At 54.7% G+C, this 49,893-nt stretch carries 44 protein-coding genes and 1 tRNA gene (1 of these 45 running past the window's edge); 23 read left to right on the top strand and 22 right to left on the bottom strand.

All coding sequences use genetic code 11. From position 1 onward, the window contains the following. Positions 1-1,353: TonB-dependent receptor domain-containing protein (locus tag ACT3RQ_RS11995; protein ID WP_444680560.1), on the top strand; the 1,353-nt coding region annotated here is incomplete at its 5' end. Positions 1,354-1,505: 152 nt separating this feature from the next. Here ACT3RQ_RS11995 and ACT3RQ_RS11990 read toward each other — a convergent pair. Beyond that, positions 1,506-3,716, bottom strand: a complete 2,211-nt coding sequence (locus tag ACT3RQ_RS11990; protein ID WP_444680559.1) for a TonB-dependent receptor domain-containing protein — start codon at positions 3,714-3,716, stop codon at positions 1,506-1,508. A 274-nt stretch (positions 3,717-3,990) separates the two neighbouring features. On the opposite strand from ACT3RQ_RS11990, the gene ACT3RQ_RS11985 reads away from it, so the two are divergent. The 4 genes from ACT3RQ_RS11985 to ACT3RQ_RS11970 are packed head-to-tail and all read left to right on the top strand — an operon-like array spanning position 3,991 to position 7,929. Further along, positions 3,991-4,914, top strand: coding sequence for an ABC transporter substrate-binding protein (locus tag ACT3RQ_RS11985; RefSeq protein WP_444680558.1), 924 nt, complete (start codon positions 3,991-3,993; stop codon positions 4,912-4,914). Positions 4,915-4,953: 39 nt separating this feature from the next. Continuing rightward, complete coding sequence (locus ACT3RQ_RS11980; RefSeq protein ID WP_172117541.1) at positions 4,954-5,967, top strand: FecCD family ABC transporter permease; 1,014 nt, start codon at positions 4,954-4,956, stop codon at positions 5,965-5,967. A gap of 7 nt (positions 5,968-5,974) precedes the next feature. Then, positions 5,975-7,123, top strand: coding sequence for a FecCD family ABC transporter permease (locus ACT3RQ_RS11975; RefSeq protein WP_444680557.1), 1,149 nt, complete (start codon positions 5,975-5,977; stop codon positions 7,121-7,123). Beyond that, a complete protein-coding gene (locus ACT3RQ_RS11970; protein WP_444680556.1) occupies positions 7,120-7,929 on the top strand; it encodes an ABC transporter ATP-binding protein in 810 nt (269 codons plus the stop codon). Before ACT3RQ_RS11975 ends, ACT3RQ_RS11970 begins: the two co-directional genes overlap by 4 nt. Before the next feature lie 20 nt (positions 7,930-7,949). On the opposite strand, the gene ACT3RQ_RS11965 is transcribed toward ACT3RQ_RS11970, so the two are convergent. After that, positions 7,950-8,540 (bottom strand): hypothetical protein, encoded by a 591-nt coding sequence (locus tag ACT3RQ_RS11965; protein ID WP_444680555.1) that lies wholly within the window; start codon positions 8,538-8,540, stop codon positions 7,950-7,952. 113 nt (positions 8,541-8,653) lie between these two features. Here ACT3RQ_RS11965 and ACT3RQ_RS11960 point away from each other — a divergent pair. Further along, positions 8,654-8,730 (top strand) — tRNA-Ile (locus ACT3RQ_RS11960). Positions 8,731-8,996: 266 nt separating this feature from the next. Here ACT3RQ_RS11960 and ACT3RQ_RS11955 read toward each other — a convergent pair. Then, complete coding sequence (locus ACT3RQ_RS11955; protein WP_444680554.1) at positions 8,997-9,920, bottom strand: LysR family transcriptional regulator; 924 nt, start codon at positions 9,918-9,920, stop codon at positions 8,997-8,999. A 124-nt stretch (positions 9,921-10,044) separates the two neighbouring features. On the opposite strand from ACT3RQ_RS11955, the gene ACT3RQ_RS11950 reads away from it, so the two are divergent. The 4 genes from ACT3RQ_RS11950 (at position 10,045) to ACT3RQ_RS11935 (ending at position 15,202) form a co-directional block, all read left to right on the top strand. Further along, positions 10,045-11,058, top strand: coding sequence for a glutathione S-transferase family protein (locus tag ACT3RQ_RS11950; protein WP_444680553.1), 1,014 nt, complete (start codon positions 10,045-10,047; stop codon positions 11,056-11,058). Next, on the top strand, positions 11,055-11,861 hold the full coding sequence (locus ACT3RQ_RS11945) for an aldo/keto reductase (RefSeq protein WP_444680552.1): 807 nt from the start codon (positions 11,055-11,057) through the stop codon (positions 11,859-11,861). Before ACT3RQ_RS11950 ends, ACT3RQ_RS11945 begins: the two co-directional genes overlap by 4 nt. A gap of 39 nt (positions 11,862-11,900) precedes the next feature. Further along, a complete protein-coding gene (locus ACT3RQ_RS11940) occupies positions 11,901-12,695 on the top strand; it encodes an SDR family NAD(P)-dependent oxidoreductase (RefSeq protein WP_444680551.1) in 795 nt (264 codons plus the stop codon). Positions 12,696-13,063: 368 nt separating this feature from the next. After that, on the top strand, positions 13,064-15,202 hold the full coding sequence (locus tag ACT3RQ_RS11935) for a TonB-dependent siderophore receptor (RefSeq protein WP_444680550.1): 2,139 nt from the start codon (positions 13,064-13,066) through the stop codon (positions 15,200-15,202). Positions 15,203-15,263: 61 nt separating this feature from the next. Here ACT3RQ_RS11935 and ACT3RQ_RS11930 read toward each other — a convergent pair whose 3' ends face one another. From ACT3RQ_RS11930 to ACT3RQ_RS11910, 5 genes are all read right to left on the bottom strand, one after another. Continuing rightward, positions 15,264-15,599 (bottom strand): AzlD domain-containing protein, encoded by a 336-nt coding sequence (locus ACT3RQ_RS11930; RefSeq protein ID WP_444680549.1) that lies wholly within the window; start codon positions 15,597-15,599, stop codon positions 15,264-15,266. After that, positions 15,596-16,306 (bottom strand): AzlC family ABC transporter permease, encoded by a 711-nt coding sequence (locus ACT3RQ_RS11925; RefSeq protein WP_172118981.1) that lies wholly within the window; start codon positions 16,304-16,306, stop codon positions 15,596-15,598. The genes ACT3RQ_RS11930 and ACT3RQ_RS11925 overlap by 4 nt, the downstream gene beginning before the upstream one ends. Then, positions 16,303-16,833 carry a helix-turn-helix domain-containing protein gene (locus ACT3RQ_RS11920; RefSeq protein ID WP_444680548.1) on the bottom strand — a complete coding sequence of 177 codons (531 nt, stop codon included), beginning with the start codon at positions 16,831-16,833 and terminating at the stop codon, positions 16,303-16,305. Before ACT3RQ_RS11920 ends, ACT3RQ_RS11925 begins: the two co-directional genes overlap by 4 nt. Before the next feature lie 230 nt (positions 16,834-17,063). Continuing rightward, positions 17,064-18,290, bottom strand: coding sequence for a serine/threonine transporter SstT (gene sstT, locus ACT3RQ_RS11915; protein ID WP_444638958.1), 1,227 nt, complete (start codon positions 18,288-18,290; stop codon positions 17,064-17,066). 340 nt (positions 18,291-18,630) lie between these two features. Then, positions 18,631-18,945 carry a hypothetical protein gene (locus ACT3RQ_RS11910; protein ID WP_444680547.1) on the bottom strand — a complete coding sequence of 105 codons (315 nt, stop codon included), beginning with the start codon at positions 18,943-18,945 and terminating at the stop codon, positions 18,631-18,633. A gap of 869 nt (positions 18,946-19,814) precedes the next feature. On the opposite strand from ACT3RQ_RS11910, the gene ACT3RQ_RS11905 reads away from it, so the two are divergent. Together ACT3RQ_RS11905 and ACT3RQ_RS11900 are read left to right on the top strand one after the other, a co-directional pair. Then, a complete protein-coding gene (locus ACT3RQ_RS11905) occupies positions 19,815-21,467 on the top strand; it encodes an SLC13 family permease (RefSeq protein ID WP_444680564.1) in 1,653 nt (550 codons plus the stop codon). 568 nt (positions 21,468-22,035) lie between these two features. Beyond that, the gene (locus ACT3RQ_RS11900) at positions 22,036-23,937 is read left to right on the top strand and encodes an FUSC family protein (RefSeq protein WP_444680546.1); all 1,902 of its coding nucleotides are present in this window, start codon (positions 22,036-22,038) and stop codon (positions 23,935-23,937) included. A gap of 32 nt (positions 23,938-23,969) precedes the next feature. On the opposite strand, the gene modC is transcribed toward ACT3RQ_RS11900, so the two are convergent. From modC to modA, 3 genes are read right to left on the bottom strand one after another with little or no spacing between them, the layout of a single operon-like run. Next, positions 23,970-25,082 (bottom strand): molybdenum ABC transporter ATP-binding protein, encoded by a 1,113-nt coding sequence (gene modC, locus ACT3RQ_RS11895; RefSeq protein WP_444680545.1) that lies wholly within the window; start codon positions 25,080-25,082, stop codon positions 23,970-23,972. Next, a complete protein-coding gene (gene modB / locus ACT3RQ_RS11890) occupies positions 25,075-25,773 on the bottom strand; it encodes a molybdate ABC transporter permease subunit (protein WP_444680544.1) in 699 nt (232 codons plus the stop codon). Before modB ends, modC begins: the two co-directional genes overlap by 8 nt. Then, a complete protein-coding gene (modA, locus tag ACT3RQ_RS11885; protein WP_444680543.1) occupies positions 25,770-26,555 on the bottom strand; it encodes a molybdate ABC transporter substrate-binding protein in 786 nt (261 codons plus the stop codon). The genes modB and modA overlap by 4 nt, the downstream gene beginning before the upstream one ends. Before the next feature lie 226 nt (positions 26,556-26,781). Between modA and ACT3RQ_RS11880 the strand changes: the two genes are divergently transcribed. Beyond that, positions 26,782-27,192 (top strand): DUF1090 domain-containing protein, encoded by a 411-nt coding sequence (locus ACT3RQ_RS11880; RefSeq protein ID WP_193054497.1) that lies wholly within the window; start codon positions 26,782-26,784, stop codon positions 27,190-27,192. A gap of 62 nt (positions 27,193-27,254) precedes the next feature. Here the strand turns inward: ACT3RQ_RS11880 and ACT3RQ_RS11875 are convergent, their stop codons facing one another. Next, positions 27,255-27,992 (bottom strand): CDP-alcohol phosphatidyltransferase family protein, encoded by a 738-nt coding sequence (locus ACT3RQ_RS11875; RefSeq protein WP_444680542.1) that lies wholly within the window; start codon positions 27,990-27,992, stop codon positions 27,255-27,257. A 306-nt stretch (positions 27,993-28,298) separates the two neighbouring features. On the opposite strand from ACT3RQ_RS11875, the gene ACT3RQ_RS11870 reads away from it, so the two are divergent. The 3 genes from ACT3RQ_RS11870 to ACT3RQ_RS11860 are packed head-to-tail and all read left to right on the top strand — an operon-like array spanning position 28,299 to position 31,637. Next, positions 28,299-29,288, top strand: coding sequence for a zinc-dependent alcohol dehydrogenase (locus ACT3RQ_RS11870; RefSeq protein ID WP_172117306.1), 990 nt, complete (start codon positions 28,299-28,301; stop codon positions 29,286-29,288). Between the two features lie 28 nt (positions 29,289-29,316). Further along, on the top strand, positions 29,317-29,715 hold the full coding sequence (locus ACT3RQ_RS11865; protein WP_172117305.1) for a 6-pyruvoyl trahydropterin synthase family protein: 399 nt from the start codon (positions 29,317-29,319) through the stop codon (positions 29,713-29,715). Next, complete coding sequence (locus tag ACT3RQ_RS11860; protein WP_444680541.1) at positions 29,712-31,637, top strand: glycosyltransferase; 1,926 nt, start codon at positions 29,712-29,714, stop codon at positions 31,635-31,637. The genes ACT3RQ_RS11865 and ACT3RQ_RS11860 overlap by 4 nt, the downstream gene beginning before the upstream one ends. Positions 31,638-31,908: 271 nt before the next feature. Here the strand turns inward: ACT3RQ_RS11860 and ACT3RQ_RS11855 are convergent, their stop codons facing one another. Next, positions 31,909-32,781, bottom strand: a complete 873-nt coding sequence (locus ACT3RQ_RS11855) for a RibD family protein (RefSeq protein ID WP_444640347.1) — start codon at positions 32,779-32,781, stop codon at positions 31,909-31,911. Positions 32,782-32,878: 97 nt separating this feature from the next. Here ACT3RQ_RS11855 and ribA point away from each other — a divergent pair, with 97 nt between their 5' ends. Continuing rightward, positions 32,879-33,985, top strand: a complete 1,107-nt coding sequence (gene ribA / locus ACT3RQ_RS11850; protein ID WP_444640348.1) for a GTP cyclohydrolase II RibA — start codon at positions 32,879-32,881, stop codon at positions 33,983-33,985. A 5-nt stretch (positions 33,986-33,990) separates the two neighbouring features. Here the strand turns inward: ribA and ACT3RQ_RS11845 are convergent, their stop codons facing one another. From ACT3RQ_RS11845 to ACT3RQ_RS11835, 3 genes are all read right to left on the bottom strand, one after another. Then, on the bottom strand, positions 33,991-34,758 hold the full coding sequence (locus ACT3RQ_RS11845) for a creatininase family protein (RefSeq protein ID WP_444640349.1): 768 nt from the start codon (positions 34,756-34,758) through the stop codon (positions 33,991-33,993). 329 nt (positions 34,759-35,087) lie between these two features. Further along, a complete protein-coding gene (gene mdoH, locus ACT3RQ_RS11840) occupies positions 35,088-37,070 on the bottom strand; it encodes a glucans biosynthesis glucosyltransferase MdoH (RefSeq protein WP_444680540.1) in 1,983 nt (660 codons plus the stop codon). Then, on the bottom strand, positions 37,063-38,604 hold the full coding sequence (locus tag ACT3RQ_RS11835; RefSeq protein WP_444640351.1) for a glucan biosynthesis protein: 1,542 nt from the start codon (positions 38,602-38,604) through the stop codon (positions 37,063-37,065). The genes mdoH and ACT3RQ_RS11835 overlap by 8 nt, the downstream gene beginning before the upstream one ends. Positions 38,605-38,857: 253 nt before the next feature. Between ACT3RQ_RS11835 and ACT3RQ_RS11830 the strand changes: the two genes are divergently transcribed. Both ACT3RQ_RS11830 and ACT3RQ_RS11825 read left to right on the top strand, forming a co-directional pair. After that, complete coding sequence (locus tag ACT3RQ_RS11830; protein ID WP_444640352.1) at positions 38,858-39,247, top strand: hypothetical protein; 390 nt, start codon at positions 38,858-38,860, stop codon at positions 39,245-39,247. Positions 39,248-39,271: 24 nt separating this feature from the next. After that, complete coding sequence (locus tag ACT3RQ_RS11825; protein ID WP_444680539.1) at positions 39,272-40,681, top strand: mannose-1-phosphate guanylyltransferase/mannose-6-phosphate isomerase; 1,410 nt, start codon at positions 39,272-39,274, stop codon at positions 40,679-40,681. A gap of 37 nt (positions 40,682-40,718) precedes the next feature. Here the strand turns inward: ACT3RQ_RS11825 and ACT3RQ_RS11820 are convergent, their stop codons facing one another. The 3 genes from ACT3RQ_RS11820 to ACT3RQ_RS11810 form a co-directional block, all read right to left on the bottom strand. Beyond that, entirely contained in the window at positions 40,719-41,654 is a 936-nt protein-coding gene (locus tag ACT3RQ_RS11820; RefSeq protein WP_444640354.1) for a lysophospholipid acyltransferase family protein, read from the bottom strand. Between the two features lie 3 nt (positions 41,655-41,657). Continuing rightward, a complete protein-coding gene (locus tag ACT3RQ_RS11815; RefSeq protein WP_172117296.1) occupies positions 41,658-42,059 on the bottom strand; it encodes a DUF4870 family protein in 402 nt (133 codons plus the stop codon). Between the two features lie 105 nt (positions 42,060-42,164). Further along, positions 42,165-42,545, bottom strand: coding sequence for a VOC family protein (locus ACT3RQ_RS11810; protein WP_444640355.1), 381 nt, complete (start codon positions 42,543-42,545; stop codon positions 42,165-42,167). Positions 42,546-42,588: 43 nt separating this feature from the next. Here ACT3RQ_RS11810 and ACT3RQ_RS11805 point away from each other — a divergent pair, with 43 nt between their 5' ends. From ACT3RQ_RS11805 to ACT3RQ_RS11790, 4 genes are all read left to right on the top strand, one after another. Beyond that, positions 42,589-43,224 carry a class I SAM-dependent methyltransferase gene (locus ACT3RQ_RS11805; RefSeq protein WP_444640356.1) on the top strand — a complete coding sequence of 212 codons (636 nt, stop codon included), beginning with the start codon at positions 42,589-42,591 and terminating at the stop codon, positions 43,222-43,224. 170 nt (positions 43,225-43,394) lie between these two features. Then, the gene (locus ACT3RQ_RS11800; protein WP_444631496.1) at positions 43,395-44,768 is read left to right on the top strand and encodes an MFS transporter; all 1,374 of its coding nucleotides are present in this window, start codon (positions 43,395-43,397) and stop codon (positions 44,766-44,768) included. A gap of 129 nt (positions 44,769-44,897) precedes the next feature. After that, positions 44,898-46,685, top strand: a complete 1,788-nt coding sequence (locus tag ACT3RQ_RS11795; RefSeq protein ID WP_444640357.1) for an acyl-CoA dehydrogenase — start codon at positions 44,898-44,900, stop codon at positions 46,683-46,685. A gap of 161 nt (positions 46,686-46,846) precedes the next feature. Next, entirely contained in the window at positions 46,847-47,620 is a 774-nt protein-coding gene (locus ACT3RQ_RS11790; protein WP_444640358.1) for an enoyl-CoA hydratase-related protein, read from the top strand. 104 nt (positions 47,621-47,724) lie between these two features. On the opposite strand, the gene ACT3RQ_RS11785 is transcribed toward ACT3RQ_RS11790, so the two are convergent. The 3 genes in view from ACT3RQ_RS11785 to ACT3RQ_RS11775 are tightly spaced (at most 32 nt apart) and all read right to left on the bottom strand, a layout consistent with a single transcriptional unit that may run on beyond the window. Next, positions 47,725-48,735, bottom strand: coding sequence for an L-idonate 5-dehydrogenase (locus tag ACT3RQ_RS11785; RefSeq protein ID WP_444640359.1), 1,011 nt, complete (start codon positions 48,733-48,735; stop codon positions 47,725-47,727). 32 nt (positions 48,736-48,767) lie between these two features. Next, positions 48,768-49,538 (bottom strand): glucose 1-dehydrogenase, encoded by a 771-nt coding sequence (locus ACT3RQ_RS11780; RefSeq protein ID WP_444640360.1) that lies wholly within the window; start codon positions 49,536-49,538, stop codon positions 48,768-48,770. A gap of 9 nt (positions 49,539-49,547) precedes the next feature. Next, on the bottom strand, positions 49,548-49,893 hold the final stretch of the coding sequence (locus ACT3RQ_RS11775) for a GntP family permease (RefSeq protein WP_444640361.1). 1,034 nt of this gene lie beyond the right edge of the window; the window shows 346 of its 1,380 coding nt (coding positions 1,035-1,380); its start codon lies beyond the right edge, outside the window — the gene reads right to left on this strand; its stop codon occupies positions 49,548-49,550.

Raw genomic sequence — 49,893 nt, 5'->3', positions numbered from 1 at the left:
CTAGGGCTTCAACTCTATGGTCAAGCCTCGCAGCGTGATGAAGACAAGATCATCAACGGCTATGAAGATAAGAGTCTGCAAAGCCTGACGGCACGTTTTAACCTGGCCGCCAGCGATAACCATGACGTTACCGCCGAGGCAGGCATTACCAGGCAGGATCGCCAATCTTTGATGGGGCGCTCAGCGCCTTCTGAAGGTTGCCGTGGCGGCTGCTCTGACAGCCTCAACAAATTTACCAATCGGCATATGGCGGTGACCCATAGCGGTCGTTTTGATTGGGGTACCAGCGAAACCTTCGTTCAGCGCGAAAATAGCCGCAACGACTCGCGAGATATTGAAATTACCAACACGACAGCCAAGACCAGTGGCGTCATTCCGCTTGGCGCGCACATGGTGACGGTGGGGGCCAGTTACGAGGAGGAGAAGCTGGAGGATGGCACTACCAACCAGATTTCCGACCTTACTACGCTTGATCAACGCCAGTGGGCTGTGTTTGTTGAAGACGAGTGGATGTTGACCGATAGCTGGTCGCTAACAGGCGGTATACGCCTTGATGAGTCAGATAAATACAGCAGTCATATAAGCCCACGACTTTACAGCGTCTGGAACATGACGCCTGATTGGACCCTGAAAGGGGGCGTGTCTACCGGGTATCGCTCGCCCAATATTCGTGAGACGGCGCCCGGCTGGGGGCAGGTTAGCCGCGGGGGCAACGTATATGGCAATCCGAATTTAAAACCGGAAACCTCGCTCAACAAAGAGCTGGCGCTTTATTATGGAAATGAAAATGGATTTAACGGTAGCTTGACGGTTTTCCATAACGACTTTGACGACAAGATCACCCGCATTGCATGCCCTGTTTCAATTTGTGATGCAGGCCCCAACGACTTTGGCAGTGATCCGACGTACCGTGTTAACGTCGATGAAGCAGTAACGCGCGGTGTAGAAGTTAGCTTGGCCGCACCGCTTAACGAATCGCTTGATTTAACCGGAAGCTACACGTTCACCGACTCCGAACAGAAGAGTGGTGAGTACGCCGGTAGCCCGCTGACGCAACTGCCCCGCCATCAAATTTCAGCATCGCTTGATTGGCAGGTGTCTGCTCGGTTAAGCCAGTGGACCAGAGCAACCTACCGGGGTAAGGAGAGCCAGCCGGTCACCGGGCCTTCCTCAAGCTCCACTATCGCGCCTTCTTACACCTTTGTAGATACAGGTCTTGGCTATCAACTGAATGCCAATACGCAGCTTAATGCCGGTATCTATAACCTGCTGGATGAAACGATTACTTACGATGAGTATGGCTATGTGGAAGACGGCCGCCGGGTGTGGTTAGGCTTGAGCGTGGATTTTTAATTCTTCAAGAGCACATTAACCAAGCGGCCACTTTTAAGTGGTCGCTTTTTTTATAGCGGTTATAAAAGAGAGCGCTATAAAAAAGCCCCGGCAAAGCCGAGGCGTAAAGAGAGCATTGAAACAGCAAGCAGAGCCGTTCAAGTAGGAAGCGATTAGAACTCGTAAGTAGCTGAGACCCAGAAATTACGGCCATCCAAGGCGACGCCGTCGGTGGAACGACCTGTCTGAGTGTAGTGATAGGCGATGTAGGTATCCCCTTCATACTCGTAGGTGTCGTGACCTGCGAAATCCTTGTCGAACAGGTTGTAAATGGCGCCCGTGAGGCGAACGTTATCGGAGAATAGGTAAGAGCTTTTCAGGTTGAACAGCGTGTAGCCGTTCAGGTTATTACCTAATTGGTCAACAAGTGCGGCGGAGGAGCCGGTTACATTGCCGCTAAAACGCTCCCGTGAAGAGTAGTACTCCCCTTCAAGCGTAGTGTTCCAGCGATCATTAATTGCCCAGTTAAGATCAGTGGTCAACTTATGCTTGGGTGCATTGGTAAGCGGTTGACCTTCATTCTCTCCGGAAGTGATTTCGGTGTCAGTGTAGGTATAGCCACCGCTGATCGCCCAGGCAGGAGCAATTTGGTAGCTGCTGGTCAGTTCAATACCACGAGTTTCCGCGCGGTCAATATTGATTGATTGGTCAAAGCTAGCCTGCTGAGTGAAATTCCCTACGCTTAAGCAGTTAGCGGCATTGGCGTAAGGCTGATTGCCATTATCGTCAATATATTGGCAGTTGGGCAGGCTGTCGCCATCAGCGATACGGTCGCGAAACTGGGTATAAAAGACAGTTGCCCCGGCAGAGAAGCCGCTAAGGTTGTCGTAGATCGCACCCACTTCATAGTTGGTACTTTTCTCGGGTCCAAGGTCTGGCGAGCCAAGACTGACGGATTGGCCTTGATTGCCAAAACCGTTAACACCATCGTGTAGCTGGTTCAGCGTGGGCGTTTTGTACCCTTGGCTAATACCCCCTTTAAGGGTTAACTGGTCAGTGGTATTCCACACTAAGTAACCGCGCGGGCTAAAGTGGCCACCGAACGCATCATGGTTTTCATAGCGACCGCCCAAGGTTAGCGCTAAGTCATCGGTTAGCAGCCACTCATCTTCGGCAAAAAATGACCAGCTTGACTGAGAAAATTTCTCGTTGCCTGCAGTGCCTTCTTTAAGTTCAGCATCAATATACTGAACGCCTACGGTCACCATGTGGTCATCCAGCGGTGCAATGAATTTGCTGTCGACCACAGTGTCACGGTTTTCCAGAAGACGTGGTTCGCCTCCTTGAGCTATATAGCCATAGTCAGGTGCGTTTCCGGCAGGCAGTGTACGCCCAAGTGTCTCCGTAAAATTATGCGTAACGCTACTCTCAAGGGTGCCTGCGGCGTAGTGGCCGGTATGCCCTACGGCAATTTGGTCGCGGTTAAAGCGCAGCTCATCTGAGTAGCCGAAAAACTCACCCGGTTGAGGTGTGGAACAGTCATTACGCTTTAAGCCATCCAGACTGCCCAAGCGACAATCTGAGTTGTCGTACACCTGGCGGGAGCGTTCGGCATCCAGCCAAAATTCGTTGGTATCATCGGGTGTCACGTTTAAGCGCCCGCCAATCGAGTAGATGCGCGCTTCCACAGGGCGAGGGTCGCGTCCTGCGCTGCCCTCTACCATGCGCTCGGAGCTATCGCGGTCAAACAAGCGCCCACGCAACTGCAGACCTAGCGTATCTTCAACCAGTGGGCCTGAAGTGTAGAGATTAATTGCTGAGTTGTTGCCCGCATCACGATCTTGCTGAAAGGTGTTCTCAAGCGTTACTGAGCCGGCCCATTCAGTACTAACGCGACGAGTAATTATATTGATAACCCCGCCCATGGCGTCCGACCCATAAAGAGTGGACATTGGGCCACGGATAACTTCAATACGCTCAATCGCTGAAAGGGGCGGCATAAAGCTGGTTGAGGTCTCGCCAAAGCCATTGGGTGTGACATTGCCCGAGGCGTTTTGGCGGCGTCCATCAATCAGGATCAGCGTATAAGCACTTGGCATGCCACGGATGGAAATATTGAAGCCACCTGTTTTGCCGGTTCCAGAGCGAATATCGACGCCTGGAATATCCTTGATAGCCTCGGCAATGTTGGAAAACTGGTTTTGCTCCAGCTCTTCCCGCGTTACCACTGAGATACTCGCAGGGGCACTATTTAGCGTTTGCTCATACCCGGAAGCGGTCACCACCATGTTATTAAGCTGAGTATTTTCCTGAGCATTGGCCGCGCCAGCGGTCAGCCCAAGAGCAACAGCGCTGGCTAAAGCATTACGAGTAAAGCGTGGCATAGCGATCCCCTTGGTTAATGGTTCGGTAATGATATTTATTATCAAATGAGGGTGGGATTCTAAAAAGAAAAATTCCCATGCGCGAGCCAATATCATGGAACAGTGCGTTGCTAAAATAGAAACGTAGGGAGGGCCAGTTTAGGAGCAGGGGTATTACACAAGCGGTTTTCTTTGTGTTGCGTAAAATGGAACGACGGGTTCTGTTTAATATAGATGCAAATGTTTTTGAGAATCGTTACTATTCGAACGAATGGTCTAAGAATAGAGGTTCACTATGCTGCGTTCGGTACTGCGTCTTGGCTTGGCCGGTGTGCTATTGAGTAGCTTGATTACCAATGCGCAAGCCCGAGAGCTGGATACTGCTTTTGGAGAAATTGAAGTGCCTGATGCGCCGGAGCGTGTTGTAACGCTATATGAAGGCGCGTTAGACGCATCGTTGGCCGCAGGTGTCATCCCGATAGGCGCCATTGCTTCGCGTGGCAGCAACGATGTCGCTGCTTATATTGGTGAACACACCGATGTAAGCGCGCTGGAAATGGTCGGTGTTACCCGCGAACTCAATATCGAAGCGGTGCTTCGTTTACAACCGGACCTGATTCTTGCAGCGCCCCAGCTTGCTGAAGAGCAGTACCAGTTGCTGTCACGTATTGCCCCCACGGTCGTTCCTAAAACAAGCGGTTTTTCTCGCGACGGCTGGAAAGCAGAAACGCAGCTGTTTGGCCAAGCGCTGGGTAAAGAAGCAGAAATTGGTGAAGCGCTTGAAAAGGTGGAGCAGCGTGCCGCAGAGCTTAACGAACGTTTGAGTGATGCCAGTGTCGGCGGCACCGCTTACCTGGTGCGGTGGATGCCTGCTGGCCCCATGGTCATGTCCTCTGAGCTGTTTTCAACCGGCGTACTTGCTTCGACAGGGCTGATAGTGGAAGACGAAGGCCTAGTTAGTGAGGGCAGTGCCCATAGTGATGTATTAAGCCTTGAAAACCTCTCACTGATTGACAGCGACTGGCTATTTCTTGCCACGCTAAATGAAGATGGCCAGCAAGCGTTGGAGGCTGCCGAACAGAGTAATGCCTTCACCCGTTTGAATGTTGTGCAACAAGAACACGTTGTGCCTGTGAATGGCCAGGTATGGAGCAGCGCCTCAGGGCCGCTGGCTGCCCAGGCCATCTTGAACGATATCGAACAAGCGCTCTTGCCTTAAGCGTCCTTACTATCAAGGTACGCCTGTGAAGGAACGAACATGTCAGTAAGTTCGCTAACGCAGCGCTTTGAACAACGAACGCTGCTGTTAAGCCTGCTCACCGCCCTAGTGGCGGTGAGCGTCGTTAGTTTGTTGGTGGGGGCTGGCAGCGTTTCGCCATTACAAGCGCTCTCTATGCTGTTGGGTAGCGAAGACAGTGACGCGCATTTTGTCGTATGGGAGCTGCGTGCACCACGCACCTTGATTGGCATTGCGGTGGGTATGGCGCTGGGTGTTTCGGGTGCGCTCTTGCAAGCCGTTGCGCGTAACCCGCTAGCGGAACCGGGGTTGCTGGGCGTCAGTGCGGGGGCGGCGTTTGCTGTTGCATTGGCGCTAGTGCTGGGTTCAAGTGCGGCCACCCTGCGTATTTCCGTCGCGCAGTTGGGTGCATTGATAGGCTGCCTCTGCGTATTGGGCGTAGCGCGTTGGCGCGGCGTGGGTAATGACCCAGTGCGCCTGGTGCTGGCCGGTGCTGCTTTCTCGGCGTTGCTGGGGGCGATGACCGCGCTACTGCTGCTGTTTGACCAGCGCTCTGCTGACGAAGTGCGCTTCTGGGTGATTGGCAGTTTGGCGGGCCGTCGTCTGGAAGATTTAATAGCCGTATTGCCTTCTATCGCCTTTTGCACGCTTTTGGTTGTGTTGATTGCGCGCCCTTTATCCGCATTAGCGCTCGGGGAGCGGATGGCTTCGGGGCTGGGGCATCATCCTCAGCTGATTCGTGCATTGGTCGTACTTTGCGTAGCGCTTTTGGTCGGGGCCGCAACGGCCATTGCCGGGCCTATTATTTTTGTCGGGCTGGTAGTGCCTTTTGTTGCTCGCGCGTTTGCCGGGCCAGATATCCGACGCACTCTATGGTTTTGTTTACCGATTGGCCCGTTAATCGTCGTCTCGGCCGATGTTATTTCCCGCTTGGTGGTCGCTCCCTCTGAACTACCGCTGGGTGTTCTTACGGCATTGTGCGGAGCGCCTGTGCTTATTGCTGTTGTACGCGCCCGCCGTTTACCCATGTTGTGAGTTTGTTATGACGCCTCGCTGGTTAAAAGCTGAATTCAAAAAACAGGGCGCCACGGCTGTGGTCGCGAGAACACCCGATATGGGCATGGTGCGTTATGAAGAAGAGCCGGTAGAGCCGCCAACGGGCTACTGGCGCTGGGGCGAGCGCCGAGGCGATGGCTACAGTATTCTGCTTGAGCAGCGAGCCGTTTGGGTTAACAGTGGGTTAGTGGTCACATTGCTGCTCGCCTGCATTACCTACCTTAGCCTTGGCACCGTCACCCTGGACCCGCGCGATGTAGTACAAGCACTGGCTGGGCAGGGCGATATGATGACCGGTTTTATGGTGCAGGAGTTACGCTTGCCGCGGCTTGTAGCCGCCTGTTTGACCGGAGGCGCCTTTGCGCTGGCGGGTATTTTGATGCAAACGCTGGCACGTAACCGCTTGGCCACGCCCGGTATTATTGGTATTGATAACGGTGCCACCGCCTTTGCGGTGGCCTCCGTTGTGGGGATGAGCGTATCGCTGGCGCCTTCCGCGATGGCCTTGACCGGCGCCGCCACGGCTGCCGTTATTACCTTTGGGCTTGCTGCTGGCAGCGGCACGCAAGGGTACCGGTTTATCGTTGCGGGGATTGGGGTAGGGGCCATCTTTGGGGCCATCACGCAACTGATGTTGGCGCGCGTGGCTATCGATACAGCCAATGCTGCTTATCCCTGGACTGTCGGTTCCCTCAATGCCCGTTCCGGCGGCTCAGTCCAACTGCTGGGAATTGGCTTAGCGCTGGGCTTTGTTGCTGCGCTGGTGCTGGCACGCTCACTCACGGTGTTGCGGTTTTCCGACGCTACGGCCAGCGGTTTGGGCATCAACACCACCGTGCGCCGTATCCAAATATTACTGCTATCGGTTGCTTTAACGGCCTTGGCCGTTGCGGTGGCGGGCCCCGTAGGCATGGTGGGGCTAATCGGCCCTGAAATTGCCCGTGCACTTTCCACTCCGCGCCATGTGCCGGTAGTCGCAGCTACGCTGGCAGGTGCGCTGGTGATGGTGTTAGCGGACCTTGCGGGACGAACGCTACTGTCGCCAATCGAACTGCCGGTTGGTATTGTCACCGCCATCATCGGCGGCCCTTGGCTTTTATGGATTTTGATGCGCCCGCAACGGAGTCACGCATGAACGATTTTCGAACCCCGCCCACACTAGCCACTCACGCATTAAGCATGGGTTATGGCACGCGGCGGGTGATCGATGGCCTGGAGGTGACACTGCCCAGTGCCAAAGTGACAGCCATTGTAGGGCCTAACGGATGTGGTAAATCGACACTGCTTGCGGGCCTGGCGCGTTTGCATAAGCCCGATGAAGGTAGCGTGTTGCTCAACGGTGAAGATATTCAACGCTTACCGTCTCGCCAACTCGCCACGCAGTTGGCGCTGCTGCCCCAGGAGGCTATCGCTCCAGAAGGGCTAACGGTAACGGAACTGATTCGTTTTGGGCGTCAGCCGCATCAGGGTTGGTTGCGGCAATGGTCGGCCGAAGACCAGCGGGTGGTACAACACGCGCTTTTAGCGGCAGGGCTTGAGGATTTAGCGGATCGCCCCATTGATGCGCTTTCGGGTGGGCAACGCCAGCGTGCGTGGATCGCTATGACCATCGCTCAACAAACGCCGCTTTTACTGCTGGATGAGCCGACTTCCGCGCTTGATTTAGGCCACCAGATCGAGGTGTTTGAACTGGTGCGCCACTTGGCTGGGCATGGTCGCACCGTGGTGATGGTACTGCATGATTTAGCCAGCGCTTGCCGCTACGCGGACCACTTGATCGCCATGTGTGATGGAAAAATTGTTGATCAGGGCGCGCCTGCGCATGTGGTCACGCCAGAGCTGGTGCGCAAGCTGTATCAGGTCGACTGCACGTTACTTTCCGACCCGGCGACCGGTAGCCCGTTACTGGCTAATGTGCGCCGGGCGACCGAGCCCGCTTAAAAAGATTATTCGCTAAAGGCTTAACGGTTAATCAGCAAGGCATTCAGCGTAATGGGCACGTTATCGTCAATCTGTTGATAGCCAAGCATGGATAGCAGAGTACGGACCGTGGTGTTTGCCATTAACGTCTTGCCATCCAGCGTCATTGGCTCTGCGTGAGTCACCCTCACTTGATTCAAGCCTTCGCGGGTAAAGCGCAAGGGCACCGACTCCTCCCGGTTCACCATTTCGTTTTGTACACGAAAGGTAATGGTCTCGACCAGTGACTCATTGATATCCAGTGCATCCAGCCGTTCCGGCGGCATCTGCCCAACCAGCGTGACCAGCGGAGTATTCGACAGCAGAGCGACCCACGGCGGTAGATCATTAAAGCGCGAAAGCAGATCGGTCTGGCTCAACTTGAGGGGCAGGCGCAGCGTGCCATCGGGCGAAATATCACCTTCTAAATTACGCACCTGATGATGATGCGTTTGAGGTGTCGCCCCGTTGAGCTGAGTAATCGCCGCCTCTACACGCGACTCACCAGGATCAAGCTGCCAATCGGCCTGAACCGGCACCGTTAGCAGCAACGGGAAAAGAGCAATCAAAGCTTTCAAGGCGCGTCTCCGCATAAAGAACTCCATCTCAAGACCCGCAATCCCGTAAAAAGTGCCATTCCCGTATGAAGATACATACGTAGGGGTAGCCTCGCCTCGCCACATTCGCTATTATATGCACGCTTTTCGGGCCTATAGCTCAGTTGGTCAGAGCAGGGGACTCATAATCCCTTGGTCGTAGGTTCAAGTCCTACTGGGCCCACCATTTTTCAAGCTCTTGGATAGCATCCGATCTCCTTTCTCGCTATCTGGTGTCCGTAGGTTACGTTTGCGAATATCAACTATTCGGATTCGCCGTCGTTTCTCTATCTCGCTCCGCTTCAAGTCCTTCCCGTTTTACGATTATTACATTGGCCTCGCTGGGTGCTCCTTTCTCGAACAGAGGGAGGGTCTGAGCGGATACGCATCACCGTGCCATTGTGAACGCTCGGGCCCGGTATCAGGCCCTGCGACGCAAACCTGACACTTTTTCTAAACGGCATTTAGCTCCGTACGGACGAACTCTCGGAAGACACGTACTCGCGCTGGTGCGTGCTGACCACTCAGGCTGATTGCATAGAGCTGGCCTTCCGATAAGCTCCAGTCCGCCAGCACCGGCGCCAGAGCGCCGGAGGCAACGTGTGCGGCGGCCACCAAGTCGGGAACAGGGCCGATCCCGGCACCTGCTATCGCCAAGCGCAATACGCTTGCATAGTCACTGGTACGAATGCTCGGACGGATCACCACCTCCTGTGTGCGGCCTCGGTGATCGGTCAGCACCAGTTGTGCGGCCCCTGTGAATTCACGTGAGATGACAAAATGTTGCTCGGCAAGCGCGGCGGGGGTATCCCCAGACCATCCGTTCGCCTTGAGATAGTCTGGGGCGGCATAAAGCCCCACGCGTAATGGGGCCACCGATGAGGCGCGATAAACCATGTCGGGTAGGTTCCCGTCTCGCGCTCTCAGGGCCAAGTCGATGCGGTTGGCGGCAAGGTCCAGCGGCGTGTCTGTCACCAGAAGTTCAATGGTAATCTGTGGATGGAGTGCCCGGAATTTCGCCACGATGGGTGGCATCAGCTCTATTCCGATATCCACCGGGGCTGTCACACGCAGATGCCCTTGGGGCACGTCTTGAGATTGACGTGCGCCTTCTGCGGCATCGTCCAGCCACGCCAGGGCTTCTCTCGCCTTGATATAAAAGGCGGTGCCTTCCTTCGTTGGAGAGACCGCCCGAGGGGTGCGTGCCAACAAGGCCGCCCCCAGCCGATGTTCCAGCCGTGATAGTCGGCGACTGATACTTCCCTTGGTCTCGCCCAGCTGTCTCGCCGCGGCCGAGACCGTTCCAAACTCCGCTACCGCGCAGAACGCGCGAATGTCTTCTAGCGCCCCACCGATAGTTTCCAATTCATCAACCATGGGTTCCTCTTTTGGTGTCTTACGCCTATATGGAAACTACTTCACACTATTCACATGGCCTAGTCAAAGTGCTTGGGTGATTGTCGATGCGGCCCAGCCGCCATCTAGTTTTTGGGAGAGCGTTATGCCAGGTCTTATCAACGGCCAATGGGTGAAGGGCGAGATTGCCGGCAGCGAGATCAAAGGCGGTGCCTTTGAGCGGGAACCTACTCGGTTTCGGCGTTGGCTCATGCCGCACAGCGAAGCAGAGGGGAAGGACAGCACTGCGCTGCCCGCCGAGCCGGGGCGCTATCAACTCTTCGTTGCTTATTGTTGCCCATGGGCTTCACGCACATTGATCTTGCGTAAGCTCAAGGGGTTAGAAGACCTGATTCCGCTCTCTATCGCCGATGCGGGGCTGGGAGAAGAGGGCTGGAGTTATGCTACCCCACAGGATGCCGGACCGCACCTGGGCGAGGTCCAGCGCCACCATCAGCTCTACACAGCGAGTGACTCCCTCTACACCGGCAAAGTGTCGGTACCGGTGCTATGGGATCGCTCTCAGGGGCAGATCGTCAACAACGAGTCGGCGGATATCATCCGTATTCTTAACAGCGCCTTCGATGAGATCACGGGCAACGACCTCGACTTCTACCCTGAACCGCTGCGCACCAGGATTGATGCCTGGAACGAGTTTATCTACCCGAGACTCAACAATGGCGTCTATCGCGCCGGTTTCGCCAAGGATCAGGCAGCCTATGACGCCGCTGTTAGCGAGGTGTTCCAGGCGCTTGATCGCGTTGAAGCGCACCTGGCCATGCATCGCTATCTAGCAGGCGCCTTCCTGACCGAGGCCGACTGGCGACTCTTCGTCACGCTGGTGCGTTTTGATGCGGCCTACCATGGTGCCTTCAAGTGCAACATTCGCCGCATCGAAGACTACCCGCACTTGGCGAACTATCTGCGCGAACTCTATCAATGGCCGGGGGTGAGCGAGACGGTCAACCTCGAGCATATCAAGATCGGTTACTACACTAATACTGCCCTCAACCCGGCGCTTGTCGTGCCACTGGGCCCTGAACTGGACCTTGAGCGAGCGCATGATCGAGATAATCTACCCGGGAAAGGGATATATAAACGCACAGGAGCGGCTGGATGAATAGCTTACTTCCCCCGATTGGCTTTGGTCTTGATGAGTTGGACGATCAACAGGTCGCCCAGTTGATCCCCGCTGCCTGGCAGGCAGGTTTTCGTGCCTTCGATACGGCCCAGCTTTACGGCAACGAGGCCGCGCTCGGCCGCACCCTGCGTGATATCGGTATGGATCGCGATGCGGTGTTCGTCACCACCAAGGTGATGAATAGCCATTTCTCTGAAGCGCGTTTTCTGCCTTCGATTCAGGAAAGCCTCGAAAGGCTTAAGCTGGATACGGTCGATCTGCTGCTGGTGCATTGGCCCGGTCACGGCATGCCGATTGAGCACCAGATTGAGCTATTGAATGAAGCCCGCGCACGTGGTTGGACGCGCCATATCGGCGTCAGCAACTATAACGCCACCCAGCTTGCCCGCGCGGTCGAGATAAGCGAGGCACCGATTGCCACAAACCAGGTCGAGATCCACCCCTATCTTGATCAGTCTACGCTTCGCCAGCAGGCGCATAAGCTTGGCGTGCCGCTGACCGGGTTCTTCGTGATGGCGATGGGAGCGGTGCCGCGTGATCCTGTGCTGACCCGGATCGGCGCGGCGCATGGCAAAAACGCGGCACAAGTGGTGCTGAGGTGGGCGCACCAGAAGGGCGACGTGCTTCTAACCCGTACCACCAAGCCCACGCGCATCGCGGAGAATATCGCCATCTTCGATTTTGCCCTGTCACCCGACGAGATGGCCGTGATCGATGGCTTGGCGCGTAGGGGCGGCCGCATCCTCAGTCCGGGCAATCTTGCCCCTACGTGGGATCAGTAACATCTTGCCTCATACAAAGACGAAATAAGGAGACAGTTCATGCAGATCGACTTGAAAGGAAAGCGCGCCATTGTCAGCGGGTCGACCGCCGGGATCGGCTTTGCCATTGCTGAGGGGCTGGTACGCGCTGGCGCCGAGGTGGTGGTCACGGGGCGTAAGCAGGATACCGTGGACAGGGCCGTCGAGAGCATCGGCAGGGCTGTGCCCGGGGCGCGCCTATCGGGCGTTGCCGCCGATCTTGCCACTGCCGAGGGTGCGCAGGCATTGATGGCCGCCATACCCGATGTGGATATCCTGATTAACAATCTGGGCATCTACGGTGGCTGCTCCTTTTTCGACATTGACGACGCCGCTTGGGAGGAAAGCTTTCAAGTGAATGTCATGAGCGGCGTGCGCTTGGCGCGGCACTATGCCAGAGGAATGCAAGAACGTGGCTGGGGTCGCATCCAGTTCATTTCCAGCGAATCGGCACTCAATATCCCTACAGAAATGGTGCACTACGGTGTCAGCAAAGCAGCTATGCAAGGCGTCTCCCGCGGGCTGGCCAAGGTGCTGGCCGGAAGCGGTGTGACCGTCAATACCATCCTGCCCGGCCCGACTCGCACGGAAGGGGCCATGACGATGCTTACAAAGCTCGCTGAAGAGCGTGGCGTCTCGGTCGATGAGGCGGAGACCCTGTTCCTTGACGAGAACCGCCCTTCGACGTTGCTCAAGCGGTTCGCGACGCCGGAGGAGGTGGCTAACCTCTGCGTCTACACCGCCTCGCCCCAGGCCAGCGCGACGACCGGAGCGGCGCTACGCGTCGAGGGCGGCATTGTCGAGAGCATTGCCTGATTAGCTGATCGGCGCCAAATAGCAAGCGGGCGGTCTGCCGGCTTGCTATTCGCATTACTTCCTTGTTGTTGCTAAGCGATAGAGATTTCGGTCACCAGAGATTTAAAGAGCGCTACAGCAGTGTCAGTAAGTTAAGTGCTTGCACTGGCTTATGGCGGCACAGGTCATCTGCTAGATCAAAAGCCATGTTTCAGATGCCAGATGGCTAATCTAACCTCCTTCCAACGCTTTTTGGCTAAGATAACTTGACATCGTGCGGTTATTGTAGTTGTGAGTGATGATCCGTATCATTCGTCTTTCCCGGCATGCCTACTATAAAAACACGTGCTCCTCTCCCCCATTCTGCCTGTCAGTGAGGTCTGTTTAACATGCGTCGTTCGCCTTTTTCCGTTACACCGTTGTCTGCCGCTATTCGCCGTGCGTTGGCTGTGTCGTTAGGGGGTACGCTGTGTGTTGTGCCTTTTGTTGCACTGGCGCAGGAAGAGGCCGTAAACATGGGGACCACCGTAGTGACGGCGACCGCGCTGAAGGTGGATACCCCGGACGTAGAGACGCCTCGCGCTATTTCAACCGTGAGTGCGGAGGAGCTTGAGGATCGCGGCGTCAATAAATATGACGAAACCTTCCAGTACCGCTCCGGTGTTGTGTCTCAGCCTTACGGCAATGACAACAATGCCGACTGGTTTTTTCTGCGTGGGTTTAGTGCGGAAGGCGCTACTTACCAGGATGGTTTGCGGCTCTTCCGTACAGGAGGCTATTTCTGGTGGATGAGTGAGCCCTTTGGCTTTGAACGTGTTGATCTTTTGAAAGGGCCTGCGTCAATTCTCTATGGCGAGGCGCCCCCTGGCGGTATGATCAACGGGATTAGTAAACGGCCTACCCGTGAACCGCAAGGAACGCTGCAGGTTGAAGCCGGTAACCATGATCATCGCCAGGTAGGGGTGGATGTGTCTGGCGCGGTGGGGCAGCGCGATGACGTGCGCTATCGCCTAGTGGGTCTCTATCGCGATGGCGAGGGCGAGCTCAACGGGAGTGAAAAAGAGCGCTATTACTTTGCGCCTAGCCTGGCGGTCGATGTTAGCGATGATACCACCGTCACCTTCCTTGCTAGCGTCCAGAAAGACCAGGGCGTGCCTACCACTGGGTTCTTTCCGGCACTGGGTACCCTCGAAGATTCTCCGTTTGGGAAAATTGATCCGGCGACCAATTTTGGTCAACCGGATTATGATCGGTTAGATCAGCGCCAGGTTGCGATTGGCTATGAGCTGGAACACCAGATAAACGATACCTGGGAGTTTCAGCAGAATGCCCGCTATACCCATTTGGATTTGGAACTGCGCAACGTTTACCCCAATTCGTATATAACGCCGCCACGTAGTATTTCCCGTGGGATTATTGACCGGGATGGCCAGTACGATGCGTTTAATATTGATAACCGACTCATCGCGCGTACTTATACCGAGAACACAGAGAATACGTTATTGGTTGGCGCGGGCTATCAAGAACTGAATTTAAACTACACCAACCGCGACAGTTTCCGCACCCTGGGTGATGGCTCTAGCTTCTTTACAAATATCGATACGGTGGATCTCTATAACCCCGATTACTCGGCGTTTACGGCGCCGGATACCGGTGACCCCACTGAGCATAATGTCGATCGCCGCCAGGTGGGGCTCTATGTTCAAAACCAACTGCGCATAGCCGATCAGTGGGTTCTGCTTGCTGGGGCGCGCTACGATAATGTCGATAGCAGCGACCATTTTAGCGATACCACGGGCAGCTCCAGCGAAGGGTACGATGACGAACACCTCTCTGTTACGGCCGGTGCGATGTACCTGGGCGAAAACGGAGTTTCCCCCTACGTGAGCTATAGCGAGTCGTTCACCCCGGTGGCGGGTATTGGGCCGGATGGCGCTAGTTATGAGCCATTAGAGGGTCGCCAGTTTGAGGCTGGGGTTAAAATTGCCCCACTGGACGTAGATGGTTATCTCACCATTGCCGCCTTTGATGTCGAAGAAAATAACACCCTGATCTCGACCAGTGCGCCTGTTCAGGAGCAGGTAGGTAAGCGCCGCTCGCAGGGGGTAGAGATCGAAGGCGTGGGCTATTTAACAGATGAGCTAAAGCTGATTGCGGCCTATACCTATACCGATGCCCGCTATGATGCGAATGATGCACTGCGGGATGAGCGTGTTCCCTTGGTGCCAAGGCACATGGCGTCAGCGTGGTTGGATTACGATATGAGCCGCACATTGGCTGGGCTTTCGGTAGGGGCGGGTGTGCGTTATATGGGGGAAACGGTACCCAGCGCGAATAGCGCTATTGAGCAAAATGTCCCTTCTACAACGCTCTATGATGCCATGGCGAGCTACCGCATTAACGACAGCTGGACTGCCCAGGTCAACGTCAACAACCTTACCGATGAAGAGTACGTCAGTGGCTGTGACTTTTACTGCTATTACGGAGCCTCGCGCAGCGTGGTGGGTAGCCTGAAATACAGCTGGTAGGTTGCTGCTGGTGAGTGGTTAACGTCAGTTGCTGATTTATTCAGCAACTGACGTGCATTGGTTAAAGCACGGAAGCGCTTACTTGCACCAGCCCAAACATGCCGACGCCTGCCGCCACCGGCCAACCCAGTGAACGCACGCGCAGCCATACCAGTAGGGTAATCAATAGCCCAATCGCGGTTGCGGTCCAGGAAGTCGTACTTGGGTTAACCGGTACAATAGAAACGCCCAGCACCGCTGCAATCATTAGCGGCCCTAAAATACCCAGCCACTGAGGCATGTTGTTGATGCCGCTATCACTGCCTAAGCGGCGCTGCATCCACAGAAAAGGGACGACGCGTATGAGTAGCGTACCTAATGCCGAGGCGATAACGGCTAACCAAAGCCCTGTACTCATAACGCACCTTTACTGGATTCAAGCTTAACCATATAGAAGCAGAGCGCGCCGCAGGCGGCAGCAAGCGGAATGGCGACGTTGGCCCAGCCATATAGCGTAAACAAGAGTGCAGATAATATGGCCCCGCTGAGTGCGAGCGACCAGCGTTTGTCGGTAAATCGCGGTGCTACCATGGTTAAAAACAGCGCGGGCAGGGCGAAAGGCATAATCTCACCCAGCAGCGGCCAGCGAGCGGTGAACGCCTCTCCTGCCGTCGCCCCTACGATAGTCCCTATGATCCAGGCGCCCCAGGCGAGGAGCGACGCTCCCAAAAACCAGCCGAAGCGCTCCGGTTTATCCAAGTGAGGAAGTCGCGTTAAGGCTAAAGCAAACACCTGGTCAGTAAGGCCGTGCATCAGCCAGGGCCAGTGACGGCTCTGAGGCAATAATGCGGCTAGATTAGGGCCATAAACCACATGGCGTACGTTGATTAATAGCGTCATGGCGACAACCAGCCAAAGCGGCGAACCCGCCGCGATCATACCGACAAAAAGAAACTGCGAGGCTCCGGCGTAGATCAGTAGTGAAATAGCGGCGGCCTCCCATGTGGTGAAGCCCGCTTGTGTCGCCACCAGGCCGAATGAGAGCGAGACCGGTATATAGCCGCCCAGCAATGGGATGGCTTCTCGTGCGCCTTTTAGCGCTGAGTGAGTTAATGCATGGCTCATGGTGTATCACCTTTTTCACCATAGGTGATGGTCAGGATCATGGTGGCTTCTGCCGCTTGGGTGCGATAAATGTGTGGTTTATCGGCAGGGAAGATCAGGCTTTCACCGGGGGTAAGCTGCGTGGTGTTACCTTCCGGTCCAGCTTCCAGCCAGCCGCTAATAAGGGTAAGGGATTCCTGCGTGCCCGGTGTATGCGCTTCAGCCCGGCGCCGCGTGTTGGGCGCGCAGCGCATCCAGTAGGCGTCCACGTGGGGGGCGTCTTTGCCTTGGTCAATGAGGCGTACCTGCACGCCGTCTTCGCCCAGCGGTACGGTAATCGGCGCGACGAGGGTGCCAAAGGGAGTGTTGAGTTGAACGGCCAGCCGCCAAATGGTGTCCAGCGTTGGGTTGCCGTTGCCTTGCTCAAGCCGACATAAATTGGATTTAGCCATGCCGGCGGCGTTCGCTAACTGAGAAAGCGAAAGGCCTTGTTGCTGGCGCAGCGACTGCAAATGCTGGCCCAGCGTATTAAGTGAAAGCTTATCCATACAGGGTGTCTCGTTGTTCCTTATAGAGAGCGTTCTATATAAGGAACGCTTGTTTGTCAACCTGAGCGCTACAAAAGCGCTTCGTCGCTTCTGAGCGATGCTAACCATAAGAAGCCAAATACCAAAACGGCCCGTTTTGAAGTCATGATCCAAAACGAGCCGTTGGTATTTATTGGCCTTCTCTTAACAGCGGGAATGTGGCTGTTAAAAGAAGGCTGAACGCTTGAAGCTTAGGCGCTGGTCTTTGCCTCTTTAGCTCGGCAAGCAGCCGCAGTAAACAGTACATCGGTTGAGGAGTTAAGCGCCGTCTCTGTGGAATCCTGTACCACGCTGATCACAAAGCCAATCGCAACCGCCTGCATGGCCACTTCGGTAGGAATGCCAAACAGGTTAGCGGCCATCGGGATCAGCATTAGCGAGCCGCCCGCCACGCCTGAAACGCCGCAAGCCGCCAGGGCGGATACGATGCACAGTAGTAGGGCGGTCGGGAAGTCGACGTTAATACCTAAGGTATGTGTCGTGGCCAGGGTAATGACAGTGATAGTGATGGCCGCGCCACACATGTTGATGGTGGCACCCAGCGGAATAGAGATGGAGTAGGTATCAGGGTCCAGCTTCAGGCGGCGGCAGAGCTCAAGGTTAATCGGGATGTTGGCAGCAGAACTACGCGTGAAGAAGGCGGTGATCGCGCTGCCACGCAGGCAGGCAAAGACCAGCGGGTAAGGGTTTTGACGGGTGGCGATGTACACCAGCAGCGGATTGCTTACCAGCGCGACAAACAGCATGCAGCCCACAATAACGGTTAGTAGCTGGGCATAATTAAGCAGCGCCTCGATGCCTGACTCGGCCAGCGTACCTGCCACCAGGCCAAAGATACCCAGTGGCGCAATGCGAATAACCAGCGCCACAATCCGTGAAACGGCGTCAGAAAGATCGCTAAGAGCAAGGCGCGTGGTTTCGCTGGCTTGGCGCAGCATTAAACCCAAACCGACGGCCCAGGCAAGAATAGCAATAAAATTACCTTCCATCAGCGCAGTAACAGGGTTAGCGACCGCATTCAGCAGTAGGTTTTGCAGTATCTGAAAAATATCTCCGGGCGGGTTGCCACTTACCTGTTCTGCGTTAAGCGACAGCTCCGTAGGAAACAAAAAGCTCGCGGCTACCGCAATCAGTGCCGCAATCAGCGTACCGACAATATACAGCACTAGCACCGAGCGAATATGTGTAGGCTGCCCCTGCCTATGCGCGGAAATGGCGGCTGCCACCAGAACAAAAACTAAAATAGGCGCAACGGCTTGAAGAGCGGAAATGAACAGCTGCCCCAGTAGCGCTACATCACCGGCAATTGCGGGTGCAAAGATTGCGAGCAGCGTACCTGCCACGATGCCAATTAAAATCTGCGGGATAAGGCCCAGCTGTAAAAGCGGGCGGAATAAGCCAGTGGTGGTTGCAATCATCGCGCGTCACTCTGGTAGTCGAATAGGGATGGGCATACGTAGACGCCTCCGGAAAGGGGCAGCATTCTACCACTTGGCGCTATCCTGCGGGATTTTCGTGAGCAAGTTTCTTTGGGAGGGTTTTAAGTAGAGCAGTCACTACGCTTGGCAGTGCTGGTATTGCTTTGTATGTCAGCCCAGTAAGTGCAAAAAGCTGGGAGAAAGGTGCGCTGAGAAACGATGTTTTAATGAACGGGGATACGCAGCGGGTAAGACTGACCGATTAAACGAATACTACCCTTGCCGCCGAATAAAAGTGGCAAGGGTAGGGCTGAAAAGCAGTACCTTGATAAGTAAATAATTAGGCAGCGACTATTGCCGGACGAGGTGTCTTGCTAGAAACCGCAGTTGGCGTCATCTCGGCAACGGCACTGGCTTTCATGCTGGCTAGCATGGCATAGCCTTTGTCAGTTAGCTCAATCACGTCGGGGGAGGAGCCCCATTTTAAAAGCATTTCGTCTAGCTGATGCTCCGCTGTTTCAAACTGGCTACAGTGGCAGAGCAGCTTGGCGATGGTGTAATCACATTCCGGGGTGTCGAACATTTCATCCTTGATTTCTTGAATCGCAAGTTGAAGACCAGCTTGGGAAATCTCTGCTAGATGGATATGTTGCATGCCACTACTCCTTGTGAATGCTGAGTTTATTTGTACGTAAATTGTACTCTTCAAGACTAATATAGGTTTCCTTCAGAAGCAAACCCCTTAAAGGTGTTATTTGCCTCTTCTCGCTCTTACGCTTTCGCCCAATAAAAATCCCGCTCCGATGAGTAGAGGGAGCTCGCTGTTTCCCTTACCGCTATTACAAAGGTAGCGTAGCGATCAATGTGACTACGCAGCCTGATAAAAAAGCCAGTAAAGCACGTTTTATCATTTCTTCTTCTTGGCTTTTTTATTCCTATATAGCTGTTATATAAGATGTTTTTTAAGGTAGTTACGGCTGTCTGGTTTTGCTCCATTGAAAAGATGTTGACGTTTCATCCTGGCTCCCATCGCGTTGCGATTAGTCACCCCTGATCCCCACTAATCCAAAGCCCGTACCCTTGGGCCATTTCACAACGTTTTTTTAAAGAATCGTTTCTGAAAGACCGCTTCAGGTTTCAGCATAGACCACGATAGGTAAAAAGCGACTTAATAAAAGCTATACAAAACGTTAATTTTTTTGCCATCAATATGTCACCAAGGAAAAGCCTGTGTTGATGGGTGACGCTTGAAAACCAGAGGGTTTTTCCAGATTCGCGACTGGCAGCACGCAGCGATAGACATTTTTGGCAATAACCAGGGTGCCTGCTGGCTCAGGTTATACGACTAACGTTGTTAGACTTTGGTTGTAATTGTGGGCGTTTTACTGGACTAATGTCCTATTGCAGTTAATAAAGGGCGCCACGAAATCGTTGAGCCCTTCTCAGCCTGGGTAAGTTGCTCACTATCAATCTACTTTTTGTTCACCTGACAGCGGTGTTTTTATAATGCGCAGAGTTGCCATGATGACCGTGTGGGACCAGCTATGGTATTCCCACGATCAAGCCAAGAAACTGCTGATGTGTGCGTTACCCTCAACGCATGCTCCCAGCACCTCACGTCCTTCCGCCGCATCCGGTGGTGGAGAGTCTCAGGGCAGTGGGCCATATCCACGCCCACCTGCTTACAATAAGCCCCAAACAGTAGGGCTTGTACTTGGGCCGCTGCTGTTTGCTTTGGTTGCGCTGTTTTTTCATCCTGCTGATTTAAGTTTTGAAGGCCGCATGGTCTTGGCTACTACGTTGTGGGTCGCTGTTTGGTGGATTACTGAGGCTATCCCTATCCCGGCAACGTCGTTATTGCCCATTATATTGCTGCCTATTACAGGCGCATTGGATGGAAGTACGGTCACGGCTGCTTACGGAAATCCTATTATTTTCCTTTTCCTGGGCGGGTTTATGATCGCACTGGCCATGGAAAAGTGGGACCTGCACAAGCGTATCGCACTGACGATTATTTCCGTGTTGGGCACCAGTATTAACAGCATCGTGTTTGGCTTTATGGCGGCCACTGGGTTTCTTTCCATGTGGGTGTCGAATACCGCCGCGGTCATGATGATGCTGCCGATCGGCACCGCGATCGTCTACCAGGTGAGCCAGGAGCTGGGTAAAAACGGGGGCGAGGTTGATAGCAAGGAAATTGACAAGTTTAGTAAAGCACTAATTTTCGGTGTCGGTTACGGCGGCACTATTGGTGGGTTAGGCACGTTGATTGGTACACCGCCGAACATCATTTTAGCGGCGGTCGTGAATCAACTTTTTGGTGTGGAAATTTCCTTTGCCAACTGGTTAATGTTTGCTTTCCCGGTGGTTCTCGTGCTGCTGGTGCTGGGTTGGCTGATGCTTACCTACCTGATTTATCCGATTAGTTTTCGTAACCTTCCCGGCGGTAAGGAACTCATCCAGAAAGAAAAGGAAGCGCTAGGCAAGATCTCATTTGAAGAGAAAGCCGTTCTGGGGGTGTTCATTTTTGCAGCGTTTTTCTGGATTACTCGCTCTTTCTTGTGGCAAGGCCAGATTATTAATATTCCAGGCATCAGTGATGCCATGATAGCGATCAGTGCTGCGATATTACTGTTCCTGCTTCCCTCTAAAAACAAAGGCGGCTGTCTGCTCAACTGGGATATCGCGCGGGACGTACCGTGGGGTATTTTACTGCTATTTGGAGGCGGCTTGGCCATTGCAGCAGGGTTCGGCTCCTCAGGTCTGGCGGGCTGGATTGGCAACCAGATGAGCGTGCTCCAAGGAATGAATTTCATTCTGGTCATTCTACTGGCGACCGGAATAGTGCTGTTTCTTACGGAAATTACCTCCAATACAGCAACGGCAACCATGATTTTACCGGTACTGGCATCGCTGGCGCTGGCGCTAAATATTCACCCGTTTGCTTTGATGGTACCTGCTGCCATGGCGGCCAACTGTGCCTTTATGTTGCCGGTAGGGACGCCGCCCAACGCGATTATCTTCGCAACCGGCAAAATCAAGATCACCGAAATGGTACGTAACGGTTTCGGCCTGAATATTATCTCCATGCTCCTGATTACGGCGTCTGTATACTTCCTTTTACCGATGCTATGGGGGGTTGATTTGACGGTCTATCCCGAAGCTTTCCGTCACTAAAGCGCTCTTTTAATCGTTTTTGATCAAAGCCCTTATCCATCGGTAAGGGCTTTTTTTTTATGTACATAGTTTTTATGCACATCGTTCGTATCTGTTTCTTTATGATACAAATTTCCCTTTCAAAAGTGGTTAAAAGATTAAGAAAGGGCAGCCTGCGTAAATTGAACTTTTACGCTTAAGTTAAGCGACTTTTCGTACACACTCTGGGCGATCAGAGGAGAAAGTGATGACGCTATTATTGTTGAAAGCTATTGTTGGAAAAGACAGCTTGATACTTTAGCAAAAGAGCGCGACGGTTATTGGGTTGACACTAAACCTGTCAGGATGAAGAATCGATTCATAAATGATAAGTGCATGTTGGGAATGTAAGGGAAAGAGGCCGCCTGAAACTATTACGTCCCATAACGATGTGTCTCAGACGTCTCGGCTTTATAAAAGTGGCTGGAGTGAATAAGAGACGTTTGTTGGCCGCTTCTACCCGATTGCTTACTACCGAGCCCTGTCAATAATGGTGATTAGACCTTACGATTTCGCAACCTGTGCTCTTGGTCGTTTCAGACTGAGCATTTTGACGTCTGACCCTGGCCGGGTTCGGCTTCGCTTGGCTGTGCGCACAATGCTCTCGATGGGGCTTGTCTGCCTGGCGCTTCTCCTTCTTCATCGCTGGTTTCCCATGCCTGCGCCAGCCTATGCCGTTGCGATGCTTACTGCGCTTCAAGGAGCGGTGGCGATAAAAGATGCAACGGCTGGCAAACGCGCTGTTTCCCGCATTTTTGCCGCACTCTGCGGCTTCGCCGTTATTGCGGCGATTTCGCTAGTTGAACACTCGATTCTTCACATTAGTGCCGTGCTGCTTGGGGTCATTTTTTGGGCAGTGTTTATACGCCAGTTTGGCGCTCGCTGGCAGGGCGTCGGCGCGTTCACCTTTATGTGCGGTGTCATCGCTGCCTTTTTGAAGGCGCCTGATACGGACCTAATGGATATTGCTATTTCATTAGCGTTATCAGGCTTTATCGCACATTTCGTCCGTAATTTTGTGCTGCCGGAACGGCCCGTTCAGGATTTTGAACGGGCGATACGTGCCTCCCTGCTCTCTGCAGACCGGTTGCAGGCCGGAGTCGCACGTTCGCTGCAGGCTGGAATGGCGATCGACTTGCGTGAAACGACCCGGCTGGCACACCGGGCGCAGGAGGCGACTTTCTTATGCGAAAGCTATCTACCCGCCATGTCAGAAGCAATGGATATCAAATTAGCCGATCTACTGGCGATGCGCCTGTTTGACCTGAGACTTGCTATCGAAAGGGTGCTCGATGACGCGCTAAAAGTCGATCATAAAACATCCGGCCCCGAGCTTGCCGTGCTTGAAAAGCAGCTCACTGAGCTGCGGGATGTTGAAGTAAAAGTGCGTGCCGATGTCGCTTCTATCGATACTTCCTCTTCGGCTTCATCTCCCAAGCGCCCGCCTTCGGTGCCTGCCGCGGCCTCGTCGCCGCGCGGAAGCCTTCTCGCCAATCCATTCTTCAGGCAAGCTGTTCAGGTAACACTGGCATCCGGCATTGCCATGATTGTGGGTCTCGCGTTGTCTCCAGAAAGGTGGTTCTGGGCGGTGATGACGGCCTTCCTGATTTTCTCCAATACTCAGTCGCGGGGTGCTGTCGCCGTTCGTGGGCTTAACCGGGCGCTGGGTACTGCTGTGGGCATTTGCGTGGGTATTGGGCTTGCTACCCTGGTGCATGGCAATCTCTACTGGACCATACCGCTGGTGGCGATCTCGATCTTTGCAGCGTTTTATCTGATGATGCTCTCTTACGCGATGATGACGTTTCTAATCACCATCGCTCTTTCGCTCATCTACGGCATTCTGGGAGAGTTTACGCCGGGGTTGCTTGTCCTGCGGCTGGAAGAAACGCTGGTGGGTGCCTTCGCGGGAATCATCGTCTCGCTTGCCGTCTTACCGCAGAGTACTCGCGAGCAGGCCCGTCAGGCATTTGATCGCTTTCTATCAGCGTTTGAAAAGCTACTGGGGGATATTATCGCCGAAGAGGGCGACGCTAAGCGTCATTCACGCCTGATAGCATCTGTCACCGCGCTTGATACAGCACGTGCGAGCTTCGTTGATGCTGCTAGCCCCATGCAAAGCTTCATCTCGTTCGGAGCGACGCACCGGTGGGCTTATCAGAACTTGAAGTACGCCTCGACCCTGGCGTACGCCGCGCATCTGCTGGAGCGTCGGTTTAGCCAGACTTCGCCAAATGAGCAAGAGCAGCAAGCAATCGCTGGTATTCGCGCTCGGCTTGCCCACCCGGCCGAGAATCATCTTGAGGCGCCCGCTTTAGAGCATCCTGTTCAAAATAACCTGTCGACGTCAGCAGGTAACGACTTAGCAGCCAACGATTCGGCGGATGACACAGCCGCTTACGCGATCACGTTGATACATCAGACGCTGGATCAACGCGAAAGTGAGCGATAGCAGAGGCAACGTATCCGTTCAGCCAGACACACTTAACATGCCGTAAACGACACGCTGCGAATGAGTGCCGTGACCTGCATGCCTTTTGTTAACCCCATCTCATCCCATGATTTACGCGTTAACCGGGCGCGTAAGAAAAATCGACCGATGCCTAAACGTAGCTCCACCGTATAAGGTGCTTCGGCAAGGGTGATGAAATCAGTGATAGTGGCGCTGAGCTGGTTGCGATAACTGGTGTTGGCGGGTGGAGTAAGCGCCAAGGCAATATCGCGGGCCAAAATGCGTACTCGCAAGCGGCTGCCAATCGGCGCTGAGGTGCCAGGCAGTACCAACTGATGTTCGTCATCAAGCGCTAAATGGGTCAGGCCATACGCGGTTTCATGGGCGACGACCTCGCCTTGCAGTAGCGAGGCCGCATCAAATCCCCCCAGTTCATGGGTTAGATCAAAGCGCTGGAGCAGGGCGCCCAGTGTGTCGCTGGCGCGAACCTGTCCGGCTTTCATTACCACCAAATGATCGGCAATCGCCGTGATCTCTTCGGCATCATGGCTAACGTAGATAACCGGAATATCTACCTGCTGGGTGAGCCGGGTGATGTAGCGCAGCAGCTCCTCTTTGCGCGCGCCATCAAGCCCGGTTAGCGGTTCATCCATGAGAAGTAGTTGTGGGTCACTGAGTAGTGCTCGGCCAATGGCCACACGGCGGGCTTCACCCCCTGAAAGTGTGCCGGGCATGCGCTCCAGCAAGGCCTCAATACCCAGTAGCTCCACTATTTCGGCAAAGCGCTGTAACGCCGGGCGACGCATGCCATAGGTTAAATTACCGCGCACGCGGTAGTGCGGAAACAGGCGTGCTTCTTGAAACACAACGCCAATACGCCGACGGTGCGGCGGTACGAAGATGCCTTGCCGGGTATCCAGCAAGGTCTGCTCGCCCAGTGTTATGACACCCTGTTGTGGCCGTTCAAGCCCGGCTATCAGCCTAAGCAGGCTGGTTTTGCCGCTACCGGAGGGGCCAAAAAAACCGCTGACACCGGTTGCGGGTAGGTTGAGCGCAGCTGACAGATGAAAAGCCCCTAGCTGTTGTTCAACCTGTAGCGAGAGCCGTGGGTCGTTGGGCTGATAAGACGTCGTCACGTTAGCCATCGCGTTCCTGTAGGCGTTGTCGGGTGCGCCGGGCTAGCCATTCCGAGGCAATTAACGATACCAGCGCAATGGCAATGGCGATTAGGCACAGCCGCGCGGCGGCGGCCTCCTGGCCGGGTGATTGAATCAGGGTGTAAAGCGCCAGCGGCAAGGTGCGGGTTTCGCCGGGGATGTTGGAAGCAAAGGTAATCGTTGCGCCAAACTCGGAAAGCGCCCGCGCAAAAGCGAGCACCGTGCCGGTTAGCAGGCCAGGCACGGCCAGCGGCAGCGTAATCGTGGTAAACACCCGCCATTGGCTAGCGCCCAATGTGCTGGCGGCGGCTTCAAGCTTCGGGTCAACTGCTTCAAGGGAGAGCCGTAATGCGCGTACCAACAGTGGAAACGCCATTACGCCGCTGGCGACCGCAGCGCCTTGCCAGGTAAACGGCAGCGACACGCCCAGCGTGCTATACAACCATTGGCCAATAACGCCTTGTCTACCCAGCGTCACCAGCAATAAATAGCCGACGACTACAGGCGGTAACACCAGTGGCAGGTGAATCAAGCCGTCCACCACTGCTTTACCGCGAAACTCAAAGCGCGCCAGCCACCAGGCCACGGCAATTCCCGGCGGTAAAATCCAGGCGATGGCGGCCAGTCCGATTAACAAGCTCAGGCGGATAACTTCCCACTCAGCAGGTGAAAGGCTCACCGGGCATCCATGCCTGTATCAAATCCGTACTGTGCAAAGATGCTCAGTGCCTCTTCGCTCTCAAACCATTGGCGTAAAGCAACCGCTGCATCGTTCTGTTCGGCGTCGATCAAGGCAATTGGGTAGGTGATAGGCGCATGCGTTTCGGGCGGGAAAAGCCCCAACACTCTTACTTGTTGGCTGGCTAATGCGTCGGTTTGGTACACAACACCCGCTGGCGTTTCCTGGCGTTCCACCAGTGCAAGAGCCGCCCGCACGTCGTTGCCACGCGCAAGCCTTGGGAGTAGCTCCTCCCACTCTCCTAGCGCTTCAAGCGCCTGTTGGGTGTAGATGCCTGCTGGTACATGGTCCGGGTCGCCGACCGAGAGCCGATCCCGCTCACCCAGCAGCGTGGCGATGCGGGCGTCTTCGCCTGGTGTGAAGTGCTCGGGAGCGTCAGGGCTTGCTGAAACCAGCGCCAAGCGGTTGTACAGTAAATCACTGCGCTTTTGAACATTAATGCCTTGGGCTTCCAGCCAGTCCATCCACTCAACGTTTGCTGAAATAAACAGCGCCGCCGGGCTGCCGCTGGCAATTTGGCGGGCAAGGGTGGAGGAGGATGCATAGATCGGCGTTACAGATACATCATGTTGTGCTTCATAGGTCGCGATAGCTTCGTTAAGTGCATCGGTAAGCGAAGCTGCCGCCGCCACTTGAATATTTGCCGCTGCATAACTTGCGGTAGGCATCACCATCATGAGCAGGGGGGCTATCAAGGGGCGATAAATGGCGAGATTGATCATACGGTTACGGTCCTTGTGCGCATCTTCTTGAGGGGTAATGTAACGCTTTTATCGTGATCTAATCCAGGAAGCGGTAGCCAACATTGGCCATACGCACGGGTGGTGAGCCCTTGGTCATTGCGTCAGCAACGTTTAAACAGAGTGACGACCGCGAACTGCTAGGCATTTTGTGTATCTAACCTTCGATGAGCCAGTATTTATCAAATGAGCTGTTATAGGGAAAAACATGAAAAAAAATATGATTCAGGCAGGTGTTGTGGCCTTATTGGCGGGTATGTTGTTACCACCGGTCGCCGCTGCCGCCGATGATTTATGTGAAAGCAAGGCAGCCGATGTTCGTGAGCAGTTAGCGCATGCCCAGGCTCAGGGTAATCAGCATCGAGAGGAAGGCTTGCAGCGCGCGTTAGATGCGATTGACGATAACTGCACGAATGAAAGCGTACTAAATGATGCAACGGATGAAGTAAAAGAGAGCCTTGCAGAGGTTCAAGAGCGCCAGGCGGAATTTGAAGAGGCGCTCAATGAAGGCGATGACGATGACATTGAAAAAAGGCGCGTTAAGCTGGAAGAGGCAACGCTTGAGCTAGAACGCCATACTGAAGAACTGAATGCATTACAGCAGCAAATTAGCGAGTAAATCATTGGGCGCTATGCTAGGCATAGCGCCCATCAGTAGCAGGGTAAGTAACGTGCAGGTCATTAAAGTGCTTGGCGTCGGCGCTGTTGATAAAGCCACCAAGTGTCGATGCCAAAGGAGTAGGAAAGTGAGAGTAGTGCGCTAAACGCCAATAGGCTCGCAACGAGCGTGGGCGTCAGCGGGGTGAGCGCCAATAGCAGGGCGGATACTTGCCAAACGCACACCACTTTACGGCGTATGCTGGCAAATAAAGGGACTGAAAGCCACGTAAAGTGCCAGCTAGCCACCACAAATAAATAGCGCGTAACGCCAATCAAAAGCACCCACAGCCCTAACGATTCAAGTTGAATTAACCCCACACAGAGCAACAGGATAAGCAGCGCATCCAGCTCCATATCAAAACGGGCGCCAAACGTGCTATAGCTCTGCGTTTTTCTGGCTATCCAGCCGTCCACGCCATCCAGCATCAGCGCGGTGGTCGCGGTAACAAGCCATAGCCAAATGGCATGAGTGAATACATTGTCGGCCAGCGCCCCCGCCACCAACGCGACTAATACGGCGCGCAGTAACGTTATTCTGTTGGCCCAGCCAAGTGCGCCACCCGACCAGAAAATCAATACGAAAAGGCTAATAAACGCATAGGTGCCAAACGCTAGCCCCCAGTTCAAAGCCGTTACCGTCAATGTGGGTAGCAGGCTGCCCAGCCCCAGCAGTAGCAAACTGCCCACCGCTAGTTCGCTGGCGCTGTAGAGGCGGCTCGATAAAAGATGGCTAGAAGCGAGCGTGGTAATTCGAACCATTGTGTCTCGCAAAGCGGATATCCCGCCCGCAGTCAATTGATGGGTGAGCCTGTTTATATATACGCTTCTTATACGTGGCTCTGCGGTTGTCTACCCCATTAATCATAGCGTATTGATGTCCCTGAAAAGTACCTGCGTACATTTTTAACCGTTCTTAAACGAAATTGGCGCCCGCATTCATCGACCTGTGTCTTTTCTGGGCTAAGCTTTACGGTACGCCACAAAAATTTCATACGTTGGCCATGCCAGATTAACGGCAGAGGTGCCCAGCTGATTGGATGAAAACGCGAATAATAGGGAAATGACATGTCGGCGAACGATACGGCCACTGCCTTCTGGGTAACGCGTCCAAGGGTCGGCGAGCTTAAAAAAGAGACGCTCACCAGCGTAGGGGAGGAAGACGTACGCGTACGTGCCCTGTTCAGTGGCGTTAGCCGTGGCACTGAGTCGCTGGTATTCAATGCCCGCGTACCCGAAAGCGAAGTGGAGCGTATGCAGGCCCCTTTTCAGGCAGGTAGTTTTCCCGCGCCGGTCAAGTATGGCTACTGTAGTGTCGGCGTTGTTGAGCAAGGGCCTGCGCACCTGCTTAACAAAACGGTATTTTGTCTCTATCCCCATCAGGATCGCTATGTCGTTCCTGCTTCCGCCGTATTGCCTATTCCTGACAGTATACCGGTGCCGCGCGCCGTGCTGGCCGCCAATATGGAGACGGCCATTAACGGCGTTTGGGACGCCGAACCAATGCTTGGGGAACGCGTCAGTGTTATCGGGGCCGGTGTTGTAGGCGCCCTGGTGGCTTACCTGTGTTCACAGATCCCCGGTGTGAGCGTCACGCTGATTGATATTAACCCGAAGCGCCAGGCGCTCGCCGAGCGTTTAGGCCTTGTCTTTTGTACCCCGGAAAAAGCGCCCAACGATCAAGACTGCATCATTCACGCCAGCGGCCATCCCGAAGGCTTACGCCAAGCGCTAAGCCAGGTCGGCAACGAAGGCCGAGTTATCGAAATGAGCTGGTTTGGCGAAGGGGAGGTGAGTATCCCCTTGGGCGGTGCGTTTCATTCACTGCGCCTTAGCCTGCGCGCCAGCCAGGTGGGCCAGTTACCCGCTAAATTGCGCCCGCGATGGGACTTCCAGCGCCGTTTAATGTTGGCCTTGAGCCTGTTAAACGATAGCCGATTAGACGCACTGATTAGTGGCGAGAGCGACTTTGACGCCTTGCCCCAGCTTGCTCCCAAACTCTTTTCTACGGACAGCGACGTGCTATGTCACCGCCTTCGTTACCCCGCTCACGTTTAACCACTACAGCTTACTATCAGGAGCGTTTATGTACCGTCTATGTGTTCGTGATCACTTTATGATTGCGCATAGCTTCAAAGGTGACATTTTTGGTCCTGCCCAGCGCACGCATGGGGCAACATATGTCGTTGATGTGGTCTTTCAGCGCCCGGAGCTTGATGAGGACGGATTAGTGATTGATATCGGCCTCGCCAGCGAAACGCTCAAGGAAGTGTTGTCACACCTGAACTATCGCAATCTGGATGACGAAGAAGCCTTTAAGGGTAAAAACACCTCCACCGAGTTTATGGCCAGCGTTATCTTCAGCCGTTTGGCCGATGCCATCGGTGAAGGCCAAATGGGGAAAACCGCGCAAGGCATCGCTCGTATGGAAGTCAAACTGCATGAGTCGCATATTGCCTGGGCAAGCTATGAAGGCGATCTATGAGTGAACCACTGACGTTTATTATCGCGGGGGCGCTTGATCAGCGCACCGGCGGCTATATCTACGATGCGCGCATGATCGAAGCGCTGCGTCAGGAAGGGCGCACCGTCGATGTCATCAGCTTATCAGGCCGCTTCCCTAATGCCGACCAGGAGGCTGCCGAGCAATTGGCTACGGCACTAAACGATTTGCCCGAGGCCACGGACGTGGTAATCGATGGTCTCGCCATGGGGATGTTACCGGACATCATTATTGAGCAGGCCAATCGGTTGATGATAACAGCACTGGTGCATCATCCGTTGGGTGATGAGCAAGGGCTAAGCGAATCCGAGCAGCAGCAATTTCATCAGTCTGAGCTGAAGGGGCTTGCCGCCGTCTCACAAATAATCGTGACCAGCCGGTTTACTGAGCGCCGGTTGAAGGCGTTGGCAAACCGCTACGCCATGCCTATAGCGGCTACGGTTAGTGTTGTCGAGCCTGGGGTGGACGTTGTCCCCATGAACGCCGCCCCAGCGCTTGGCGAGCCGCTGCGGTTTGTGTGTGTGGCAACGCTTGTTCCGCGTAAGGGGCAGGATGTGTTGGTCCAGGCATTGGCGGGATTAAACCAGAGAAACTGGCAGTGTGACTGTTATGGCGGTGCACGTGATGCGGCGTTTGCCGACCGGGTAGCGAAGTTGATTGAGGCGCATGGGCTTGCGTCTTGTGTGCAGCTGCACGGCGAGTGCGACGCGACGACCTTAACCAGGACGTACGAAAACGCGCACGCCCTGGTACTGCCTTCCTGGTACGAAGGTTATGGCATGGTGGTCACCGAGGCGCTGGCGCGAGGCCTGCCTGTCATTACCACGACCGGGGGCGCTCTTGATGAAACCTTGCCGGAAGGCGCAGGCCTTAAAGTAACGCCTGGGGATGTAAAGGCACTGACACATGCACTGAGCCGTTTCTGCGATGAACCTGAGCTGCGTGCGTCGCTTAAAGCCGGTGCAGAAGCGGTGCGTGAAACGCTTAGCGATTGGCAGCATGCCGGTGCTGCGTTTGCTAAAGCGCTGAACCCGATCCCCTCTTTTCATACCGGCAGCCAGTTTGAAGCCGATTGGCTCACGCTGCGTGAAGAGGCGGATGCTACGTTTAGAAGCCAGCAGCTTCCTCAAAAAGCCGCTATATGGCTAAGTGAACGCACTCAGACGCCGAGGCTGGTCGATTTAGGGTCAGGCAGAGGAAGCAATATGCGCTTCCTAGCGCCTTTTCTACCGACCCCGCAGCACTGGACGCTCATTGACCATGACGCTGAACTACTCAACGACGCCCGCGACAGCATCGGCAAGCTGGAAAATGCCCAGGCGGGCATTCGGGTAGAAACGCTCTGCACGTCGCTTGATTCGCTTGTTCATGTACCTCTGCAAGATTCGGATCTGATAACCGCATCGGCGCTGCTGGATCTTGTATCGCAAGGTTGGATCGAAACGCTCGTCACGCACTGCCAAGCACGTGACCAAGCGCTGTTAATGGCCCTTAGCGTGACCGGAGAGTGGGGCTTTACCGATGCCGATGATGAGCCGTTATCCGATGATGATGACCACTGGCTACTGGCGCTGTTTATGGCGCATCAGCATCGCGACAAAGGATTAGGTGATGCCTTGGGCGGGCAGGCTCACGAGACGCTGGTTAATGCGCTTGAACAAGCGAATTATCACGTTGAGCAGGTTGCTACCCCTTGGCTGTTGAGTTCGGCTAACCGTTTACATCAGCCTTTAATGACGGCGCTCATTAACGGCTGGGCGGAAGCGGCGACAGAACAGGCACCAGAGGCCGCTACTCGCATTGGTGAGTGGCGTGAGCGACGTACACACTCGGTGGCTTCCGGTGAAGTGGGCATTTGGGTGGGGCATTGTGACCTGCTAGCAACGCCAGAAAAAAGGGCGTAGCCCGATGAACATGCAGCGGATATGGCGCTCTCCTTGGGTTCGACGCGGGCTAATGAGCGCTGGCTTGCTTGTCATGAGCTATGGGGTCGTTATGGTCTGTGCGGCGCGGGCCATTGGTGTCGAGCTTGCGGCGTCGAAAATTTTGGCACTGGCGCCGGTGCTTCTGTTAGCCATGTTAATTCCGCTGTCCCTTGCTTATGGTGTGTTAGTACTGCTTTCAAGCCTGCCGGGCATTTGGGTGGCGATGGATAAACGTCACCGTGCCCAGCCGTCAGGCAAAGGTGGTGGCTCTCAGCACCACGTCAAACAGCGTGTCGTCTCCACAGCGAAACGTTCTCATCGTCGGGCGCAGAGCACTTCCAAGCGTCTCGATAGGCGTCATCTGAAGCCCCGGCCTGCCCGAGCCGATCAGCAGTGGGGCGACCAGAAGGTGCAGGCGATCAATGACGTTTGCTTCAATAAACCGGGAAACCGTTATGCCGCCCCCTTCCACCAGAATGCGCTTCAAACCACACTGATTAAGCAGCGCGATTACATCATTTGGGGCGAACTGCCCCTGCGCATTAAGCGGCAGTACATGGCGCTGAACCCGCGAATTGGGCGGCGGCGGTGTATCCGGCCCCACGATGTGCAGCGTGGGCGCCGAGTCGGTGTGGAACAGCTTAATGCCTGTGGGCACACGACCGCGCGGATCAAGCACTACCCGCGTGGGATGCGTGCCGGTGACATGACGCACTGTCAATTGGGGATCGTCAGCACTGGCCGTGCCGGCGCCGACGATAACGGCATCCACCAGCGCCCGCAGCCGATGCAGGTGAATCAGGCTCTCATGGCCGTTGATGTAGTGCGAGTGGCCGCTCTGCGTCGCAATACGCCCGTCCAGGCTTTGCCCCAGCTGGGCAATCACCCAGTGGGGGCGGCTTGCCAGCGGCACCAGGCAGTCCAACAGGTCAGTGGTCGCCGGTGTTATAGCGTTCTGACGGTGCCAGTTGCCCTCAGCGTCGAGCTGCAATGGCGCCTCGGTTGTTCGGCCTTCACGTATTGCCAACAGCCACGCCCATGCCGTGTCTATATCCAGCGACGTCTTCTTCTCCAACAATGTTTTAGGACCAATGCAGCCACTATGGTGACGGGTGTCGGACATAACGCCTCCACGCTGAGAAAACAGTCTTATCTTGCGGGGCCGTATCGTTCAACGCAAGCGTACGCTACCCGCTGCACCAGGCAATTAGGAGGCCACTATGTATCACATTGAACGCGCTATTTTCGATATTCGCCGTGGGCTGCCGGTTGTGCTTAATACGGGGGAAAAGCGTCTACTGGTACAGGCATTAGAGGGCATTGAGTCGGTCGATATGCTGGCCAAACTCGCAGGGACGCGACCTTCTCTGGTATTAACGCGCCATCGCCTGGAGGCGATGGGCATGTCACTAACGGCGGAAGCAGCCTGTTTGCCATTGGTTGAGCATGTGAGCGAAGATGATTTGCAGGCGCTCGCGGTGGTTCAAACGGCAAGTCGACCCGCGCATTCCTTATTAAGTGGCCTTAAACCCGCAGGACCTGGTGAGCGTGGCGCGGTTGCACTCATGCGCCGTGCTTTGCTAATTCCAGCCGCGCTATGTGCCGATGTGAGTGACCCGGCAGCTGAATTGGTGGCGCAGGAAATTGCTCAAGGCAAGCTGTTGGAAGTTGATGCGAGAGACGCTGCAAAGTGCCTGGCCGGTGCACCGGGTATGCTGAAACGGGTGAGCGAAGCCAGGATTCCGCTGGAAGACGCTGCTGAAAGTCGCTTTGTGCTGTTCCGCGAGCCGGATGGGCTACGCGAGCATGTGGCGGTCGTAATCGGACAGCCTGAAACGCTGGAAGGGGCAGTTCCTTTACGCCTGCATTCTGCATGCCTGACCGGCGATTTATTTGGCAGCCTGCGCTGCGATTGCGGCGAGCAGTTGCGTAATGCCGTGGCGGACATTCAGGCCATGGGGGGAGGTGTACTACTTTATCTGGCCCAGGAGGGGCGGGGCATTGGGCTTGCCAATAAGCTGCGCGCCTATACTCTGCAAGATGGTGGCCTGGACACCATGGATGCTGACCAGGTGCTGGGGTTTGGTGACGACGAGCGCCAGTACGCCGTGGCGGTGGACATGCTTAATGCGCTGAAGATCTCTCAAGTGCAGCTACTGACGAATAATCCATTGAAGATCGCTGCCCTGCGTGAAGGCGGGATTGAGGTGGTATCACGTCAAGCACTTTATGGGAGCGTCACCGACCAGAATCATCGCTACCTGAGTGCAAAAGCCAATCGAGCCGGTCATCTTTTCGGCGACGTATTAGGCCGACATGGGCGCTAACGCACTTAAAACGCAGGCAGCCGAGCTGTTTCCGTGATCACGGTTGCCAGTTGCTCAGCGTAATGGTGTACCAGACGCTCACCCAATGCCGACGTGGCTTGGTGGGCATCACCGGCCACGCCGTGCTGGCTTAAGTCCTCGGCAAGCCAGGCAAATGCGGCGGCCCCTTCCGGGCCTACCAGTCGGCAATTTTCTAACGTGCCGAGCGGGGCAGCCTGATAGTTGTCCAGATTGACGGTGGTTGGCGCCAGGTATTGCATCATGGCGGTTTCAAGCAGCCCGCCGTGTAATCCATAACGCAGCTCTTGGGCATCAACCGCACCTTCAAGCGGTGGGAGCCGTGTATACGTCGCTTTAACGACGCGCATATTAAACTGCTGGCGTAGGGTGAGCGCGGCCAGCTCCATAATGGCTTTATTGCCGCCATGGCTGTTGATGAGTACCAGCCGGTTGATGCCCGCCTGAGCGACGCATTTCCCATACGCTTCAAGTGTGGCAATCGCGAGCGACGCAGGAAGGCTAAGCGTGCCAGAGAAGTTAGCGTGCTCGTCGCTTGCGCCCACCGCAATAGAGGGTAAGCAAACGACCTCTAGAGCGGGGTCAAGAACGCTCAGCATAGCAGCCTGCAGTCCTTCGCCAATAATCAGGTCCGTGCCTAACGGTAGGTGTGTGCCGTGCTGCTCAATCGCGCCCAGCACTAAAACGGCGACAGGGTCGCGCTCGGCGACCCCCGCTAACTCGGGAACACTAAGCGCTTGCCAATCGTAAATCATAAATCCTGAATTCCTGGCGTAAGCTCCTTGTAACGGAGCTAGGTATGGAGGGTGTGATAGCCGGTCCTGATCAACGTTGTAGTAAACACGTTTTTGTAACCATAGTGCGCCTGCGCTTGAAACCACAGCGCTGTTGGCAGGTTAGGTCGAAAATTAACGTTTGAAAAGCTGTCACATACCATCACCCGCTATGGGCACGCGCCAGTAGGGGGTGATCCACTCGGCAGGCATGCAGGTCGCCCGAGGTAGGCCATCTGCACCTGTGGCTAACCTCAGGCTACGTTAAACCAGCATCGAACTGCTTAGCCGATGTGCTAGCTGGCCAAGCATTAATGAGGCTCCTTCGTCTGGGCAGCCGGGGACGACGGCGCGTGGACGCTAAACTGGTTTAGCGACTGAGGCGGCATCTCGCCAGACAATTCAGAAGGCAGCGCATTAAGAACATACGGAGAACCATCGGCCATGGCAGGCAAGATTGAACTGTCGCGCGCCATAAGGGTGTTAAATTCATCCAGCAAAGATGGGCTCAAACTCGTGCTAGGCGTTTTTAGCAGCCCTAAGCGCTGATTGATAACGCCGCCCCACGTGCTGCTACTGGAGTACTTGATGATCGGGACTGCCAACAGCAGGCCTAGCCATACCGGCGATAGCCATCCAAAGGCTGAGGCGGAAAACAGCATGACAGCTCCCGCCCAGGCAAGGCCACATAGCGTCATCCAGCCAGCATGCTGCCAAACTTCTCCCCAAGGTAAAGAGCGCTCGCCTCGGGGTTGGGTTTGCCACTCAATAGAGCGCCCTAGCAGCACAGTGATAATAAATAGGCTGTGCCATGCCATCATCAAGGGTGCAATCAACGCGGCAAAGAGTATTTCCAATACCATGCTGGTGAATAGCTTAAGCCTGCCACCAAAAGCATGAGGACACTGTCCGAGTGCCAGTAAAAACCCCAGAAACTTGGGTGCCAGCAGCATCCCCAAGGTAATGGTCAGTAGCCCTACGGATAACGATTTGGGCAGCATTTGCTCTGTCGGCTCATCAATCGCCTGGTAGCCGACCAGAAGGCTCGTACACACCAGCAGAGCGAGCCACACAAGCGATGATAAATAGGCAAAGGCGCCGAAGAAAAAATGTAGCCGACTGATGGGATGAAAGCCCGCGCCCGTTAGCAAACGTAGATGCTGTAAATTTCCCTGCAGCCAACGACGATCACGCTTGGCAAAGTCGAGCATATTGCTGGGCATGGCCTCAAAGCTGTTATGAGAGGCGCTGGCATACGGGTCATGACGTGAAACGGCGGTGGTGGCCGTAGTATCAAGAAGTACCTGCCAGCCACTTCTTTTTAACAGGGCTGCCTCCACGAAATCGTGGCTAAGAATTTCTCCGCCAAGTGGCGGTTTGCCGGGAATGGTAGGCAAGCCTGCGCTGGCCATAAAGGCGCGCGTGCGCACAATGGCGTTATGCCCCCAGTAGTTGGCAGCATCGCCTTGCCAGAAGCTTTGGCCTGCGGCCAGCATCGGGCTGTAAAGTGCAGAGGCAAACTGGGTGAAAAGGCCAAACAGCGTGCGCTGACCAACCGGAATCGGCACGGTTTGAATCAAGCCGACACTGGGCTCGCGCTGCATGCGGTGAACTAGCGTTAACAGCGTCTCGCCACTCATCAGGCTATCCGCATCCAGAACCACCATATAGTCGTAGCGGCGTCCCCAGCGGCAGCAAAAATCGGCAATATTACCTGCCTTACGCTCATGGTTGTTTTCTCGACGACGGTAGTGAACCGCCAGCTGACCGGCAAGGCGCTGCTGAAGTGCTGCCACGTGGGCGGCCTCTTCCTGGGCTTTGTCGAGGTCCTGCGTATCACTCAGAATAAAGACGTCGAAGTGTTCGCTTAAGGGTGTCTCAGGAGGGTTCGAGGAGGTGTGTGCCTGCTCAATTAGCGAGCGACAGGTCGCTTCGAGGCCTGCAATAGTGGGGATGGGAGGTTCTGCATAAATCGGCATGACCAGCGCTGTTTTACTCACCAGTAAATTGCCGTTAGGCGAAAGCGGCACTTGCCGACGCAGGCTTAAGGGATCTAGCCGCAGGGCGCACACAATAAAACCGAACACAGCACCCCAAAACGCCAAGGCGATCCAGCTAAACGTTAGTGCAAACAGTACCAGCATGGTGATTTGCCAGCCTATTTCCAAAAAGGAAATAACCTTGAACATCGCCACACAGCCAGCAATGCTGGAGCTGATGACGAGCACGGCCAGCAATGCGCGACGAAAGGCCAACCACGGAATCAACGGGGTAAGTTCAATAGATTTACGCATCGGGATACCACACATAGTTCCAGGTTTCGCTAATGGGCTGGTTATTGAGCATTAAACGCAGGCGGATATCAGTTGGCTCATTTCCCGGGGGAACTCGAAAGCTGGCGCGCCACATGTTATCGGGGAGCGGCATAACATGGGGCTGCGTGACGTTGCCGGTTTGGGTGCTAATGTCGAGTTCGACGGGTTGATCTGGGGCAATGCCATCAAGCGCACCGCCTTGAAAATCGACAACAAACTGGCGCTCTACTGTAGCGCCTTCACTGGCGCTTCCCTCAATGGTGGCCTTGCCATGACGGGTGCGAATGGCTCGGCCTACGGCGTGGTCCTGGGCATCATTGAGTGTGTAGGTGTGATAATGAAGGTGGCGTGAGTCCCCAGCGTTAAGCGGCTCATCGTCGACCCAATAGGCAACAATATTGTCGTGGGTTTCATCCGGAGTGGGTATTTCTACTAGTTCAACATGACCTGCGCCCCATGCATCAATAGGCGCTACCCATTGGCTGGGCCGTTGATGGTAATGCGCTTCCATATCCAAATAGCGGCTAAAGTCGCGCTCACGCTGCATCAGCCCAAAACCGTGGGGGGCGTTATCCACAAAGCTTGAAATATGTGTTTCTTGAGGATTACTGAGCGGGCGCCAAATCCATTCATCAGCGCCTGTATGTATCAATAATCCATCAGAGTCGTGTACCTGTGGCCGAAAATCATCAAACCTTTCATGGCTAGACTCGCCAAATGTGTACATGCTGGTAAGCGGAGCTATGCCTAGCTTGGCAACATCGTGACGGGCAAATAGCTCGGCTTCTATCTCGGCATCGGTTTGTTCACCTGGGCGCAGCGTTATGCGGTAAGCACCGCTTAACGATGGACTGTCGAGCAGCGCGAGTAGCGTGATTTCATCGGCATCTTCGCTTGGTTTATAGAGCCAAAACTCCCGAAAGGCTGGAAACTCTTCCTTTTCAGATGACGCTGTGTCGATCGCTAATCCTCGCGTTGATAATCCGTAGGTTTGACTCTGGCCCACCAGGCGGAAATAGCTGGCGCCTAAAAAGACCGCGAACTCATCCGCGTAATCGTCATTGTTGAGGGGATAGTGCAGCCGAAATCCGGCATGGCCACTGCCGGTTAAATCCTGCTCAAGAAGCGCCTCGGCATTGTCATCGTACTGAAAATCATCGCTGGAGAAGGGCAGCGGGGTGGCGTCATCGCCCTCAATGATGTTCAGCGTGATAGGCGTTTGAAAAATAAACCCGCTATGAAATAACTGTAAATTGAAGGGGCTTTCATCACGCCAGTAGGCTTGGTCGGGCGAAAAGCGGATTTGTCGATAGGTGTCGTAATCAATCTCTTTTAGGGCCGAGGGTAGTGATTCTTCAGGCGCTTGATACGCCTGTTCAGCAAGCTGTTTAGCCTGCTCAATGACCGCATTGAAATGGTCATCTGTGTGGGCACTGGTTGGCAATGTCGTAAAGCAGCCAAGCAGTAATATCCACTTTCCGATCTCCGGACTCTTCAACGTCGTACAGCGCATAGGCGAGTTCCTTTCGACGGCTGACTAAAACAGGGTGAGCTAACATTACTATCAGTATGTTTAAACAAATTTTGTACACTAAATCCTTTATGCACACCGTTCATCTAACGTATGGTCGCCAACATGGGTAATGCCGCCACTTACACGGCATTTGGACGCCCGCTTAACGTATATGTAGACCTGCCGTTGTTGCGCTCAATCTTTCACTTGCTAGTAGGTAATGTAGGCCAAATATGGGCATTTTGCGCGATGCTTGCAGGCGCGCTGGGCTATTTTTGCGCCTTGGGAACAGGCGAGTGACCCACCGGAGGTGGTCTGGCAGGATAGTGAGCGGATACGTGATCATGACGCTTGGTCTGTCGACTACGCTGTAGAGGTGACCGGGCGTTGGGCGAAACGTGTGGCAGACGATAAAACGTTGTTGATTGTGCTTGGCGATCATCAGCCAGCACCGCTTATTACCGGTGACGATGCCAGTGCGGCAGTACCGGTGCATATTATTAGCGGTGACCCTGCGTTATTGGCGCCTTTTCGCACGTATGGATTTGTGGAGGGCACGCTGCCGTCATTGGATAATCCTGAAAAGACTGCGCGAATGAGCCAGCTTCGCCACTGGTTACGGGAAGCATTTGGCCGCCGGTAACACTTTGCCTACAAGGACGAGACTATGATTCAGCCGGTGATTCTGTGCGGGGGAAGCGGCACGCGGCTGTGGCCGCTTTCACGCGAGCAAATGCCCAAACAGTTTTTGCGCTTAACCTCGACGAAGAGCCTGCTTCAGCAAACGCTGGATCGCTTGGAGGGGATAAGTACGACACCGCCGTTTATTATGGGCCATCAGGCGCACCGGTTCCTTATGGCTGAGCAACTGCGTGAAGCGAACCAAGCGGGGCGTATTGTGCTAGAGCCAGAAGGGCGTAACACAGCGCCTGCGATTGCCTGTGCGGCGTTGTTAGCCAAGGGCGCAGGAGACGATCCGCTGCTGTTGGTCTTGCCGGCGGATCATGTCATTGGCGATGTGAGCGCTTTTCAACAAAGCGTCGAGTGGGCCGTGCCCTTGGCAGAGCAGGGCTATTTAGTCACCTTTGGCGTTGTGCCTACGCATCCTGAAACGGGATACGGCTATATCGCCTGTGGTGATGCATTGGAAAAGGGCTATCAGCTCGCCTCGTTTATTGAAAAACCGAATGCAGAGCGCGCCGCTCAACTGCTTGAACAAGGCGATACGCTTTGGAACAGCGGCATGTTTTTGCTACGCGCTTCGACATATCTTGAGCAGCTGGCAGACCTTCAACCCGAGATGCTGTCTGCCTGCCGGGCCGCTGTTGATGGCGCTCACAGCGATCTGGATTTTCTAAGGCTCGCCGAAGCGCCGTTTCAGTGCTGCCCTGCCAATTCGATTGATTATGCCGTCATGGAGCACTGCCGTTTTGCGGCCGTCATCCCCCTTGATGCTCAGTGGAGCGATGTAGGCAGTTTCGATGCGCTTTGGGAGATGGCCGCGGCGGATGAAGCGGGCAATGTGGTGCAAGGTGATGCGCTGTTGCACTCGACTACGAATTCACTCGTGATGGCCGAACACCGCCTGGTGACCACGCTGGGTGTTAACGACTTGCTTGTGATTGAAACCCCTGACAGCGTGCTGGTGGCGCATCGGGACCAGGCCCAGCACATAAAACAATTAGTGGCGGTGTTAGCCAGTAAAGGGCGCCGCGAGCTTCAGTCAGCGCCCCAGGTACATCGCCCCTGGGGTGACTTTCAAGCAATTGATAGTGGTGAGCGCTACCAGGTTAAGCATATTACGGTGAAACCCGGCGGCCGACTCTCCCTTCAACGCCACCATCATCGCGCCGAGCATTGGGTCGTGGTAAGCGGAACGGCACAGGTAACCGTGGGAGAGCGCAGCTTCTTAGTCAGTGAAAATCAATCGACCTATATTCCGATTGGCACACTTCACCGCTTAGAGAACCCCGGTAAAATCCCGTTAGAGCTGATTGAGGTTCAGTCGGGTGCCTATCTGGGGGAAGACGATATCGAAAGGCTCGATGATGTCTATGCACGCCATAACGATGAGTAGGTGCTGATAAGGTCTATCAGCACCTCTCAGGCAGAGTTTAGTAAAGCCGGAAGTCGTTGGCGTTGGGGTTTTGCTGCTGCTCTTCGATGACTTTGCGGTAGCGCTTGTATTCCCACTGATACTGGGCGGGTTCCAGCGCAATTGACGCTTCAACACTGGCGTTAACCCCGCTCGCAGACACTGTTTCGTCAGCACTATACACCCGCTCGTCGGCGTCCAGAAAATGGATAGCAAAGCCGCGACCAGGCAGGCGCAGGGCAACGCCTGTGACAACGCGTGCCTGGGTGCGCGCCACCAGTTTGGGGAGTAGCGTGGCGGTATACGCATCGCGTGAATAAAACGGCGCAAAGACGCCGCTGCCCCAGTCGGGTTCCTGGTCAGGCAGAATGCCGATGGCCTCGCTGCGCTTAAGTGCTTTAAGCAGTGCTGCAACGCCCCGCGGGTTAGTGGGCACCAACTGCGCGCCCATCCGTTCACGGCCATGGCGAATAATCGGCTCAAGGTTGGTTATTTTGGGAGGCTCGTACATAGCGGTGAAAGGGAAATGGCTGGAAAGCCAGAAATTCAACACTTCCCAGTTGCCAAAATGCGGCGCCAGAACAATAACACCACGGCCCTGTGCGCGTGCGCTGTCCAGCTTGTCGCGACCATGCACTTCAACAATACTTGCTTCAACGCGATCAGGCTCCGCCATCCAGGCATAGCCCAGCTCCATCATGGTGGCGGTGGAGTGACGAAGGCTCTGTTTAGCGAGTGCCCTGCGCTTATGCTGGTCAAGCGTGGGGTATACCACCTTAAGATTAATATCGGTGACGTTTCGTTCACGGCGGCTAAAGCAGTAAACGAGAGGACCAAGCGTGGAGGCAAAACGCCACAGGCGCGGCAGGGGCCAGCGCGAAAGCCTTCGCCAAAGCCACGCAATCGCCGTGGCTCGGGAGAGTCGCTTGTCTGATGTCGTTGCGTGTTCCGTCATTCGTTAGATTAACCAGCTGTCCACATTACTCGGAGCACGTTTATCTTGTAAGCCCTTAAACCCTTTAACGCAGCGAACGATAAACCAAACCGCCAGTGCAAATAAAAGCGGGAAGCCGATCAGTACAAAGGTGAGCAGGAAGCTAATGCTTGCGTACAGCAAGCCAATCCAGAAGGTGCGAACCTGATAGCGGTAGTGTTCGTCCAGCCAAGCCGGGCCTTTGCCTTGATAGACATAGGCGATGATGACGCCGACAACCGAGGTGAAGCCGACAACAAAGCTTGCCAGATAAAGCGCATAAACCACCATGGCCATTGTGGTGTCGTGCTGCTTGCTTGGCTCGGCGGTAGTGTGTTCTGAAATAATTTCGCCTTCAATCGGCGAGTCATGACGGTTATCTTGCATGTCTTTTTACCTTTAATACGGATGAGACAATAAAACGAAGGTTCTTAACGCCCTATAATACCTTGCACGACGCCGCTAAGCATTAGTCACTGACTGGCGGTAACATTAGCGAGCCGGGCGGCAAATCTCCAAAAGGTTACCATCGGGGTCGCGCAGATAAACGGACTCGATCGCGCCATTGGCACCCTGGCGAGCCACCGGGCCAAGTTCAACCTCAATACCCAGCACGTCTAGATGCTGTTTGAATTCATTCAGCGGCAATTGGCAGCGTAGGCATAAATCCAGGCTGCCTGGCGTAGGGGTTGCAGAAATAGGCTCGATGTCGGTGTCGGTTTGATGGAGTCGTAGGGCGGTATCGCCCAGCATTAAATCTACCCGTTGGGCATCACGATAGCGTACGTCTAGCCCGAGAACTCGCGAGTAAAAATCAACCGCGCGACCCATATCTGTGACAGTAACAACAAGATGATCCAAGCCTGAGAGCATGCCTCTTTCCTTAAATGCAAACCGAAAACCAGAGAATACGACGATGCAATGCTGTCCGCTATGCGGTGAAATTAAGGTCTCGCTCTATCATCAAAATCATCGTCGTGAATATTACCAGTGTGCCACGTGTTGGCTGGTGTTTGTGCCGTCCGAGCAGCATTTAAGCGTAGCGGATGAAAAAGCAGAGTATGACCAGCATCAAAATTCACCGCAAGATATGGGGTACCGGCGATTTTTAGGGCGCTTGTTCACCCCGTTGCTAGCCAAACTGCCGAAAGGTGCCAACGGGTTGGATTTTGGTTCAGGGCCTGGTCCCACGCTGTCTGTGATGTTCGAGGAAGTTGGCCACCCCATGGCGGTCTTCGACATTTTCTATGCGCCCGACATGTCCGTTTTGCAGAACACCTATGACTTTATCACCGCGACTGAAGTCGTTGAGCATTTAGCCATGCCCGGAAAGGTGCTGGCGCAGTTGGTTGCTCAGCTACTCCCTGGTGGCTATCTGGGCATCATGACCAAGCGAGTGACCACTCAAGCAGCATTTGCCAACTGGCACTATATTAATGACCCCACCCATATCTGTTTTTTCAGTGAGGCAACCTTTGAATGGTGGGCCGCGCAGCATCAACTAACAGTCGAATTTCCTGAAAAAGATACGGTTATTTTGAGAAAACACTAATCGATACGAACAGGCTATGAAAAAGCGTTGACTTTATGCTATCCAGGGCAATAATTGCGCGCCCGTTTCTTGCCTGTGGTTGTGTAAAAGGTGGTAACGGCTCTTAAACAGCTACGTCCGCTTTTTTTGACCCTGTTTTTTGACAACGTGTTTGGCAAGGTGAGGTTTTCATGTCGCGGCAATTACTGGCTATGGCGTTTGCGCCTCTGTTGGGCCTGTTTATTTTAGGCATTGGCAACGGCTTTTTGGCTACCTTGATCACGGTACGTCTGGATGCGGCAGGCGAGTCTGCGACGGTGATTGGGATTGTCTCGTCAGCGTACTTTATTGGCCTGGCCTTGGGCGCCTTGTTTAACGACCGGTTATTGCTGCGTATTGGGCACATTCGTGCCTATGGCAGTTTTGCCTCGCTGGTTGCCGTGACGGTGCTTCTTCAAGGGCTCTTTTTTGACCCTTGGGCCTGGTTTGCATTGCGCTTGATTGGCGGCTGGGCAACGGTCGGTGTCTATCTGGTCATTGAGAGCTGGCTGCTCACGGCAGGCGAGCAAAAAGTGCGTGGCCGGTTGTTGGCGCTCTACATGATTTCGCTTTACGCCGCCGGTGTCATTGGTCAGCTATTGCTGGGCGTCACCAATGCCATGGGCGGGACGGCACCGTTTATGGTGATCGGCATGCTGGCATCGCTTTCTGTGCTGCCAATGGCGATGATTCCGCGTGTTACCCCTCTGATTGAGCACGCCGAACCGCTACCTCCTTATCGACTGATCATGTTAACCCCAACGGGTGTGCTGGGTAGCTTGGGGTCGGGCATGGTAGTCGCGGCGGCGTATACCCTGCTGCCCCTTTATTTGCAGCGCATTGGAATGAGCGTGAATCAGGTGGGCCAGATGATGGCGCTGGTGGTGCTGGGGGCCATGCTGCTGCAGTATCCAATTGGGCGCTGGTCAGACCGTCATGACCGCCAAATGGTACTTATCGGGATCAGTGGTTTTTGTGTGCTGGTGTCGGCGGCAATTCTTTGGCTACCGCTCTCCACGCCGCTGCTGGCGGTACTGCTGTTTTTGCTGGGCGGTGGAGTGTTTGCATTCTACCCCGTGGCCGTCAGTCATGCTGCCGACCGAGCGCCCGCCGGGGCGCTTGTACGTATGAGCCAAGGACTTTTGCTGATTAACTCTATCGGGGCAACCTTAAGCCCGCTGATGATCTCACCCGTTATGACAGCAGTGGGCGATGCCGGGTTGTTCTGGGCATTTGGCGGGCTCAGCCTGTTCTTCCTGCTCTTTTTTGCCTGGCGGCGCAGCGTGCGCCCCGCCCCGATGCCGGTGGCGCCGTTTACCGCTACTACGCCCATGACTGCGGCCGGGGCAGAGCTTGTGATTACCGAGGAGCTTGTCCAAGGGGCGCTTGAGCACGAGCACCTGGAAGACTTGTCGGATGCAGTACCAAACGTGGACGTAGCGGAACCCGTAGTCGGACCGCCCGCCGAGGAAGAAACCCGAATTGCCTACTATGACGATGTCGAACAGTTAAGCACGCGTCAGTAATTTGGTAGCGGGTCTGTATCGTAAAGAGGTGAGACGTTGGGCTAATGGTGTAACGATAGGCAGGAAACTACTATCGAATATAACGGTTTATAACAAACGACTGTTTTATTTCTACATCGAGGTTTTGCCATGAATCACTACGTCGCGCCGGTACGCGATTTGCGTTTTGTGCTCGAAGAACTGCTCGGGCATCACTCGCTGACGCTGTCCAATTTTACAGAGACAACACCCGACGTTGTTGAGGCGGTGCTGGATGAAGCCGCCAAGCTAGCGGGTGACGTTTGGGGGCCGCTGAATGCTACCGGTGATCATCAAGGCGCCAAACATCATCCTGATGGGCGAGTAACGACGCCTGATGGATTCGCGGCGGCCTACCAGGCGTATGTAGAAGGCGGCTGGAACGGCATCGGCGTATCGGAAGCATTAGGTGGGCAGAACTTGCCTGAAGTGGTGGCCAGTGCCGTTCAGGAAATGCTCCACGGTGCCAATATGGCGTTAGGGCTTTGTCCCATGTTAACCGCTGGCGCCATTGAAGCATTGGCCCATCATGGCAGCGAGCCGCTGAAAGCGACGTATTTACCCCATCTGGTAGAAGGGACCTGGACAGGCACCATGAACCTGACCGAACCCCAGGCAGGGTCGGATCTTTCTAAAGTGCGTACCAAGGCAGTACCTGAAGGCGATCATTACCGGATAAGTGGCCAGAAAATCTATATTACCTGGGGTGAGCACGACGCCGCTGAAAATATCATTCATTTTGTGCTGGCGCGTAAACCTGATGCGCCTGAAGGTAATAAAGGCATCTCGCTGTTTCTAGTGCCCCAATTTCTCGTCAATGATGACGGCACCCTGGGCGAGCGTAACGACGTTTTATGCACCGCCATTGAGCACAAGCTGGGTATCCACGGCTCACCGACTTGTTCGTTAAGTTTTGGCGAGCAGGGTGGGGCAATCGGTTATCTGGTGGGTGAAGAAGGGCGCGGCCTGAATCACATGTTCACCATGATGAACGAGGCGCGTCATAAAGTGGGTATCCAGGGGATTGGCGTAGCCGAACGCGCCTGCCAGCACGCGTTTGCCTACGCACAAGAGCGCCATCAGGGTCGTTTGTCGGCAGCGCGAGGCGGTAAAGAGTGCCCCATCAGTGGGCATCTTGATGTGCGGCGCATGCTGCTTTCCATGCGCGCGCGCACCGATGCGCTGCGTGCGTTAGCGCTGTACTGTGCAGCACAGCTGGACACCGCCCGCCATGCTGAAAACGAGAGTGAACGCCAGGCGGCTCAGGCTCGCGTGGATATCTTGATTCCTGTGGTAAAAAGCTTCTCGACGGATCAAGCGGTAGAGATCGCCTCGTTAGGTATTCAGGTGCACGGCGGGATGGGGTATATCGAAGAAACCGGCGCGGCACAGCTGCTGCGTGATGCTCGTATCGCACCCATTTATGAAGGCACTAACGGCATTCAGGCGCTGGATTTAGCAGGACGCAAGTTACAGCGTGATAATGGCGAAGCATTTTCCAGTCTACTAAACGAAGTAGCCGACACGGTTGAACGTCTCAAGGCTGAACCTGCGTTGGCTCATTTGGGACAGGCGCTGGCTGCCGGGCTTGAGGATTTACGTGCTGCCAAGCAGCAGGTACTTGAGCAGGGCAAAGACCCGGAAAAAGGGCCTGATGCCGTACAGGGTTATGCGACCCCGTTGCTAAACCTGGCAGGCCATGTGTTATGCGCCTGGCAAATGGGGCAGGCGGCACTCAGTGCGCAGGCGGCCATTGGGCAGGGCACAACAGACCCTTTCTATAAGGCAAAACTTCTAAGCGCACAGTTTGTGATCACCCAGTGGCTCCCTGTTGGGCGTGCCCAGCGGGCGGTAATTGACGCAGGCATTCAATGCCTGAGTGATTTCGAGGTTGGTTAATCGCCCTATTGTGGCAATCGCCGCCCCTGGAGGCGGCGATTGTATTTCTGGCGGGCGAGAAAAGAATGATTGCCCCCCAACCAAGCGTTCGCTAGGGTTGCAAGGCAGGCCAGTTAAGCCGTCATAACGATGTAAGTCACCATAACAATGAAGGAGCCAATATGAGCGAATCAGTTATTGAAAAGGTCGATAACGAGGGTATCGTCCGCCTGACCATCAACCGTCCCAAGGCGTTGAATGCGTTAAATAGCGATGTACTTTCCGCGCTAGAGACCCACCTGACTGAGCTTGAGAATCAGCCAAACCTGCGCGCCGTATTACTGACGGGCGCCGGTGAAAAGTCGTTTGTCGCCGGAGCGGATATCACCGAAATGCGTGATAAAACGCCGGAAGAAGCGCGCGCCTTTGCAAGCCAGGCGTTACGAACCATTAAACGACTTGAAACACTTCCGGTGCCGGTGGTCGCCCTTGTGAACGGGTTTTGCCTTGGCGGCGGCTGCGAATTGGCACTGGCCTGCGACTGGGCAGTAGCCAGCGACAACGCGGTATTCGGCCAGCCTGAAGTTTTGTTGGGTGTCATCCCAGGCTTTGGTGGTACGCAACGCCTGCCGCGCCGCGTAGGCCCAGCCATGGCGATTGATCTTGTGACAACAGGGCGCAAGATAGACGCGAAAGAAGCGCTACGCATCGGTCTGGTTAACCGCGTAATGCCTCAGGCAGAGCTTGAAAGTTATATCGAAGAGCTTACCCAACAGTTAAAAGGCAATGGCCCTCAGTCGGTACGCGGTGCCAAGCAGGCCGTTCATGACGGGATGGACCAGGACCTTGATAGTGCATTAGCCCTGGAGACCAGCCTGTTTGCGCTCTGCTTTGCCGGTGAAGAGCAAAAAGAGGGCATGAGCGCATTTATAGAGAAGCGTAAGGCCAGCTTTTAGTCAGGTTGGCGTGATAGGTACGTCGGTTGTTTTCCGTTAATTATTGAGGGGGTGGCGGTAGCGCCCCCCCCCCTTTGGGATCAATTATCTTAATCGTTGATCTGTTACTTCCATAACTCGATCAATACCTTGCCGGACACCTCCGCATCTTTGGCTATAGCAAAGGCTTGTTGAGCATCGGCCGCGGGCAATACATGCGTAATAACGTGATCAAAGTTTGAATTAGCTGCCAGTAGCGCGATAGCTTCATCAATCTCATTATTGAACCGGAAACAGCCTCTAAGCTGAACTTCTTTCGCAATCAGCGATGCAAGCGCAATGGGCTGCGGAGCGGCAGGCATCATGCCTATTTGAGCAATAACGCCAGCGCGGCGCACGGCGAGAATAGCATTATTGATAGAGGCGGGAACGCCGGTGCACTCAAGCACCACGTCAAAGGCCTCCTCGGGGAGCTCTTCCCTATCCACCTGAATGGTGCGATGAACCCCGAGTATTTTTGCACGTGACAGCGGTCCCTCAAGAATATCGGTAATGCATACCTCTTTTGCGCCCCTGGCAAGTGCAGCAGCGGCAGCGAGTAGACCTATAGGTCCAGCTCCACATACCAATACGCGCTTTTGGTCAACACCTCCGGCTACTTCGATCCCATGCAGACCCACAGCAAGTGGCTCTGCTAAGGCTGCACGTTTGAGAGGCAGAGTATCGGGCAATGCACGCAACATGCTGGCATCGACATCAAGGAATTGACTCATGCCCCCTTGCGTATGTGGCCAGGTTGACGCGGATCCCAAATAGGCTCCGTTGGGCCACAAGTGGGGCTTATCTTCGATACCGGTTTGGCTTTGCCCGAATGTGGCGGGGTGCAGTGTTACCGGTGTGCCAAGCGGCCATTGCCCGCTTGGGTCTTCATCGACTACTCCTGACATTTCGTGACCTGGAATCAATGGCTCACGAACAACAAAAGCACCATTGGCACCTTCATGATAATAATGAAGATCCGAGCCACATATTCCACCGAAAGACATACGTAAGCGCACTTTTCCGGGAGCGAGCGCTGGAAGATCAATATTTTCTTCGCGTAGATCCTGCTTACCGTGAATAACTAATGCTTGCATGGTGCTTCATCCCCAAAGGCAATTTCCAGGTGTTAAACCACCGAGGTCATTCCGCCATCAACGAAAATATTTTGTCCAGAAACGAAACTTGAAGCACCCGAACAGAGATAGACCAGCGTACCCACCAGTTCGTCGAAATGTCCCCAGCGCTGTGCCGGAGTGCGTTTTTCCACCCACTGGTTAAAGCTTGTGTCTTGCCATAGCGCGGTATTCATTTCAGTTTTAAAGTAGCCGGGAGAAATGCAGTTGACCTGAATGTTGAAGCGAGCAAGGTCAGCAGCCATACCCTGAGTGAGTAGAACAACCCCACCTTTGGTTGCCGAATAGGGGGCGATGGTTTCTCTGGCAAGTTTGGACTGTACCGAGCCGATGTTGATGACCTTACCCGAGCCACGTTCACTCATGGCTGGAGTCAACGCACGAGACACGTAAAACAGACTCGAAAGATTGGTGGCGATGAGCGCATCCCAATCTGACGTAGAGTACTCATTGAACGGCGCTCGGCGTTGAAGCCCTGCATTGTTGACCAGGATATCCGGAACGCCAAACTGATCGATAAGTGCTTCTACGGCTTGCTGAGTCGCCCTGGCATCAGTGACATCAAAGCTGATGGCTTCAACGTTGGCGCCTGTCTCTTGGGCGATGTTGTGGGCTTCCTCCTTGACGCTTTCCAGGTCCCGCCCATGCACAATGACATGAGCTCCTTGGGAAGCAAGCCCCCTGGCAAGCGCATTGCCCAGCCCCCTTGAGGATCCGGTTACCAGTGCCAAGCGGCCGTTAATATCGAAAAGTGCTTTTGTCATCGTGCTCACCTAAAACAGCATGAAAATAATAACCGCGAATATAAAGCCGACAACGGATTCGAGCGCCTGCTGAACGGTCCAGGTCTTGAGCGTTGTCTTAACGTCCATTCCTAACAGGCGACCAACCAGCCAGAACCCAGAGTCGTTGACATGCCCTGCAAAGACAGAGCCCGCGGCTGTTGCCAGGGTAATCGCCACTACCTGCATGGATGTAAAGTCACCGCCAATCACGGCGGGGGCCATGAGCCCGGCGGCGGTTACCAGGGCGACAGTTGCCGAGCCTTGGGCCAAGCGCATAATCACCGCAATGACATAAGCCGCCAGGATGATCGGTAAACCAATATCGCTGAGCGAA

Origin of the sequence: Halomonas sp. AOP43-D1-4, from assembly GCF_052446175.1 — a bacterium.
GTDB classification, from domain to species: domain Bacteria; phylum Pseudomonadota; class Gammaproteobacteria; order Pseudomonadales; family Halomonadaceae; genus Vreelandella; species Vreelandella citrativorans.
This window is presented reverse-complemented; position numbering and strand designations above follow the sequence as displayed.

Bases quoted from the DNA above. Each gene is read 5' to 3' on its own strand.
- ACT3RQ_RS11990 (WP_444680559.1), bottom strand. From the start codon at position 3,716: ATGCCACGCTTTACTCGTAATGCTTTAGCCAGCGCTGTTGCTCTTGGG.
- ACT3RQ_RS11985 (WP_444680558.1), top strand. From the start codon at position 3,991: ATGCTGCGTTCGGTACTGCGTCTTGGCTTGGCCGGTGTGCTATTGAGT.
- ACT3RQ_RS11980 (WP_172117541.1), top strand. From the start codon at position 4,954: ATGTCAGTAAGTTCGCTAACGCAGCGCTTTGAACAACGAACGCTGCTG.
- ACT3RQ_RS11975 (WP_444680557.1), top strand. From the start codon at position 5,975: ATGACGCCTCGCTGGTTAAAAGCTGAATTCAAAAAACAGGGCGCCACG.
- ACT3RQ_RS11970 (WP_444680556.1), top strand. From the start codon at position 7,120: ATGAACGATTTTCGAACCCCGCCCACACTAGCCACTCACGCATTAAGC.
- ACT3RQ_RS11965 (WP_444680555.1), bottom strand. From the start codon at position 8,540: ATGCGGAGACGCGCCTTGAAAGCTTTGATTGCTCTTTTCCCGTTGCTG.
- ACT3RQ_RS11955 (WP_444680554.1), bottom strand. From the start codon at position 9,920: ATGGTTGATGAATTGGAAACTATCGGTGGGGCGCTAGAAGACATTCGC.
- ACT3RQ_RS11950 (WP_444680553.1), top strand. From the start codon at position 10,045: ATGCCAGGTCTTATCAACGGCCAATGGGTGAAGGGCGAGATTGCCGGC.
- ACT3RQ_RS11945 (WP_444680552.1), top strand. From the start codon at position 11,055: ATGAATAGCTTACTTCCCCCGATTGGCTTTGGTCTTGATGAGTTGGAC.
- ACT3RQ_RS11940 (WP_444680551.1), top strand. From the start codon at position 11,901: ATGCAGATCGACTTGAAAGGAAAGCGCGCCATTGTCAGCGGGTCGACC.
- ACT3RQ_RS11935 (WP_444680550.1), top strand. From the start codon at position 13,064: ATGCGTCGTTCGCCTTTTTCCGTTACACCGTTGTCTGCCGCTATTCGC.
- ACT3RQ_RS11930 (WP_444680549.1), bottom strand. From the start codon at position 15,599: ATGAGTACAGGGCTTTGGTTAGCCGTTATCGCCTCGGCATTAGGTACG.
- ACT3RQ_RS11925 (WP_172118981.1), bottom strand. From the start codon at position 16,306: ATGAGCCATGCATTAACTCACTCAGCGCTAAAAGGCGCACGAGAAGCC.
- ACT3RQ_RS11920 (WP_444680548.1), bottom strand. From the start codon at position 16,833: ATGGATAAGCTTTCACTTAATACGCTGGGCCAGCATTTGCAGTCGCTG.
- sstT (WP_444638958.1), bottom strand. From the start codon at position 18,290: ATGATTGCAACCACCACTGGCTTATTCCGCCCGCTTTTACAGCTGGGC.
- ACT3RQ_RS11910 (WP_444680547.1), bottom strand. From the start codon at position 18,945: ATGCAACATATCCATCTAGCAGAGATTTCCCAAGCTGGTCTTCAACTT.
- ACT3RQ_RS11905 (WP_444680564.1), top strand. From the start codon at position 19,815: ATGACCGTGTGGGACCAGCTATGGTATTCCCACGATCAAGCCAAGAAA.
- modC (WP_444680545.1), bottom strand. From the start codon at position 25,082: ATGGCTAACGTGACGACGTCTTATCAGCCCAACGACCCACGGCTCTCG.
- modA (WP_444680543.1), bottom strand. From the start codon at position 26,555: ATGATCAATCTCGCCATTTATCGCCCCTTGATAGCCCCCCTGCTCATG.
- ACT3RQ_RS11880 (WP_193054497.1), top strand. From the start codon at position 26,782: ATGAAAAAAAATATGATTCAGGCAGGTGTTGTGGCCTTATTGGCGGGT.
- ACT3RQ_RS11875 (WP_444680542.1), bottom strand. From the start codon at position 27,992: ATGGTTCGAATTACCACGCTCGCTTCTAGCCATCTTTTATCGAGCCGC.
- ACT3RQ_RS11870 (WP_172117306.1), top strand. From the start codon at position 28,299: ATGTCGGCGAACGATACGGCCACTGCCTTCTGGGTAACGCGTCCAAGG.
- ACT3RQ_RS11865 (WP_172117305.1), top strand. From the start codon at position 29,317: ATGTACCGTCTATGTGTTCGTGATCACTTTATGATTGCGCATAGCTTC.
- ACT3RQ_RS11860 (WP_444680541.1), top strand. From the start codon at position 29,712: ATGAGTGAACCACTGACGTTTATTATCGCGGGGGCGCTTGATCAGCGC.
- ACT3RQ_RS11855 (WP_444640347.1), bottom strand. From the start codon at position 32,781: ATGTCCGACACCCGTCACCATAGTGGCTGCATTGGTCCTAAAACATTG.
- ribA (WP_444640348.1), top strand. From the start codon at position 32,879: ATGTATCACATTGAACGCGCTATTTTCGATATTCGCCGTGGGCTGCCG.
- ACT3RQ_RS11845 (WP_444640349.1), bottom strand. From the start codon at position 34,758: ATGATTTACGATTGGCAAGCGCTTAGTGTTCCCGAGTTAGCGGGGGTC.
- mdoH (WP_444680540.1), bottom strand. From the start codon at position 37,070: ATGCGTAAATCTATTGAACTTACCCCGTTGATTCCGTGGTTGGCCTTT.
- ACT3RQ_RS11835 (WP_444640351.1), bottom strand. From the start codon at position 38,604: ATGCGCTGTACGACGTTGAAGAGTCCGGAGATCGGAAAGTGGATATTA.
- ACT3RQ_RS11825 (WP_444680539.1), top strand. From the start codon at position 39,272: ATGATTCAGCCGGTGATTCTGTGCGGGGGAAGCGGCACGCGGCTGTGG.
- ACT3RQ_RS11820 (WP_444640354.1), bottom strand. From the start codon at position 41,654: ATGACGGAACACGCAACGACATCAGACAAGCGACTCTCCCGAGCCACG.
- ACT3RQ_RS11815 (WP_172117296.1), bottom strand. From the start codon at position 42,059: ATGCAAGATAACCGTCATGACTCGCCGATTGAAGGCGAAATTATTTCA.
- ACT3RQ_RS11810 (WP_444640355.1), bottom strand. From the start codon at position 42,545: ATGCTCTCAGGCTTGGATCATCTTGTTGTTACTGTCACAGATATGGGT.
- ACT3RQ_RS11805 (WP_444640356.1), top strand. From the start codon at position 42,589: ATGCAATGCTGTCCGCTATGCGGTGAAATTAAGGTCTCGCTCTATCAT.
- ACT3RQ_RS11800 (WP_444631496.1), top strand. From the start codon at position 43,395: ATGTCGCGGCAATTACTGGCTATGGCGTTTGCGCCTCTGTTGGGCCTG.
- ACT3RQ_RS11795 (WP_444640357.1), top strand. From the start codon at position 44,898: ATGAATCACTACGTCGCGCCGGTACGCGATTTGCGTTTTGTGCTCGAA.
- ACT3RQ_RS11790 (WP_444640358.1), top strand. From the start codon at position 46,847: ATGAGCGAATCAGTTATTGAAAAGGTCGATAACGAGGGTATCGTCCGC.
- ACT3RQ_RS11785 (WP_444640359.1), bottom strand. From the start codon at position 48,735: ATGCAAGCATTAGTTATTCACGGTAAGCAGGATCTACGCGAAGAAAAT.
- ACT3RQ_RS11780 (WP_444640360.1), bottom strand. From the start codon at position 49,538: ATGACAAAAGCACTTTTCGATATTAACGGCCGCTTGGCACTGGTAACC.